A 57,414-nucleotide genomic window follows, 5' to 3' on the forward strand; every position below is an offset into this window, starting at 1 on the left:
GTGCTGGTGTTACCCCGGGCCGGCGACGCCCCACTGGACGCCGTCACCACCGTGCACCGCACACTGACCACGCTGCTGGAGCGGACCACCGCGGCTCGGTTGTGGGCGCTGACCCGTAATGTGTACGAGGGCAGCGATATCGGCGGCTCTCCGCTGTGGGGCTTCTCCCGGATCGCCGCGGCCGAGCACCCCGGCCTGTGGGGTGGGGTCATCGACGTGGCCGACGACTGCCTGCCGCTCGGCGTCCTTGCCGAATTGGCGGGCCACGGCGTCGTCGTCGTCCGTGACGATATCGCGCTGACCGCGCGCCTGACTCGCGCCGAACACCATCGTGGTCTGCCGTTGAGCTGTTCACCGGCCGGGAGCTATCTGATCACCGGCGGCACCGGCGCGCTGGGCGCCCTGGTGGCGACCCGGCTGGCCGATCTCGGCGCCCGGCGCATCGTGCTGTTGTCGCGGCGCGGGATGGCCGATCGCTCGGCATGGGATGCCGATGCCGAGCCGGCCCGCACCATCCTCGCGCTGGAGGAACGGGGGGTATCGGTACGGGTGGCCGCGGTCGATATCGCCGCGTCCGGTGCCGCCGACGAGTTACGCGCGGCGCTGCGCGATCTGCCGCCGGTGCGCGGGGTCGTGCACGCGGCCGGTGTCGAGGCCGGCGCCCTGCTGGCCGGCACGACGGCCGAGGATTTCGCCGCCGCCATGCGACCCAAGGTCGACGGCACGCTGACATTGCACGAGGTGTTCGCACCCGGTGAACTCGACTGGATGGTGCTGTTCTCGTCGTGCGGATACCTGGCCGGGTTCCCGGGTCAGGGCGCGTACGCCTGCGCCAACGCCTACCTGGATGCCTTCGCCCAGCACCGTCGCAGCCTCGGTGACCGCACCACCGCGGTGGCCTGGACCGCGTGGCGGGGGCTGGGCATGGGCTCGACGTCGAGCTTCGTGGCCGCGCAGCTGCGCGCGCTCGGTATGGGTGTCGTCGGTCCCAACGATGCCATGCGCGCACTGGATCTCGCGATGCGCTCCGACCAGCCGCATGTGGTGGTCCTCCCGGTCGACGCCGACGCCGCCTCGGTACCCATGCTGGCCGATATCGCCCCGGTCGACGCCGAGGACACCGCAGCGGCGACGGTCCGGCCCGGCCGGGACGGGGTCCTCACCCCGGCACGGGTAGCCGATCTGGTCACCGCCGCGGTGGCAGCCGAACTCGGCCTTCCCGACGGTGCCGTGGATCCACGCCTGCCGCTGGCCGAGATCGGGGTCGACTCGATCATGACCGTGGCGCTGCGCAAACAGTTGGAGCGTGTGACCGGCCTTGCGCTGCCGCCCACGCTGCTATGGGAGCATCCCACCGCCGCGGCCGTCACGGCACGAATCGTGGAACTGCTTTCCGGGCAACAGAATTCGGCCGATCAGGAGATCCGCGAAGAGATCGACGAACAGATCGGCGCCTGCTCCTGATCAGTCGGCGAGCACATCGCGGATCACTGCGTCGGCGAGCAATCTGCCGCGGTCGGTGAGCACCAAGCGGTCACCCGTGTCGTTCAGCAACCCATCGGCGACGGCGACCGCGGCGCGCGCTGACTCCGCGTCGTCGAGCAGCGACCGCGGCACCCCGCTGCGCAAGCGCAGCCTCAGCATGACGTCCTCGATGTGTCGTGCGGTGTCGTCGAGTTCCTCGGAATCGGCCACCGGCATCCGGCCTTCGCCCAGGGCCTGCGCATAGGCCTTGGGGTGCTTGACGTTCCACCACCGGGTGGACCCGAGGAAGCCATGCGCACCCGGACCCGCGCCCCACCAGTGCCCACCATCCCAGTAGCCGAGATTGTGCCGGCACTCCCCGCCGGGGGTGCTCCAGTTCGACACCTCGTACCAGTGCAGTCCCGCCGCCGACAGCGCGGCGTCGAGCAGCTCGTAACGGTCGGCCAACACATCGTCGTCTGGCATCGGCAGCTCGCCGCGGCGCACCCGGCGCGCCAGCGCGGTGCCGTCCTCGACGATCAGTGCGTAGGCCGACAGGTGGTCGATGCCGGCGTCCAATGCCGTCTCCACCGACATCTTCAGGTCGTCATCGCTCTCCCCCGGCGTGCCGTAGATCAGGTCGAGGTTGACGTGCTCGAAACCCTCGGCGCGCGCCTCGCGGGCGGCCGCCGGCGCCCGCCCGGCCGAGTGCACCCGGTCGAGCACCTTGAGCACATGGGTCGCCGCGGACTGCATGCCCAGCGACACCCTGGTGTAGCCGGCCTCGCGTAGTCGGGCGAACAGTGCCGGTGAGCTGGATTCCGGATTCGCCTCGGTGGTGACCTCGGCGCCCGGCGCGAGGGTGAAGTTCGTCCGGACGGCGGCCAGCACGGCCGCGAGTCCGTCACCGCCGAGCAGCGTCGGCGTACCCCCACCGACGAAGACGGTGTCGACCGGCCGGGCTCCGACCCGTCGGGCGGCGCGGTCCAGTTCGATCCGCAGGGCGGCCAGCCAGCCGTCCGGTGTGGCATCTCCGAGCTCGGCCGGGGTGTAGGTGTTGAAATCGCAGTACCCGCAGCGCGTGGCGCAGAACGGCACATGGACATAGATGCCGAAGGGTCCGGCGGTGTCCGGCTCAGGCCTGCTCATACCCGAGATTGTCCCAGAACCCGTTTTGCTCACCCTGAGCCCAAATCTGGCCCGGTTAGGGCGTCTGCGGTCGTCGTGGCAGAATGTCGCACGTGACCGCCGCCGTTGACAGCACCACCCGCATTGCGCTGGTGGTCCGGCGGCATGTCGATCTGAAGCGCATCTGTAGCTGTTGTTGTCTGCCCTGACCCGCGTCGATATCGGAATCAGCCTGCCCCACCCATGAGCCGGCCGCCGGATCTGCGCCGCCGGCCAGCCCCCGGCGATTCCGCGCGATCGGTGAGCCGCTCCCCGACAAGGAGCCTCGACAACATGACCGAAACGGTCTCCAACACACCCAAGCCGGTGAAACGACCCCGTGGCGAAGGCCAGTGGGCGCTCGGCTACCGCGAGCCGCTGAACGCCAACGAGCAGGCCAAGAAGGATGACAACCCGCTCAACGTGCGTCAGCGCATCGAGAGCATTTACGCACCCAACGGGTTCGAATCGATCGACAAGGGTGACCTGCGCGGCCGTTTCCGCTGGTGGGGCCTCTACACCCAGCGCAAGCCCGGCTACGACGGCACCTGGACCGGTGACGAGAACACCGACATGCTCGAAGACGAGTACTTCATGCTGCGCGTGCGCAGCGATGCCGGCGATCTGAGCCTCGCGGCGCTGCGCACCCTCGGCGGCATCTCGACCGAGTTCGCGCGCGATACCGCCGACATCTCCGACCGGCAGAACGTCCAATACCACTGGATCGACGTGCGCGATATGCCGGAGATCTGGCGCCGCCTCGACGAGGTGGGCCTGCAGACCACCGAGGCGTGCGGTGACTGCCCGCGCGTCGTGCTGGGGTCACCGTTGGCAGGTCAGCATCCCGACGAGGTCATCGACGGGACCCCCGCGGTCAACGAGATCGTCAAGCGCTATATCGGCAAGCCCGAATACTCGAACCTGCCGCGCAAGTTCAAGACCGCGATCTCGGGCCTGCAGGATGTCGTGCACGAAATCAACGACGTCGCGTTCATCGGGGTCGTGCATCCCGAGCACGGGCCCGGATTCGACCTGTGGGTCGGCGGCGGACTGTCCACCAACCCGATGCTCGCCAAGCGTGTCGGCGTGTGGGTGCCCCTCGACGAGGTGCCCGATGTCTGGGAAGCGGTCGTCTCGACCTTCCGGGACTACGGATACCGCAGGTTGCGCTCGAAGGCGCGGCTGAAATTCCTGATCAAGGACTGGGGCGTCGAAAAGTTCAGGGAGGTTCTCGAGACCGAGTACCTCAAGCGCCCACTCATCGACGGGCCGGCGCCGACCCCGGTGACCCGGCCCATCGACCATGTCGGTGTGACCAAGCTCAGGAACGGTCTGAACGCGGTCGGGGTGTCCCCTATCGCCGGGCGCGTCACCGGCACCATCCTGACCAAGGTTGCCGATCTGGCCGAGGCCGCCGGTTCGGACCGGGTGCGCTTCACGCCGTACCAGAAGCTGATCATCCTCAACGTCCCCGACGACAAGCTCCAGGAGCTGCGCTCGGGCCTGGACGCATTGGGCCTGCCGTCGAGCCCGTCGCATTGGCGACGCAATTTGATGGCCTGCACCGGTATCGAATTCTGCAAGCTCAGCTTTGCCGAGACCCGCAGCCGGTCCCAGGTGCTGGTGCCGGAGCTGGAGAAGCGTCTTGAGGACCTCAACGCCCAGCTCGACGTGCCGGTGACCATCAACATCAACGGTTGCCCCAACTCGTGCGCCCGGATCCAGATCGCCGATATCGGCTTCAAGGGCCAGATGGTCGACGAGGGCAACGGCCCCGAGGAGGGATTCCAGGTGCACCTGGGCGGCAGTCTGGGCCTGGACAGCACCTTCGGCCGCAAGCTGCGCCAGCACAAGGTGCTGGCCACCGAGCTCGGGGACTACATCGAGCGGGTCGTTCGTAACTTCGTGAAACAACGCGAGCCCGATGAGCGTTTCGCTCAGTGGGCGGTGCGCGCCGACGAAGCAGACTTGAGGTGATGTGACATGACAGCGGTGACACGATCGGACACCGAGCTGAAGGAGCTGGCCGAGCGCGGCGCGAAGGAGTTGGCCGGTGCCGGCGCCGAGGAACTGCTGCGCTGGACCGACGAGAACTTCGGCAACGGCTACATCGTCGCGTCCAACATGCAGGACGCGGTGCTGGTGGAGATGGCCGCCAAGGTCAGGCCCGGCGTGGACGTGCTGTTCCTGGACACCGGCTATCACTTCGTGGAGACCATCGGCACCCGCGATGCCGTGGAGGCCGTCTACGACGTGCGCGTGGTGAACGTGACCCCGGAGAACTCGGTGGCCCGTCAGGACGAGTTGTTCGGCAAGGATCTGTTCGCCCGTGACGCGGGCGCGTGCTGCCGGATGCGCAAGGTCGAACCGCTGGGCAAGGCGTTGAGCAACTACTCGGCATGGGTGACCGGTATCCGCCGAGTCGAGGCGCCCACCCGGGCCAATGCCCCGCTGATCAGCTGGGACGCCGCGTTCGGGCTGGTGAAGATCAATCCCATCGCCGCCTGGACCGATGAGGACATGCAGGCCTATATCGACGCCAACGGCATCCTGGTCAACCCGCTGGTCTACGAGGGCTACCCCTCCATCGGATGTGCACCGTGCACCAGCAAGCCCATCGAAGGCGCCGACCCGCGCAGCGGACGGTGGGCGGGCCAGTCCAAGACCGAGTGCGGTCTGCACGCGTCATGAGCGCGACGGTGCCCGCACCGGTTCTCGTGCTGACCGCCCACGGCAGCGCCGATCCACGTTCGGCCGCCAACACTCATGCGGTGGCCGAGACGATCCGGCTGCTTCGGCCCGGGCTGGACGTCGTGCCTGCCTTCTGCGAGCAGAACGCGCCAAGCCTGGTCGATGTGTTGCACCAGGTCGGCGATCGTGCCGTGGTGACGCCCCTGCTGTTGGCCAGCGCCTATCACGCTCGCGTCGACATCCCGGCCATGATCGCCGAGAGCGGTACCGCGGCGCGGCAGGCCGACACCCTCGGCGAGGATGACCAGCTGTTGGCCGTGCTGGGCAGGCGGATCGCCGAAGCCGGTGTGTCCGTGCATGATAGCGACGTCGGCGTGATCGTCACCGCGGTCGGTTCATCGCGACAGGACGCGAACGCGCGCACCGCCACGGTGGCCGACTCGGTCGCGCTCAACAGTGCCTGGGCCGGGGTGACGACCGCCTTCGCCACCGGGTCGCAGCGTTCGCTACCCGATGCGGTACGCGGGTTGCGGCTGCGCGGCGCTCAGCGCATCCTGATCGCCCCGTGGTTCCTGGCGCCCGGGAAGATCACCGACCGGGTGGCGGATTTCGCTGCCGCACAGGGTATTCCGATGTCCGCTCCGCTTGGCGCGCACCGCCTGGTCGCCGAGACCGTGTTGGACCGATTCGACGCGGCGATCGCGTTGCCTGTCGCGGCATAGCCGCATAGTGGTACCTAGTCGATCAGCCGGGTCACCGCGTCGACGAGCCTCTCGCGTTCGGCATCGACGAGGAACGCGGGGTCGGTGGCCAGCCTGCTCAGGAAGCCGTCCAGCAGCACCATGACCCAGGTGGCCAGTTCCGGCGCCGGCAGATCGCGACGCATACAGCCCCGTTGCTGTGCCCGGCGCACCACGTCGCGCAGGCCCGTATGCTGGGCCCGGTCGTCGGCTGCCAGCGCCTCGGCGACAGCGGGTTCGGCCATCACCGCACCGACCGCGCGGATGAAGCCGGGAACCCGCGCGTCCGCGGCGGTGTCGGCGGTATACCTGACCCAGTCCAGCACCACCGCGCGCGGATCATCACGAGGGCCGCGGTCGGAGAACCATTCCCGGGTCTGCTCGGTGCCCACTTCCAGAATCGCCACTAGCACATCGGTTTTCGTCGGGAAGTAGTGGAAGAATGTCCCTGAGCCGACGCCCGCCTGCGCACAGATCGCGGCGGTGGTCGTGGCGGCCACACCGCCGGCGGCGAAACAGGTCATCGCCGCATCCATGATGTGCGCGCGGCGGGCCGCATGTTTGACCGGGTCGACCGTGCGGGCCATCGGGCACCTCCTCAAGACTATTAATAGAGTATCCACTCCGATAATCTGATGTCATGCCGACACCGGAACGCTGGTATCTGGATGCCGACGGACACCGACATATCGTCGAGGTCGAACCCGCAGGCCTCGGGCGGCGGGCGACCTGGTCCGTCGACGGCACGACAGTCGCTCGGCGCCGCAGCGCCGCCGGCCGGATCACCCTCACCCCCGCGTCCGATACCGGTATCGCGGGATCGGTCCGACTGCGGTTCGGCTCGTTCGGTCCAGCCCGCCGGGTGTCCTGGCACCCGCGCAATGACCCCTCGGCCGCGGTGGGCCTGGGCGGCCGGGATTTCCGCGCCGAGGCCGGCTCACGCGCCGCCCGTCGCGACGCCTTCATCGCGGCCCACCCCCGCGCCCACACGGGATACCGCATCACCATGGCCATCGCGACGCTCGCCGTGGCGTTGGCGGTCGGCCCCATCGTCTCCTGGTTCGTCAACAACGTTCCCTGGCGGCACCTCTCGGCCATCCCCTGGCCCGACGTCCAGCTCCCTGATTGGTCTTTCCCTGACTGGCTCAGCGACGTCATCGACGCAATGAAGTTCGTCATCCCGGTCCTCATCGCCTTCGGGCTCGCCCGCCTGGAATTACGCAGACGCAGACAACAGCGCGAACGACACCGGGGCTGAATTCGGCAGACATAGGGTTAGCACATGAGATTCGACGAGTACCGCAGCCATGACGCGACCGGCCTGGCGAAACTGGTGGCGGACAAGCAGATAACGGCAACCGAACTGCTGGAGCTGGCCACCGAGCGCGCGGCCGCTGTGAATCCGCGGATCAACGCGATCGTCCGCGACATCCCGGTACGGCCCACCGACAATCTGAGCGGTCCGTTCGCCGGTGTGCCCTTCCTGATCAAAGATCTCGCCCAGGATTACGCCGGACTGCCCAGCTCGGCCGGTTCCCATTCGCTGCAACATGTTCCGGTCGCCGAGCACTCCACCATCGTGTCGCGCTGGCTCGACGCCGGACTGGTCATCTTCGGCAAGACCAACCTGCCCGAGTTCGGCGCCAAGGGCATCTCCGAGCCGCAGCTGTGGGGGCCCGCCCGCAACCCGTGGAACCTCGACCGGACCCCGGGCGGCTCGTCGGGCGGCTCGGCGGCCGCCGTCGCGGCAGGCATCGTGCCGTGCGCGGGCGCCAATGATGGTGGCGGATCGATCCGCATCCCGGCCGCCTGTTGCGGACTGGTCGGCCTCAAACCCGGCCGTGGCATCACCCCGATGGGCCCGACCAGCGGCGAATCGATGCACGGTTCGGCCGTGCAGGGTGTGGTGTCACGCAGCGTCCGCGATACCGCGGCGATGCTGGACGTCATCGCCGGCGGGGAACCGTTCGGGCCTTACTCGCCGGCCCCGGCCGCCGCCCCGTACGCATCGGCCGTGGGTCAGGATCCCGGCGGCCTGCGGATCGGTGTGCGTGTCCCCGCCGCCATCACCCCTCATCCGGACCGCGAGGCGTACGCCGCGGTGGAGAAAACCGTCGCGACGCTCACCGAACTGGGTCACCATGTCGAGGAGCTGCCCAAGGCACCGTTCGACGATGCCGCCCTGGCCCGCGACTTCCTGCTGACCTGGTTCGTCTACCTCGCCTGGGAGGTCGACGAGGCCAAGCGCGTCACAGGCTGCGGTGACGAGATGTTCGAGCGGGACACCCTGATCATGGCCGCGATCGGACGCGCGACCCGCGGCGTGGATTACGTCGACGCGGTGCAGCGCCGCCACGAGCACACCCGCAGGCTCAGCACCTTCTTCGAGAGCTACGACCTGCTGCTGACGCCGACACTGGCGACAGCGCCGCCGCGCATCGGCGAATTCGATCTGCCCGTCGCGTTGCAGCGCGGCGCCGACCTGCTGCTCAAGACCCGCACCGCAAAACTGCTGCGCTACACCAAGATCGTCGACGACATGGTCGACAAGAACCTCGGCTGGGTGCCCTATACGCAGCTGGCCAACATCACCGGCCGACCCGCGATCACCCTGCCGCTGCACTGGACTGTCGACGGGCTCCCCCTCGGTGTCCAGTTCGTCGCGCCGCTGGCCGGCGAGTCCCTGCTGCTGACGCTGGCCGGCCAGTTGGAGCAGGCGCTGCCGTGGGCCGACCGGGTGGCGCCGCTGTGACGCCGAACGCTAGGTGAGCGCCTCGCTGCGCACCTCGGCGCTCTGGGTCGCACCGGCGATCTCGGGTACCCGGGTGGCCCGCACGTAGACCGTGTCCCCCGCACGCAGACCCAACGCCTCGGCGTCTCCGCGGGTGATCTGGGCGGTGAACGGAGTGCCGTTGACCGAACTGGTCAGTTCCACCCGCACCTCGAAGCCCAGGGTGACGATCCGGTCGATGGTCGCCTTGGTGACGCCGGTGGATTCGGCGGTACCGTCACCGGCCGCAATCGCCATGTCCGGGTTGCGTCCCACCCGGATGTCGTGCGGACGCACCAGGATTCCGTTGAGCAGCGACACGGTGCCCAGGAACGACATCACGAACGGGTTGGCGGGGGCGTCGTACACCTCGGTGGGCGAACCCACCTGTTCGATGCGCCCCTTGTTCAGCACCGCGATGCGGTCGGCGACATCGAGCGCCTCGGCCTGATCGTGGGTGACCAAAACGGTGGTCACGTGCACGTCATCGTGCAGGCGGCGCAGCCAGGACCGCAGATCCTCACGGACCTTGGCATCCAGCGCACCGAATGGCTCGTCGAGCAGCAACACTTCGGGATCGACGGCCAGTGCCCTGGCCAGCGCCATCCGCTGGCGCTGCCCACCGGAAAGCTGTGCGGGATAACGGTTCTGAAAACCGGCAAGGCCGACCACCTCGAGCAGATTGTCGACCTTCTCCTTGATCTCGTTCTTGGGCTTCTTGCGGATGGACAACCCGAACGCCACGTTGTCGCGCACGGTGAGGTGCTTGAACGCGGCATAATGCTGGAACACGAAGCCGATACCGCGCTTCTGCGGCGGCACACCGGTGACGTCGCGGCCGTTGATGGTGATCGACCCGGTGTCGGGCTGGTCGAGGCCTGCGATGGCACGCAACAGGGTCGACTTGCCCGAGCCGCTGGGCCCCAACAACGCGGTCAGCGAACCCTTGGGCACCACGAAGTCGATATTGTCCAGGGCAGCGAAGTCACCGTAGTGCTTGTTCGCGCCCTTCACCGTGATCGCGGTTTCGCTCATCGGTCGGTCTCCTTCAGTCCTCAGTCTTGACGCGCGAACGTTGAGCGTCAAACAAAATCTGTGCCACCAGGACGATCAGCGCGACGGCCATCAGCACCACCGAGATGGTGTAGGCGCCATAGGGATTACCCAGGGTGTAGCGGTCGTGTACCAGCAGCGTCAGCGTCTGCGACTGCCCGGGCAGATTCGACGAGACCATCAGCACCGCGCCGAACTCGCCCAGGGTGCGGGCCACGGTCAGCACCACCCCGTAGGTCAGCCCCCATCGGATCGAGGGCAAGGTGACCCGCCAGAAGATCTGCCACCAGTTGGCACCGAGGGTGGCCGCGGCCTCCTCCTGATCGGTGCCCACCTCGTGTAGCACCGGCTCGACCTCCCGGATGACGAACGGGATGGTCACGAACAGGCTGGCCAACACGATGCCCGGGAACCCGAAGATGATCTTCAATCCCCAGCTGTTCTCCACGAAACCGAACAGTCCAGCGCTGCCCCACAGCACGATCAGCGCCACACCGATCACCACCGGCGACACCGCGAACGGCAGGTCGATCACGGCCTGCAGGGCACTCTTGCCGCGGAACCGACGCCGGGCCAACACGATTGCCGTCGGCACGCCGAAGAGCACGTTCAACGGCACCACGATGGCCACCACCAGCAGTGACAATTGCAAGCCGGATTGTGCCGCCGGCGTGGTGATCGATGCCCAGAACTCCCCCAGCCCGGGCGCCAGAGCCCGCCAGAGGATGGCGCCCAGCGGCACGACCAGCAGCGCGACGATGTAGAGCGAGGCGATGATCCGCAGGATCAGCCGGGTGGAACGGGACAGCTTCATCGGGCGGACTGCTCCCTCTTGGCCGCCCGCGCACCGAAATAGCGCAGGATGAACAGCACCACGAAGGAGATCAGCAGCAGCACGATCGAGATTGCCGCCGCGCCGACCCGATCGTCGTTCTCGATCAGGGTGCGTATCCACTGCGAGGACACCTCGGTCTCGCCGGGGATGGCGCCGCCGATGAGCACGATCGAGCCGAACTCGCCGATGGCGCGGGAGAACGCCAGTCCGGCCCCGGACAGCAGGGCCGGAGCCAGTGCGGGCAGGATGACCCTGACGAAGATCGTGAGGTTGTTGGCCCCCAGCGAGGCCGCGGCCTCCTCCACCTCATGGTCCAGTTCGAGCAACACCGGTTGCACGGCGCGCACCACGAACGGCAGCGTCACGAAGGCCAGCGCCAGCGCCACGCCCCAGGACGTGTGCTGGATGTGGATGCCTACCGGGCTGCCCGGTCCGTACAGCGAGAGCAGCACCAGGCTCGCCACGATCGTCGGCAGCGCGAACGGCAGGTCGATGATGGCATCGACGACCCGCTTGAACGGGAAGTCGTCGCGCACCAGGACGAAGGCGATCAGCAACCCGAAGACCACGTTGAGCAGGGTGACGCCGATCGAGATGGTCAGCGTCACCCGGAACGAGGCCAGCGCTGACGGTGAGGACACCGCCGACCAGAATGCCCCCCAGCCGCCCTCGGCCGATGTCACCACGATCGCCGCCAACGGCAGCAGCACGATCAGCGACAACCACAGCACCGCCACCCCGACCTGCAGGGTGGCGCCACTGGGGCGCGGCGACAATCTTCGCGGGGCAGGCGGGCCGCCCGGAGCAAGCTCCGGACGACTCGCCTCCGGATTCGACTGAATCGTCATGTGCGAACCGCTTCGTCTCTCGCCCGATACTGCCTAACCGGTGGCCTGCTTGTAGATCTTGGTGATCTCGCCGTTGTCCTTGTCGAACAGCTGCGGGTCGACCTTCGACCAGCCACCGAGATCGGTGATGGTCCACAACTTCTCCGGTGCCGGGAACTTGTCGGCGAAGTCCGCGGCGACGGCCGGGTCGACCGGGCGGAAGCCCGCCTCGGCCCATACCTTCTGCGCTTCCGGGGTGTACTGGAAGTTGACGAAGTCGGTGGCCTTGTCCAGGTGCTTGCTGGTGTTGACGACAGCGACCGGGTTCTCGATCTTGAAGGTCTGCGGCGGGTTCACGTGTTCGAGGTCGTAGTGCAGGGCCTCGTTTTCATAGGCCAGCAGTACGTCGCCGGTGCCCTGCCGGAACACATCGGTGGCCTCACGTCCCGAGCCGGGACGCAGTTTGACGTGCTGGGTCACCAGTTCCTGGACATAGGCGATACCGGCGGCATGATCCTGCCCGCCGTTGCTCTTGGCCGCGTACGGCGCCAGCAGGTTCCACTTGGCCGATCCCGAGCTCAGGGGGCTCGGCGTGATGACCTCGACACCGGGCTTGAGCAGGTCATCCCAGTCGCGGATGTTCTTCGGGTTGCCGGGGCGGACGGCGAAGGTGACCAACGATCCGAAGGGCACACCCTTCTGGGCGCCGGCGTTCCAATCCTCGTCGACCAGGCCGGCCTTCACCAGCCGGGTGATATCGGGCTCGACGGAGAAGTTCACGACATCGGCGGGCTTGCCGGACTCGACACCACGGGACTGGTCACCGGACGCGCCGTAGGACGCTGTGACCCCGACACCCTTGCCTTCCTCGGTCCCGGCGAAGACGGGGGCCACCTTGGACCAGCCCGGCTCGGGCACCGCGTAGGCCACCAGGGTCAGCGTGGTGTCGGCATCGGAGCTGTTGCCGCCACCGGCGACATCGCTGGCACCACCGCCGCAGGCCGCGAGCAGGGTGGTGGACAGGGCGAGCGCGGTGAGGGCACTCAGACGTTTGGCGGTTCTTCCGGGGTTGCGCATCGATGACCTTTCCAGGGCGGGATTCGGGCGGGGCTGCCGTCTACACGGAAAGGTGATGGAAGGGTGCGCGACGGGAACCTCATGCCGCTACCAACGCCGAACCGCAGACGGTGTGGTTTCAGCGACAACAACAGACATCGGCGACAGCGGAAAAACCCACGGCAATGAGGGCCAAGACATGGCCGCTCTTGTTGCCGGTCGCTGCGCGCATGGCCGGAAGAGTATCAGAATCGCGTGGTCTCGCCCGACGAGCAGCTATCGAGCAGCTATCGGGCTATGAACCACATGACGATGACCAGGATCACCAGGGCGACCAGCGCCAGGGTCACCCGTGACCGGGGCATCTGATTCACGACGGCTCCTGCTCTTCGTGGCGGGCCTTGCGCAGCACCTTGATGCCGTTGCCGAGCGCTCCATCGAGCACGACGGCGGTCCCCAGGGCCAGGAGCAGGACCACCGGCATCACGATGGCGGTCTGCGCGACGAACCCGAGGCCCGACAGCCACAGTTCGACACCGTCCCACCAACTCAGGAAATCGCCCATCTGTCCCACAGTAGTGCCAGGATGAAACGGTGCCGAAGGCCCCGCAGGATGCCCCCACCACCGGATGCGCGATCGTCGGCGGCGGCCCCGCCGGGATGATGCTGGGTCTGCTGCTGGCCAGGGCCGGCGTGCAGGTCACCGTCCTGGAGAAACACGAGGACTTCCTGCGTGACTTCCGCGGCGACACGGTGCACGCCAGCACCCTGCGCATGCTCGACGAACTCGGCCTCGGGGCGCGCTTCGCCGCGGTACCGCACCGGATGATCCAGTCCCTGGAGCTCAAGGTCCAGGGAGTCCCGGTCCAGGTCGACCTGCGCCACCTGCCGGGAGCCCACCAGCACATCGCCCTGGTGCCGCAGTGGGACTTCCTCGAACTGCTGGCCGCGGCCGCCGCGCAGGAGCCGACCTTCACTCTGCTCCGCAGCTGCGAGGTGCTCGGCCCGCTGCTGACCGGCAGCACGGTCTCCGGGGTCCGCTACCGCGACGCCGCCGGGGCGATCCGTGAACTGCGGGCCCCGCTGACGGTGGCCTGCGATGGCCGTGGCTCGACGCTGCGCGACGCAATAGGGTTGACACCCAAGCGCTTTGGGGCGCCGATGGATGTCTGGTGGTTCCGGGTCCCCCGTCACGACAACGACCCGGCCGGGCTGGCCGGGGCGATGGGCCGAGGCCATATGGTGGCGATGATCGACCGCGGGGACTACTACCAGTGCGCCTTCGTCATCCCCAAGGGATCCGATGCGGCCCTCCGTTCGGAGGGAATCGAGTCGTTGTACCGTCGGGTCACCGATGTGGTGCCGTGGGTCGCCGACCGCATCGCAACGGTCGCCTCGTTCGACGATGTCAAACTGCTCGACGTGCAGCTGGATCGGCTGCCGCGCTGGTACACCGACGGTGCGCTGATCATCGGTGACGCGGCCCACGCGATGTCACCGGTGGGTGGCGTCGGGATCAACCTGGCGGTCGCCGACGCGGTGGCGGCGGCCCGGTTGCTCGCCGAGCCGTTGCGCACCGGCTCGGTTCCCACCAAAGCGCTCCGGCGCGTCCAGGTCCGCCGGTGGCTGCCGACCGTCATCATCCAGAGCGTGCAGCGGATGGTGCACAACCGGGTGATCGCCGTCGCCGTCTCCGGAACCGGCCCCGATCGGCCGCCCGCAGCGGTTCGGGTGGTCAGCCGGGTTCCGATGCTGCGCAGGATCATCGGTTACGGCGTGGCCATCGGTCCGCTTCCCGAGCACATACCCGCCTACGCCCGCCGCTGACGGGCCGGCCCGCGCGACTAGACGTGTGCGCGATCTGGACCGATGATGGGCGGCATGGTTCTGGAACACACCGAGCACGATTCGACGCCGACGCCGTTCACGGCGACGGCTCCCATCGCCTACGCACCCACCGGAGCCCTGCGAAACCCGTTCCCGCCCATCGCGGATTATGGCTTCCTTTCCGACTGTGAGAACACCTGCCTGGTGTCCTCCGCCGGCTCGGTGGAATGGTTGTGCGTCCCGCGCCCCGACTCCCCCAGCGTGTTCGGCGCCATCCTGGACCGTGGCGCAGGCCACTTCCGGCTGAGCCCCTACGGCGTCTCGGTGCCCTCGGCGCGCCGTTATCTGCCGGGCAGCCTCATCATGGAGACCACCTGGCAGACCCACACCGGCTGGATGATCGTGCGCGACGCCCTGGTGATGGGACCGTGGCATGACACCGAGACCCGGTCGCGCACCCACCGCCGGACCCCCACCGACTGGGATGCCGAGCACATCCTGCTGCGCACAGTGCGCTGCGTCAGCGGTGTCGTCGAACTGGTGATGAACTGTGAACCGAACTTCGACTACGGGCGCAGTCCGGCCACCTGGGAGTACTCCTCATCCGCCTACGGTGAGGCGATCGCGCGGGCGAGCAAGGATCCCGACGCCAATCCGACCCTGCGGCTCACCACGAACCTGCGCATCGGCCTGGAGGGACACGAGGCGCGCGCCCGCACCCGGCTGACCGAGGGTGACAAGGTTTTCGTCGCGCTGAGCTGGTCGAAACATCCCGCGCCGCAGAACTTCGAGGAAGCCGCGGACAAGATGTGGAAGACCAGTGAGTCCTGGCGGCAGTGGATCAACATCGGCGACTTCCCGGACCACCCGTGGCGGGCCTATCTGCAGCGCAGCGCGTTGACCCTGAAGGGCCTTGTCTACTCCCCGACCGGCGCCCTGTTGGCCGCCAGCACCACCTCGTTACCGGAAACCCCGCAGGGCGAACGGAACTGGGATTATCGCTATTCATGGATCCGGGACTCGACGTTCGCGTTGTGGGGGCTCTACACCCTCGGCCTGGACCGCGAGGCGGACGATTTCTTCTCCTTCATCGCCGACGTCTCCGGGGCCACCAACGGTGAACGCCACCCGCTGCAGGTGATGTACGGCGTCGGCGGGGAGCGCAGCCTGGTCGAAGAGGAGCTCAATCACCTTTCGGGATATGACTATTCGCGACCGGTGCGGATCGGCAACGGCGCCTACAACCAGATGCAGCACGACATCTGGGGCACCATGCTCGACTCGGTGTATCTGCACGCGAAATCGCGTGAGCAGATTCCGGAGGCGCTGTGGCCGGTGTTGAAGAACCAGGTCGAGGAGACCATCAAACACTGGAAGGAACCCGATCGCGGGATCTGGGAGGTGCGCGGGGAACCGAAGCACTTCACCTCCAGCAAGATCATGTGCTGGGTCGCCATGGACCGCGGATCGAAACTGGCCGAGCTGCAGGGCGAGAAGTCCTATGCCCAGCAGTGGCGCGAGATCGCCGAGGAGATCAAGGCCGACATCCTGGCCCACGGCGTGGATTCCCGCGGGGTGCTCACCCAGCGCTACGGTGACGATGCCCTGGACGCGTCGCTGTTGCTGGCGGTGCTGACCCGTTTCCTACCTCCCGACGACCCGCGGATCCGGGCCACCGTGATGGCGATCGCCGAGGAGCTCACCGAGGACGGACTGGTACTGCGGTACCGCACCGAGGAGACCGACGACGGGCTGTCCGGCGAGGAGGGCACCTTCACCATCTGTTCGTTCTGGCTGGTGTCCGCGCTGGTCGAGATCGGCGAGGTGCGCCGGGCGAAGCGGCTGTGCGAGCGATTGTTGTCGTTTGCCAGCTCGCTGCACCTCTACGCCGAGGAGATCGAACCGCGCACCGGCAGGCATCTGGGCAACTTCCCGCAGGCGTTCACCCATCTGGCGCTGATCAACGCGGTGGTGCACGTGATTCGGGCCGAGGAGGAAGCCGACAGCACCGGGACCTTCCAGCCGGCCAATGCGCCGATGTAGCGCGCCCGGTCAGGCCGAGACGGTGATCTCGAACTCGATGACCGTCGGGGTGGGGATGGCCAGCGCCACCGGGGTCAGCCGTTCGTCCTCGTAGGCGATACCGGTCAGCACCCGACCACCGAAACCGTCACCGGTGGCGGGCACACTTGCGGTGATCGTGACGGCCGCGTTGCCGGTGTGACGAAGGTAGATGTCGGCGCCCGGTGCCACCGGACCCGCGATCGGCACACCGGCCGCATCGACGATCTGCCCGGCCGACGAGCTCAGCGCCGCCGCGTCGGTCGCATGAAAACCGAACGGTCCCAGCAGATCTGTCTGTACCGTCACGCGATCGGTGGTCAGCCGCGGCGCCCTCGTGGCCCGGCGCGCGTTCTCCGCCCCGGCGATCAGGTAGTCGTAGAGCGCGACGACACGGTCGGCATTGCGGTACCGCCCCGAACCGTGCAGCGTGAAGCGCACATCGTCGATCGTCACCGAATCCCCCGACGATCCGACCTCGGTCACCACCTGCAACCGATAGAACCGGTAGCCCCGGTGTGCCTGTCCGGCCACGGCGTCCGAGGTGGTCGTGCCCACCCCGAGCCGGCGCCGGTGCGTGCCGCGGCCGGCGGGCACGTTCAGGCCGGAGGCCGCCACATCGCGCCAGGTGATGCCATCGCAAGACTTCTGCAGCTGCATCGACACGGCGCGATCGGTCGCCAGGTCCACGGTGTACCCGGAAAGCTGTGGCGTACCGTCGAACTCGAAGATCAGGGCACCCGGCTCTTCGGTCATCGCGACGGGCACATCGAGCGGCCGGTTGTCCAGACGCAACCCATTGGTGAAATGCCAGATCGCGGACTGGGTGGCCGCGATGGCCTCGTGCTCGGCCAGATATGCTGTGCCACCCAGGGTTCCGGCAGCGAACACCCGATGGCTCAGTTCCACCGTGCCCAGCGTGGGATACGAGTTTCTGATGATCCAGTCCACCTCTGCCTCGTATGCGCGCGCCGAGGAATTGCGCACAGCCGACCAATTCGCCGGGCGGTACCGCGACGGACGTGTCGGTGCAGCGCCCATGAAATCCACTGAGTAGGAGTCGATCCCGGGATTGAGCCGGATCAGGTCGGTGCGCGCGACACTGCCGTCGGTGAAGACCACGGTGTCCACGGTCGGCGAGTAGGTGCCGCCGCGATATCGGGTCATCCGTGGGATATCGGACGTGCGGCGCACGGTACGGCGCACCGAGACCGGTGCGGTGCCGACGGGATGCAGAGCGAGAACGGACATTGCTGTGAGCTTTCTGAAGGCTGTGAACTGCGCGAATCCGCACTCCGCCGGGAATGGACGGGCACAGACGCGGGGGCCGACGTCAGAAAATCAACAACAACAACACGGCACGACGACACAGCGCACCATGGCGGCACGCAGCGAATCGTCGTGAGACATGAGCGCCACGATAGGCCCAAACCGGCGGAAATGCCAGTGCTGCGTTTTTCTTCACCGTGCGCGCCAAGGCTGTCGGTTTCGTTTTCAGGCCGTATCGTGGCCGCCGCACGATCACAACAGAACCCGTCGGAGGTAGCACCCATGACGTCTGCCCAGAACGAATCGCAGGCACTCGGCGATCTCGCCGCGCGGCAACTCGCCAACGCCACGAAGACCGTTCCCCAGCTGTCCACCATCACGCCGCGTTTCCTGCTGCACCTGCTGTCCTGGGTGCCGGTGGAGGCCGGCATCTACCGCGTGAACCGCGTCGTCAACCCCGACCGCGTCGCCATCCACGCCGACGAGGGCGTCGGCACCGACGCACCGCTGCCCGAGACCTACGTCGACTACGAGACCAGCCCGCGCGAGTACACGCTGCGGTCCATCTCGACCCTGCTCGACGTGCACACCCGCGTGTCCGACCTGTACTCCAGCCCGCATGATCAGGTCGCCCAGCAGTTGCGGCTGACCATCGAGACCATCAAGGAGCGCCAGGAGTACGAACTGGTCAACAACCCGGAGTACGGCCTGCTGTCACAGGTCACTCCGGAGCAGACCATCCAGACCCTGCACGGCACCCCCACCCCAGATGACCTGGACTCGTTGATCACGAAGGTGTGGAAGACGCCCGCCTTCTTCCTGACCAACCCGCTGGGCGTCGCCGCGTTCGGCCGCGAGGCCACCCGGCGCGGGGTTCCGCCGCCAGTGGTCAGCCTGTTCGGCGCGCAGTTCATCACGTGGCGCGGTATCCCGATCGTGCCGAGTGACAAGGTGCCGGTGACCGACGGGAAGACAAAGTTCATCCTGGTCCGCACCGGTGAGGAGCGCCAGGGAGTGGTCGGCCTGTTCCAGCCGGGACTGGTCGGCGAGCAGGCGCCGGGGTTGTCGGTGCGCTTCACCGGTATCAACCGCTCGGCGATCGCGTCGTACCTGGTCACGCTGTATTCGTCGCTGGCGGTGCTGACCGACGATGCGCTGGCGGTCCTGGAGGACGTCGGAGTGGACCACTTCCATGAGTACAAGTGACCTCCCGATAAGCGAAGCCGAACTGTCGGCGCTGGCAAGCCAGCTGTTCGCGACCAGCCTGCGGCCCGGTCCGGACACCCCGCCGTCGACCACCGCGGTGGCCCCGCACCCTTCCCCGTCGCTTCGCTCGCCCCAGGGACGTGGAGTCGCCCCGGATATCACCACCGCGACCTCGGCGGGTTCCACCGCCGCCGGAGCCGCGCATCCGGGCACGCCTGCGGAGTTCGTGACGGTGCCGCAGGACGTCGTCCCCGCACCGACCTCGCCGGGGCCGGAGGCTAGCCCGCCCGGTGTCGCACCGGTGGCGCCGCGTGGCAATGCGGTGAGCCCCGTGGTGTCATTCGGCGGGTTCGAGGCATTCGCGGTCCCGTCCGGTCTGGTCCCGACGGCACCGGGTGTACTGGCCGCTCCCCCGTCGCTTCACTCGCCCCTACGTTCATCGGCTCCTGGGTGGCCTGGCACCGTGCCGGACATCCCGAATCTGGGGTGGACCGGCGCGGCGCCGCCATCGGCGGATGCCGACAGTTACTACTTCCTACAACAGCATCCGAACACCAACATCGTTGTCGGTGAGCCTGTTCCGGCTATCCGTGACGACCACGAGATCTTCGATGTCAATGCGATCCGGGCCGACTTCCCGATCCTGCGGGAGACCGTCAACGGCAAATCGCTGATCTGGTTCGACAACGCAGCGACCACGCAGAAACCGCAGGCCGTCATCGACCGGCTGGCGTACTTCTACGCGCACGAGAACTCGAACATCCACCGGGCGGCACACGAGTTGGCAGCGCGGGCCACCGATGCCTACGAGGATGCCCGTGACACGGTGCGACGTTTCCTCAACGCCGGCAAGAGCGAACAGATCATCTTCGTGCGGGGCACCACCGAGGCCATCAACCTGGTGGCCCACTCGTGGGGTGGCAAGCACCTGGGCGCCGGTGACGAGATCGTCATCACGCATCTGGAACATCACGCCAATATCGTTCCGTGGCAACTACTTGCACAGCGGACCGGCGCGGTGCTGAAGGTGGCCCCGGTCGACGATGCGGGTAATCTTCTCCTGGGTGAGTTCGAACGGCTGCTCGGGCCGAAGACCAAACTGGTTGCGGCCACGCAGGTCTCCAATGCACTGGGCACCGTGACACCGGTGCAGACGATCGTCGAACTCGGGCGCCGCTATGGCGCCCGGGTGCTCATCGACGCCGCGCAGTCGGTCCCGCACATCCCCATCGACGTGCAGGCTCTCGGGGCGGACTTCGTGGTGTTCTCCGGGCACAAGATCTTCGGGCCCACCGGGATCGGGGTGCTGTACGGCACCGAGGAGGCGCTCGCGGAGACCCCGCCCTGGCAGGGCGGGGGCAACATGATCGCCGATGTCACCTTGGAACGCGCCATCTTCCAGGACATTCCGAACAAGTTCGAGGCGGGCACCGGGAACATCGCCGATGCCGTCGGACTCGGCGAGGCGCTGCGGTACGTGGAGCGGGTCGGTATCGAGCGGATCGCGGCCTACGAGCACGCGCTGCTCGACTACGCGACACCGCGGCTGGCCGATATCGCCGGGGTGCGGTTGGTCGGTACCGCCGATGAGAAGGCCAGCGTGCTGTCGTTCGTGCTGGCCGGTCACGAACCCCTGGAGGTCGGCAAGGCGCTCAACGCCGAGGGTATCGCGGTGCGAGCCGGGCATCACTGTGCGCAGCCCATCCTGCGTCGACTGGGTCTGGAGGCCACGGTGCGGCCGTCGTTCGCGTTCTACAACACCTTCGACGAGATCGACGTGTTCATCGATGCGGTCCGCCGCATCGCGCAGGGGTCTGTCTAGGACCCGCGAGCAGGCGTGAATACCCCCTATTCCAAGAGAAATAGGGGGTATTTGCGTCTGCTCGCGTAGAAGTCTGGGCGGCGGCTCACCGCAGCCTCACCATGGAGCGCATGAGTCAACGCGCCACAGCACACACATCGCGTCGGGAGATCGACGTCGCGGTCGGCATTTTGATCGGGTTGCGTGGCTGCTCGGACCGCGACGCCTTCGAGGAGTTGGTCGGCGTGGTCCGCGATACCGGGATCGGCATCGGGGCTGTCGCCACCGGACTGGCCGCACTCGCCAGCGGCGGATCCTCGGCCGGGCACGACGAGGCCTTCGCCGCCTGGGGTGATCTGGTGGCAGGGCGACGCGTACTGCCCGCGGTCACCGTCTCCTGACGTGCCGAGCAGCTCGAAACCCGTCGTCCTCAACGCGTTCTCGATGGACGCGGTGTCACATGTGAATTACGGGCTGTGGCGGCATCCCCGCGACCAAACCCACCGGTACAACACCATCGAGTACTGGATCGAGCTGGCCCGGCTCCTCGACGACGGCGGGTTCGATGCTCTGTTCATCGCCGACGCGCTCGGACTGTTGGACACCTATGCCGGTAGCGCCGCGGCCTCGTTGCGCACCGGAACCCAGTCCCCGGTTAGTGATCCGCTGCTGCTGGTGTCGGCGATGGCCGCCGCGACGACCCACCTGGGTTTCGGTGTCACGGTGTCCACCACCTACGAGCACCCGTACCTGCTGGCCCGCAAGTTCACCACGCTGGACCACCTGACCGGCGGGCGGATCGCGTGGAACATCGTCACCTCGCAGTTGGAGAGTGCGGCACGCAATCTCGGCTTGGATCGCCAGATACCGCACGATGAACGCTACGACCGTGCCGAGGAATTCCTCCAGGTCACCTACAAGCTGTGGGAGAGCTCGTGGGAGGACGGCGCCGTGGTGCGCGACCGCGACCGCGACATCTACACCGATCCGGCCAAGGTGCACGGCATCGACCATCGCGGAAAGTACTTCACCGTCCCCGACGCCCACCTGTCCGAGCCGAGTCCGCAACGGACACCGGTGCTGTTCCAGGCCGGCGGCTCACCGCGCGGCCAGTTGTTCGCCGCACGGCACGCCGAGACGGTCTTCGTGGCCGGCGCCGACGCCGCGGGCATCCGCCGCGGTGTCGAGGGGACGAAGGCGTTGGCCGCCGAGCACGGCCGCGATCCGGACTCGCTGAACTTCATCAGCGCGCTGTCGGTGGTGGTCGACGACACCGACGCCGGGGCGCGCGCCAAACTTGCCGACTACCGGTCCTATTTCAGTGTCGAGGGCGCGCTGGCGCATTATTCGGCCAGCACTGGAGTCGATTTCTCCGGCCAGGATCTCGACACGCCCATCGGCCACCACGACACCGACTCCAACAGGTCGCTGCTGAGCATGTTCGCCGGGGCCGATCGGCGGTGGACACTGCGCCAGGCACTGGCACCGGCACACCAGTTCGGCCGGTCACACACCCTGGTCGGAACGCCCGCCGCAGTGGCCGACCAGCTCGAGCGCTGGCTTGCCGACAGCGGTACCGATGGCATCAACCTCATCCATATCGTCAACCCGGACAGCTACCGGGATTTCGCCGAACTCGTTGTCCCCGAGCTGGACCGGCGCGGCCGGTTGCGCCCGCGCCCGCACCACCGCGCCACCCTGCGGGAACGTCTGTACGGGCAGCCCCGGGTACGCGATGACCATCCGGCCGCCCGGTACCGCAATACTGTGGGGTCGCGATGAGTATCCACCTGCACTGGTATCTGCCCACCAACGGCGACAGCCGCGAGATCGTCGGTTCCGGCGATGACTCGGACCGGGTCGCCGGCCCTTCGGCCAACCGGATCCGCCCACCCACCATCGACTACCTCGGCCAGGTGGCCCGTACCGCCGAACTGCTCGGCTTCGAGGCCGTGCTGACCCCTACCGGCACCTGGTGTGAAGACGCCTGGATCACGACGGCCGCGCTCAGTCAGACCACGTCCCGGCTGAAGTTCCTGGTCGCATTCCGGCCCGGATTCATCTCCCCCACCCTCGCGGCCCACCAGGCGGCGAGCTTCCAGCGGGTGTCGGGCGGTCGGTTGCTGCTCAACATCGTCACCGGCGGCGATCCGGTGGAGCAGGCCCGTTACGGTGACCACCTCGACCACGACGAGCGGTACCGCCGCACCGGTGAATTCCTGCGCGTGCTGCGCGGTGTCTCGGATGACACGAGCTTCGACTTCGCCGGCGATCACTACCGCATCGAGGGTGCGCACATCGACTATGGCGACTGGGATCCCCCGCAGATCTTCTTCGGTGGCGCCTCACCGGCAGCCGAAGAGGTTGCCGCACAATACGTCGACGTCTATCTCGCCTGGGGTGAGACGCCCGGCCAGATCGCCGAGCGTATCGAGCGCATCCGCAGCCGCGCCGCGGAATTCGGCCGCACCCTGGAGTTCGGGATACGGCTGCACGTCATCAGCCGGGACACCTCCGAGCAGGCATGGGCACACGCCGATCGGTTGCTCGCCGGGATCAGCGATGACCGCATCGCCGCGGCCCAGCAGATGTTCGCCCGGACCGAATCGGTCGGTCAGCAGCGGATGACGGCCCTGCACGGGGGCCGAACCGCAGACCTGGAGATCTCGCCGAACCTATGGGCCGGTTACGGACTGGTGCGCGGCGGCGCAGGCACCGCACTGGTCGGCAGCCACACCGAGGTGGCCGATAGGATCGCCGAATACCATCAGCTGGGCATCGACCACTTCATCCTGTCCGGCCAACCACACATCGAAGAGGCGTTCTGGTTCGCGGAGGGAGCGAAAGCCGTGCTGCACGAACGGGGTCTGGTGTGACCCGCGATATCCGGGTGCTGACCTCCGAGGACGAACTCATCGAGGCGGGCAACATCTTTCGCACCGCCATGATCGGTTTCCCGCCGCTCAACGAACAGCAGCGCGGGCTCATCGGCAAGCTTCTGGAGCCGGGCCGCACCCTCGGCCTGTTCGCCGACGGCCGACTGGCCGCCACCGCGGATTCCACCACCAGCACCCTGACCTTGCCCGGTGGCGCCCGGGTGAGTCACGCCGCGGTCACCCATGTCGGGGTACTGCCGTCCTACACCCGCCGCGGTATCGCCACCGAACTATTGCACCATCAACTCCGCGATATCGCCGGTCGCGGTGAGGTACTCGCCTCCCTGCGCGCCTCCGAGGCCACCATCTACGAACGCTTCGGTTACGCGGTCGCCACCACCACGGCCACCATCGAGGTCCGCACCGACCGCGCGGCGCTGCGCCCCGGTGTCGCCGCGGGCGGGCCGGTGCGACTGCTCGATCCCGGCCAGGAATGGGACGTGCTGCCCCGGATCTACGCGACCCACCGCGGGCCCCGCCCCGGCAGCATCGACCGCAACGCGACATGGTGGTTGAACCAACAGCTGCGCGCCGAGGCGAACCCGGGCGCGAAATTCGTTGCCGTGCACGGGTCCCCGGGCGAGGAGTCCGGGTTCGTGCGCTACCACCCGGTCGACACGGATGGCTGGTTCACCAGCGATCAGCGCACCGTCGTCGTCGACGACCTGTTCGCCCCGACCGAGCAGGCCCATGTCGGTCTGCTGCGCTTTCTGCTCGACCTGGATCTGGTGGACCGGCTGGTGTTCACCCTGGCGCCGACCGACAGCCCGCTGCCCTGGTTGCTGCGGGACCGACGCGCCGCGCAGGTCACCGGATTGCGTGACGAAACCTGGCTGCGGGTCGTCGATGTGGCCGCCGCCCTGCGGGCCCGCAGCTATGCCGGCGGGCGCACCGTCACCGTCGGCATCGAGGACCCGCTACTGGCACGGAACTCCGCGACCTACGCGATATCCCCCGAGGGCATCGACATCACCACGGCGCCCGCACAACTGGACGCCGATATCACCGCGTTGGGTGCCGCGCTGCTGGGCGGTTCCTCGTGGCGCGACCTCGCGACGGCCGGGCTGGTGCGGGTGCACGACGCAGACGCGCTGACGGCGGCGGACGAACTGTTCGCAGTGCCCCAGTCGCCGTACGCCGGCATTTATTTCTGAACCGGCGAATAACTTCGTCCTGAGCCAAACCGGTGCCGGCGCTTCGACGTTGGGCGATCATCTTCTTCATGTTGGTGTGCGATGGCTCTGTTTGACGTCTCTGAACTCGCCGTCACCCTGCACACCGGAAACCGCGCCACCGGTCGGCGCGCGGTGCGGGCCGTCGAGTCCTTCAGTTTCTCCGTCGAGGACGGTGAGACCCTCGCCATCGTCGGGGAATCCGGCTCGGGCAAGAGTGTCTCGTTGCTCGCCGCGACCCGACTGCTCGGGGAGAATGCCGACGTCACAGGACGTGTCCGGTTCCGGGACCGCGATCTGCTGACGCTGAGTCCGCGCGAACTGCGGCGCACGCTGGGCCGGGACATCGGCTTCGTATTCCAGGATCCGCAGAGCAATCTGCATCCGTTCAAGACGGTCGGCACACAGATCGACGAGGTGTTGCGCATCCACCGGTTCGGTGACCGCGGGGCCCGGCGCCGCCGGGTCGTCGAACTGCTCGACGAGGTCGGCATCGCCGACCCGGACAACGCCTACACCAGCTACCCGGCCGAGTTCTCCGGCGGGATGCGTCAGCGCGTGATGATCGCCATCGCGATCGCCCTCAACCCGGCGCTCATCATCGCCGACGAACCGACCACCGCGCTCGATGTCAGTGTGCAGGCGGGCATCCTGCGTCTGCTCAGCCGATTGCAACGCGATCACGGCACCGCCATCGTGTTCGTCAGCCACGATCTCGGTGTCGTGCACGAGATCGCGGACACCGTCGTCGTCGTGCGTGACGGCCGCGTCGTGGAGCAGGGCCCGCGGGACCGGATCTACCGCTCCCCACACGAGGAGTACACCCGCCAGCTCCTGGCCGCGTCGCGGTTGCACGATGTCACCGATATCCCGCACCGCGCTCCGGCGCACCACGAGCAGCTGCTCCAGGTGACCGGGATGCGCAAGTCCTACCGCGACCGCACCCGCAAGGAGCGTCGCACGGTGATCGACGGACTGGACTTCACCATCGGCCGGGGCGAGATCGTGGGTCTGGTCGGTGAATCCGGCTCCGGCAAGTCGACGGTGGGCCGGATCGTGGCGGGGCTGCAGTACGCGGACGCCGGGCAGATCACGCTGGCCGGCACCCGGTACCCGACCGCCGTCGATGACGGTGTGCCGCCGCTGGCGCAGGCCACCCGACGTGCCGTACAACTGGTGTTCCAGGATCCGTACTCCAGCCTCAATCCCCGCCGCACCGTATCGCAATCGTTGGCCGAGCCGCTGCTCGCTCAAGGAACCGATCGATCCCTGATCGGGTCGAAGGTTGCGGCGGCCGCCGACGCCGCGCGGCTGCCCGGCGATCTTCTGGACCGCCGGCCCGCCGAACTGTCCGGCGGACAACGGCAGCGGGTGGCCATCGCCCGCGCGTTGGTGCTGTCCCCGCAATTGATCGTCGCCGACGAGGCGCTGTCCTCCCTGGACGTCACCACCCAGGCCGAGATCATCGGGCTCATCCGACGACTCGTCACAGAGCAGCAGACGGCGTTCCTGTTCATCACCCATGACCTCGGCGTGGTGTCCTCGCTCGCCCATCGGGTCATCGTGCTCGGTCCCGATGGTGTCGAGGAAACCGGTGATACCACAAACGTTTTCACCACACCGCAGTCCGCGTACACCCGTGCGTTGCTCGACGCGGCGCCCCGGGTGACGGCCTACGCCTCGTGAGCCAACTACTCATCAGGCCCGCCACCGGCGCGGCCGGCCCACCACCCCTGCGCCGCGGCCGACTGCGGTCCTTTTTCGCCGATCCCGGGCTGGTCGCCGGGTCCGCACTGGTCGCCTTCGTGGTACTCGCGGCCCTGGCCGCGCCGCTGATCGCCGCCATGGTGGGACACGGTCCCAATGAGCAGTTCCCGGACGAAACCCTGGACGCCGCAGGGCTACCCATCACCGGCGGCAACGGCTTCCTGCTCGGTGCCGACGGCAGCGGTCGCGACGTCTTCATCCGAACCCTCTACGGCGCTCGGGTGTCGCTGGGCATCGGCATTCCCGCCACCACCATCGCCATGGTCGTCGGTGTGGTCGTCGGACTGATCGGTGGTTACTTCGGCGGCCGTATCGACGCGGTCCTCTCCGAGCTGACCAACATCGCGTTGGCCTTCCCATTCCTGGTGACCGCACTGAGCGTGGTCACCCTCAACCGCGGTACCGCGGGCACCACGCTGGTCGATCCGGTGGTCGTGGTGATCGGCGTCGTCGCGTTGTTCTCCTGGACCTATTTCGCCCGCCTGGTGCGCAATTCGGTGATCGAGATCAAGTCGAAACCGTTCGTGCTGGCCGCGATCGGTGCCGGCGCCTCGCATCGCCGGGTGATCATCCGGGAGATCCTGCCGAACATCGCGCCGACGGTCATCATCTACTGGGCCGTGCAACTCCCGATCAACATCATCGCCGAAGCCTCACTGTCCTACCTGGGAGTCGGCATCAAGGCGCCGACCCCGAGCTGGGGCACCATGATCGCCAACGCGCAGGATTCGGCGCTCTACCAACCGCAGCCATTGATGCTCATCGCCCCGGCGGCGGCGCTGTTCATCACGGTGTTGGGCTTCAACATCCTGAGCACTCGGCTGCGCAGTCGCTTCGACCCGGGATCGGTGGGCTGAGATGACCCGGACCCGATTCATCGGTTGGCGGCTGTCCCGGATGGGGTTGACCGTATTCGCCGTCGCGCTCGTCACCTTCGGCCTGACCAAGGTCGCCTACCAGAATCCCGGCCGGATGCTGGCCCCGGAGAACGCCTCCGAGGAGACGGTCGACGCCATCACCAGGAGCCTGCACCTCGACGAGCCGTGGTACACCCAGCTGTGGCACTACGTGGTGAGTGGACCTGCCATCAAGGGCACCCCCACCGGGTTGCTGAACTGGCCGCCCAGCCTTGGCTATTCGTATCGCGAGCAGCGTCCCGTCACCGGCTTGATCCTGGAGAAGCTGCCCGCCACGGTCAGCCTGGCCGTCGGCGCGCTGGTGGCCTGGATCCTGCTGTCGGTCCTGTTCGGGGTGTACGCCGCGCGCAAGCCCGGCGGCTGGTTCGACACCGTCACGTCGGGAATCTCGTATCTGTTCCTGTCGATTCCCACCTTCGTCACCGGCGTCATCCTGCTGTTCGTGCTGTACTACCAGCTGTCGCTGGCCGGGGTGAAGTTCTTCCCCAGCGGTGGCTATGTGGCACTGACCGAGTCGCCGACCGAATGGGCGCGACATCTGTTGCTGCCCTGGCTGACGCTGGTGATCGCCCAGGTCGGTCTCTTCCAGCGGGTTGTCCGCGCGTCGGTGTTGGAGGTGGCCGGCAAGGACTACATCCGGACGGCGCGGGCCAAGGGTGTCGGCCCGAACGGTGTGTATTTCGACCATGCGCTCTCGGCCGCACTGAATCCCATCCTGACCCTCGGTGCCATCGAATTCGCCACCATCCTCGGCGGCGCCATCATCACCGAGCAGATCTTCGGTCTCGACGGGGTGGGCCGTCTTGCGGTCAACGCTGCCAACAACGGCGATGCCCCCGTCGTCATCGGCTGCACCCTGCTGGGCGCCGTCATCTTCGTCGTGGCCACCTCGGTCGTCGACATCATCACCCACGCCCGCAGTGGCAAATAGCAAGGAGCACATATGAAAACGTCGAAGCGGGCGCTGATCGCGCTCGCCGGCACCGCGGCGCTCATCCTGTCGGCATGCGGCGGCAACCAGGAGTCGCAATCCCCGACCGATCCGGCCGAACTGTCGGGTGGCACGTTGAAGGTAGCCTCGGTCGGCGACGTCGATGCGCTGGACCCGTTGATCGCGTACTCCGCCGAATCATGGCAGGTGATCCGCGCCACGACGCGTCAGCTGGTCACCTATGCCGGCAACAAGGAGAGCATCGGCGAGGACACCGAGGTGGTACCGGATCTGGCGGAAAGCTGGGATATCAGCCCCGACCGCAAGACGTACACCTTTCATCTGCGCGATGACATCAATTTCTCCGGCGCCAGCACCCGACCGATCACCGCGCAAGATTTCGTCTACGCCGTGAAGCGGTTCCCGGACCCCAACGCCCAGGTCAGTGCGATCACCTACTACAACGCGCTGTTCGACGGGTTCACCGAATACTCCGACGAGTTCGCCAAGGTGCCTACCGGCGATCTCGCCGCGGTGGACCAGTTCATCAACACCCACGACATCAGCGGCCTCAAGGCACTCGACGATAAGACGTTGCAGCTGAGGCTCACCCAGCCGGCCAGCGATATCCTCGACATCCTGACGCTCAACTTCGTCACACCGTTGCCCCAGGAAGTCGTCTCGAAATACTTCGCCGACAGTCTGGAATTCCGGAAGAACTACGCCTCCAGTGGACCGTACTTCATCGAGTCCTACGATCCGGGTAGGCAACTGACGCTGGCCAAGGTGCCGGGCTACAACGCCGAGGGCGATCCACGCAAGGCCTATGCGGACAAGATCGTCTTCGACACCACGGTGGCCTCGGCCGATGCCGCCTCTCAGCAGTTGCAGACCGGCACGGCCGATATCGGACTGTACGTACGTGCCTACCCCGCCAACGTCATCGCCCAGTACAAGCAGACCGATCCGGATCATCTGCACAAGTCGGCCAGTGGATCGGCGATCTTCATCAGCTGGAACAACCCGGACGCACCGAAAACACCTGCCCAGGAGGCGTTCAAGGACCTGCGGGTGCGGCAGGCCTTCAATTACGCGCTGAACCGCGCCGATGTGGTGCGCGGACTGGGCGGACCGGACTCGGCGATTCCCAGTAACGAGATCCTTACGTCGACGATCGTCGGTTACAACGACGAGAACCCTTTTCCCACACCGGAGGACAAGGGTGACCCGGAAAAGGCAAAGACGCTGCTCGCCGAGGCAGGTAAGTCGGATCTGACGGTCAACGTCGCCTATCGCACCACCCCGGAGTTCGAGAAGATCGCCACCTCGGTGCAGGCGGCGGCGGAGCGGGCCGGTATCACCGTGCGGTTGACCCCCATCCCGGGTGACGGCTGGGGTGCGTTCAGTTCCTTCCTGGCCGACGAGTCGAAGCTGGACCAGTGGGATCTGGCGATCACCAACTGGACCCCGGACTGGCAGGGCAACAGCGCCCGGATGACCCTCGGCGGCTGGCTGGATTCGGAGTTCGCCCCCGGCGGCACCTGGAACGGAGTGACATATGACAATCCCGCCCTCAACGCAGCGGTGACGCGGGCGTTCGCGGCCGAGGACCCCACGCCGGATTGGCAGGAGGCGAACCGGATCGCCACCGAGGACCTGGCCTGGTTCCCGTTGATCGAGCGGGTCAAGTCGGTCCCCACCTCCGATCGGGTGACCAACTGGACGTGGCAGTCGCTTGGCAACAGCGGCGACATCACCAACATCGCCGTCACGGGGTAAGCCACCCGCGAGCAGACGTAGAACTGCCGAATTCTACCGAAAACAGGCAGTTCTACGTCTGCTCAGCATCAGTTCAGCGACTCCCGACCAACCATGCCTGTCCCCCACCCTCACCGTCGGCGATCACATCGAGATCACCGAAGGCTGCGCGCAATTCACCGGCAACAGCCCTGAATCGACCGGGGGCGGCATCGACCTCACTGAGCACGCAGATCGCCAAGAGCCCACCCGGCTTCAGCCGAGCGATCATCGATCCGTACAGGGCAGCATCACGAAACTTGTTGCACAGCAGAACATCTACCGGTTCGCCAGGCGGCAGACCCGCGTCGAGATCGACCACGTCGAAGTCGACCGGGACGGCGGACTGTTCGGCGAACCGGCGCGCCCGGGCAATGGCCATTGCGGACACGTCGACAGCATGGACCCGCAGCCCGCGCCGCGCCAACCACACCGCGGCGCCGCCTGTGCCGCAGGCAACCTCAAGAGCTGCGCCAGTACGCGGGAACATATCCTCGACCGGTCCGAACACCGCGGGCAAGGCACACACGGGCTCAGCGTCATCCTCGGCATACGACGCGTCCCAGCGCAGGCGGTCCTGTGTGCTCACGGGACCACCCTAAAGCTAGTTGCCCTGCCCTCCCCGGCCGATCGCCGCCAGGTTCGATACCGGGTCCTTGCCATTGATCAGATAGTCGCCCAGGATGCGCGCCTTGTAGACCCGCGGGTTGTGCGACGCCAGCGTGCGGGCGTTGCGCCAATGCCGGTCCAGGCCGCGCTGTTCGGAGACACCGGAGGCACCGAGGGCGTCGAACACGGTGGTGGTGGCCCGCAGTGCGGCGGCGATGATCACCAACTGCGCTTGGGTTACGGCCACCTCGGCATCGACAAGCCGCTGCTTGGCGTTCGCCGCATCACCATGGATACGGTCCAGTGCCGCGCCGGCCTGAGACAGTGCCGCCTCGGCGGCGAAGGCATCCGCCGAAACCTCTCCAATGACCGCCAGGAGCTGACCGTCATCCGAGGGCACCGGGGCCAGGCCCTGCGGATAATTGCGCTTGCGTCCGGTGAGTGCGGCCGACCCGTCGCGCAACGCCGCCCGGGTGATTCCGGTCAGCACCGACAGCATCGCGGTTTGGTAGAAGTGACCCTGATACGGGAAACGCTCGACGGCGGGGAACACGTCGCCGGGCTCGGCTCGCGCATTCTCGTAGCGCGCGGTGCCACTGGCGGTGGTGCGCTGCCCGAAGCCATCCCAGTCGTCGACCAGGGTGACGCCCGGATCGTCGGCACGTACCAGCGCGGTCAGCAGCTCACCGTCCTCGCCCCGGCCGAGAACATCCAGCCAATCCGCGTAAAGGCTGCCCGTGGCGTAGAACTTGGCACCCGTGACGGCGTAGCCATCCCCGTCGGTGGTCACCGTGGTCACCAGATTGGCCAACGTGACATTGTTCGCCTCCGTCCAGCCCCCGCCGACGAACTGGCCGTCGAGGAACCGCTGAATCCAGACGTCATTGGGCTCCCACACCGGCGCGTTGAGCCGGTCCTCGACGAAGGCGAGGTGGTTGCGCCAGACGTGGGCGACATTGGCGTCGGCGGTGCCGAGATCGGCCAGCAGCAGGAAGACCTGTTGTAGCGATGCACCCCAACCGCCGCGATGCACCGGGATCCGCAGTCTGCCGAAACCGGCCTCGTTGAGCAGCGTGACCTGCTCGTGCGGGAAGATCCGCTCGCGTTCGCGTTCCAGATTGCCCTCGGCAATCTTGGCGAACACTGGTTCGAAGTGTGCGCGCAACTCGTCGAGGTCCGCCGTCGGGGCGGCCAGGTAGGTGATGGCGGTGCTCATGTCATTCCTGTCTTGCGTCGATGCGGTAGGCGAACTGGTGCTCTACGGCCTGATAGCCGAGCCGTTCGTAGAGGACGTGGGCGTTGCTGCGGTTGTGGATATCGGTGCCCAACGACGCCAGGTGCAGACCGCGGCGCAGCGCTGCCAGCCAGACCTTCCGCAACAGGAACTCGGCGATGCCACGTTTGCGTTGATCCGCGCGTACTCCGATGTAGTCGGTGTGGGCGCTGCGCTCCTCGACCCCACCGTTTAGATAGGTATAGGTCGAGCCCAACACGTAGCCGACCACCTGACCGCTATCGGTCACCGCCGCATTGCTGAAATCGGGTGTGAAAGAACGGCTTCGGATGTAGTGAGCGAAGAGCTCCGGCGTCTTGCTCATGTTGCCGAAGTGCTCACGAAAGGTGTCGAACTGGAGTTGGCGCACCTGCTCACCCAGACCGCGCTCGATCACCTCGGGCCAGCTCAACAGTGTCAGACCCTCGATCGACAGAGCCGACAAGCGCTCGGGATCCTCGGCACCCAGCTCCTTGCGGGTGCGGATGAACTGACCTTCTTGCCGCGCGCGACGCCGCACGAGGGCGTCGATCACCGCCTGCTGTTCCGTTCCGATGAACGTCCGCAGATACGCGCCGGAAATCCCGACTACTTCGGCCGCGAACCGGTCGACGGTGTCAGAGACCACACCGTCGAGCACGACGTCCGAAGTGGCCGGGTCGAAGACGAAGTCCGCGATGATCTCCGGCTCCAGACCGTGCGGTGTGTGCAGTACCGCATAGCCACGCACCTGCCCGGACTCGTCGCGCACCACCCGCACCGCGTGCGGGAATGCGCCGTCGAGCTGTTCGGCCACGTCGCGGGAGTCGGCGGCGAACTTGCGGCCGGCGATACCCGTCGTGGTGGCCAGGAAATCGGCGATCTGCGGGTGGTCGAGTGTGGTCGCCGGACGCACCGTCCACGCATCGGTCACGATGCTCACGGCGCCACCGGCTCCTTGTCTCGGCGGGTCTGCGGATCACCGTCGGTGTCGGGATCTCCGCTGTCCTGGTGCGCCAGCACATCGATGATGCCCGCGTCCACCAGTCGCTGTTGCTCGGCCTCCGAGAGGGTCTGGATGCTACCCACCCGCCGGGCGACCGCGGGTTTGGTGGCTTTGAGGTAGCAGTACCAGAGCAGGCCGACCAACATAATGCCGCCGAAGATGAACGGCAGGATGTTGAACGGGAACTCCGGCACCGGGTAGAAGTTGCTGAAGATGACATAACCCAATGCCAGTGCGGCAGCGGCGGACACGATCAACCGCAAAGGCGTGAGCGCCTTGATTTTGTGGAGCCAGATCGGCGTCGCTATGACCACCAGCAGGTAGCTGACCAGGAAGCCCCAGGTCGCCACGTACCCGCCGTAGACCTCGAAAACCAGCCGGCCGGCCGAGCTGACGGTGGCCACCACCGCGAACAGGAATGCGAGCGCACCGATGAAAACGATTCCCGCCCAGGGGGTGCGGTGCTGCGGATGGACCTTGGCGAACACGCTGGGCAGCGCGCCTTCGTGGGCGAAGGTGAACAGGGATCGGGCGGCTGCGGTGGTGACCGCGGTGACGAAGACGATGAACGCGACGGCGACCGCACCGCTCATGACGTGGTTGATCCACGGCACGCCGCTGGATTCGGCGAGCTGCGGCAGTACCGCCTCGTCACCGTTGATGCCGTCGAAGAACAGCACCTGCGGGTAGGTCGCGATGATGTAGAGCACGCCGAGCAGCAGCACCACGCGCAACAACGAGCTGGCGATGGTGCGGTGAGCATCCTTGGCTTCGGCCCCCAGCGACGCGACGCTTTCGAATCCCGCGTAGGAACCCACCGCCGATACCGCCGCGATGAACGTGGCACTGGTGCTCAGGTGACCCAGGTCCCACTGTTCCCAATCGATCCGCCAGCCGTAGGTGGCGTAGGAGGCGACGATGATCACCAGGATGGTGGCGACGGCGACGATCTCGAAGATCAATTCGTAGCGGGCGGCCAGGGACGCTCCCCGGTATGGCAGGTAGATCCCGACTCCCACGATCAGCACGACGAGGATCAGCTTGAACCAGATGGCCTGAGAACCGATCCCGAAGGATTCCAGGAAGGAATCGAGGTAGAGCACGCCACCGAGGGTGCCTGTGACGGCGAAACTGATGTAACCCACCAGCAGGCTGAAGCCGGCGGCATAGGCGAAGCCCGGACCGAGACCATTACCGGTGTAGGTGCCCAACGATCCGGAAGACACTGTGCGCTTTGCCTGGAAGCTGATGGTCGTCGCGATGAGCACGACGATCACCAGACCGATGATGACGGCCCACGCGGCTCCCTTGCCTGCGGCCAAGAACAGCATGAACGGCACCGAGGCCACTGCGACGCTGGGTGCTGCGGCGGCCAGGCCCTGCGCAAAGACGCCCCAGAATCCCAGCGCGTCACGTTCGAGCCCGTGCCCTTCGGCCTGCTGTATCGGTCGGCCCCCCAGTTCGACCCGGTCGGATATGGCCATGATGCCGCCTTCCTGCGCCATGCGTCGCGAGATCTCCTGACGCACAGTCGTTTCAACGAGATACTCAGATGAAGAAAACGATGCCTGAGGACGCTCTCAGGCATCACCCATCGAATCGGCGGGATTCTTTTACCAACCGGAAACCAGCGCCCGGGTGATCGTCGGGCAGCAATGCCGAACGCCCGAACAACCGCTCCCGCAGGGTGGTTGTCGCCTCCGCTTCTCGGGCCCGGCCGCGTCGACGTAGTTCCGGTATCAGATGGTGGGCCACATCGGCGAAGCTGCCGGGGGTGACGTGATAGCTGATGTTGAAACCGTCGACGCCGGTCGACTCGGCGAAGGACTCCAGATCGTCGGCGACCGTGCCCGCCGAACCCACGAACAGTTGGCCGCCGAAGCCGCCCAGCTGGCCGACGTAGTCGCGCAGGGTGATCCGGTGTCGATCCCCGGCGCCGTCGACCGAGGCCAGGATGGACAGGCTGGCGTCGGTGTCGAACTGTTCGATGGGCCGGTCCACGCCATACTTCGACCAGTCCACACCGCTCAATGCCGAGAGCAGCACCAGACCGGATTCCAGATCGTGGTATCGGGCGAGGTCCGCCGCCTTTGCCCGAGCGGCGGAATCGGTGCTGTCGGTGATGATCTCGACCGAGGTGAGGAATTTGATGGATCCGGGGCTGCGCCCGTGAGCGGCCGCACGGCGTCGGATGTCGGCGATATTGGCTCGCAACACCTGTGGGCGCGGGTCGCTGACGAAGACCAGTTCGGCGTTGCGGGCCGCGAATTCCCGTCCCGCCGGAGAGGTTCCCGCCTGGAACAGAACCGGGGTGCGCTGCGGTGACGGTTCCACCAGGTGTGCTCCGGGCACGCTGAAGTACGTTCCCTCGTGGCCGATGCCGTGCACCTTCGCCGGATCGGTATAGACGCCCGTCTCACGGTCGCGCAGTACTGCGCCGTCCTCCCAGGAGCCTTCCCACAGCTTGTAGGTGACGTCGAGGAACTCGGTCGCCATGGCGTACCGTTCATCATGCGGGATCTGCCGTTGCTTACCGATGATGTTGCGAGCGGCACTGTCCAGCAACGAGGTGACGATGTTCCACCCGATCCGTCCGCCGGTCAGATGGTCCAGCGTGCTGAACTTGCGGGCCAACAGGTACGGGCTCTCGTACGTGGTCGACACAGTGATACCAAAGCCCAGATTGGTGGTGGCGGCGGCCATCGCCGACACCACCAGCAGCGGATCGGTAACCGGGGTCTGCACTCCGCGCCGCAGCGCGGCATCGGCGTCGCCACCGTAGACATCGAGTTGTCCGACGGCGTCTGCGAGGAACAGTGCGTCGAACCCACCCTGGTCGAGCAACTGGGCCAGTTCTACCCAGTAACCGATGTCGGTGTAGCGCGACGTCTGGTCCGCCGGGTGCCGCCACAGGCCGAAGTTGCCGTGTGAGGGCACCGACATGGTGAAGCCTGCCAGTATGAACGGGCTTGTCATGCGCCGGGCGGGCGAAGCGACGAGGACTGAGGCAGCGGCACGTCCAGCCCGAGATGCGAACGCAGTGTGCTGCCGGCGTACTCGTGTCGGAACAGGCCACGTTTGCGCAGTACCGGCACCACCTGCTCGACGAACAATTCTTCCTGTCCGGGCAGGCCGCTGTCGCGCAGCACGAAACCGTCGGCAGCACCGTTGACGAACCAATCCTCGATCTCATCGGCGATGCGCTCCGGTGTGCCCACCACCGATGCGCCCCAACCGTTCACGGTCTTGTAGAGGAACTCTCGGACCGTCGGAGTGCCGGCAGTCGCCAGCGCCCGGTACCCTGCCAATGCGGTTTGATGGGTTTCGGTGCTGTCCGGGAACGCCGATGCCGGCACCGGGCCGTCCAGATCGGCACCGGTGACGTCGACGTCGACCTCCAGCAGCCAGCCGGCCTGGTACTCCGGGCTGAAATACCGGTACTCCTCGCGTTCTGCGCGGCGGGCCTCGTCCTCGGTCGATCCGATCACATAACGCAACGACGGGGTGATGAGCGGCGGGGTGGTGCGCCCCAGGGCGCGCGCCTGCGAGTGGATCTGACGATAGAACTCCTGACCACGGGCCCGATTGCCGTGACTGGTGAAGATGACCTCGGCGTGCCTGGCAGCGAATGACCGTCCAGTGTCTGAAGATCCGGCCTGGAAGATGACGGGTCGCCCCTGCGCGGAGCGAGCCGCACCGATCGGTCCCTTGACGTCGAAGTACCTGCCGTGATGCTCCGGTATCACGATCTTGCTGACATCGTTGAACACACCGGTCTCGCGATCGGCGATGATGGTGTCCTCCGACCAGGAGTCCCACAACTTCTTGACCACCTCGATGGCCTCTTCGGCGATCTGATAGCGCTCGTCGTGGTCGACCACACCGCGGACGCTGAAGTTGTCGGCCGCAGCTTGGGCGAAGCTGGTCACCAGATTCCAGCCTGCCCTCCCGAGGCTGAGGTGATCCAACGAAAGAAGTTGGCGGGCAAGATGATAGGGGTGGGCCAGGGTCGCCGAACCGGTGACAACCAGACCGATTCGCTCGGTGACCGAGGACAGAGCCGCCGTCGTGGTCAGTGGCTCGAAATCCTCGGTCGTCTTGTATGCCCAGGTGGCCGGGGGGCCGTAGTTGAGCCCGTCTGCGAAGAACAGCGCGTCGAAGGTGCCCACCTCGGCGATCTGGGCACGCTGGATCAACCGTCGCCGTACACCCGCGACACTGTGGTCGGCATCTGGATGCCGCCAGGGTCCCGCCGAACGGGTGTTGCCGAAAGCCAGCAGATGCACTTCACGAGTCACCGAGGTGACAGTACTGAGGGCCCCACGATGCGAAACGGGTTAAACGCGGCCAGAACTCAATCAGGCGCGCCTACTTGGCGGCATTCTCCAGCATCTTCGCGGTGATCTCCGCCGCTTCGTCGCCCGCGCCGTAACTACATGCCCAGGCCTCGACGGTGAGGTTGGATGCGAAGGACAACGCGTGCTGGCATTCCCAACCGTCGGCATTCTCCTGCGCGGTCACCTGGGTGAGCACGGTGCCGCTATCGGTCAGATCTTCGATCTGCCAGGTGTAGCTGTCGGTACCGTCGTCGATGTCGATCGAGGAGCCTGCGCATTTCTTCCACATCGACTGGGAGTCGTCGAAGAATTGCTTTGCGTCATCGGCGGAGGGATAGAGCACCGCGGTCTGCTCGACCCAGTGCGCGTTGTCCTCATCGGGTTCGCGCGAGACCTGATCGCGCACCGCCGTGTAACCGCTGTCGCCGTAGACCGGTTGCTCGGCCCCGAAGATCGCACCGAGGCACTCGGGATTGGACACGTCGCGCGAGTGGTCGACCATCTGGTCGAGCTCACCGGTCACCTCCATGGTGTCCGAGCCCATGATGGAGTTGATCTCGCTGATGGGCAGCAACACATCATCGAGCTGGCGCTCGCGCAGCAGTGGGATATCGGCGGGCACGGCCTTCGGGTCACGGATCGCCTGACCGCTCACGGTGCTGGTGCAGCCGGTGAGCAGCGCGCAGCCGACGGCAGCGGCCAGGACGGCATGACGGGCGTATCGCACGCGTGACGCGGCTGCGGTGTTCACCGCGCCATTGTGACCGATGACGCGCCTGCGAGTCACTTCTTGGCTTTGTCCGCGACGGCCTCGGTGGACAACGCCGCGACAAAGGCCTCCTGCGGGACATCGACCCGGCCGATGGTCTTCATCCGCTTCTTGCCCTCCTTCTGCTTCTCCAGCAGCTTGCGCTTACGGGTGATGTCACCGCCATAGCACTTGGACAGCACATCCTTGCGGATAGCCCGGATGTTCTCACGGGCAATGATTCTCGAACCGATCGCGGCCTGGATCGGCACCTCGAACTGCTGGCGCGGGATGAGTTCCTTGAGCTTGGTGGTCATCTTGTTGCCGTAGGCGGCGGCACCGTCCTTGTGCACGATGGCGCTGAACGCGTCGACGGCCTCGCCTTGGAGCAGGATATCGACCTTCACCAGCTCGGCTTCCTGCTCACCGGCCTCCTCGTAATCCAGGCTGGCGTAACCGCGGGTGCGCGACTTCAACGAATCGAAGAAGTCGAAGATGATCTCGCCCAGCGGCATGGTGTAGCGCAGCTCGACGCGCTCCGGGGACAGGTAGTCCATGCCGCCGAGCTCACCGCGCCGGGACTGGCACAGCTCCATGATGGTGCCGATGAACTCGCTGGGCGCGATGACCGTCGTCTTGACCACCGGTTCGAAGACGGCGCGAACCTTGCCCTCGGGCCAGTCCGACGGGTTCGTCACCACCATCTCGGTGTTGTCTTCCTTGACCACCCGGTACACCACGTTGGGGGCGGTCGAGATCAGGTCGAGGTTGAACTCGCGCTCCAGCCGCTCGCGGGTGATCTCCATGTGCAGCAGACCCAGGAATCCACAGCGGAAGCCGAAGCCCAGCGCCACCGATGTCTCGGGTTCGTAGGTCAATGCGGCATCGTTGAGCTGCAGCTTGTCCAGCGCCTCGCGCAGCACCGGGTAATCCGACCCGTCGACCGGGTACAGGCCCGAATACACCATCGGACGCGGTTCGCGGTAACCGGTGAGCGCCTCGGTGGCGCCCTGGCGCGCGGTGGTGACGGTATCGCCGACCTTCGACTGCCGGACATCCTTCACGCCGGTGATGAGGTAACCGACCTCGCCAACCCCGAGACCGTCGGAGGCCTTCGGTTCGGGCGAGACGATGCCGACTTCGAGCAACTCGTGCGTCGCGCCGGTGGACATCATCTTGATCTTTTCGCGGGGATTGAGCTTGCCGTCCACGACGCGCACGTAGGTCACCACGCCGCGGTAGATGTCGTAGACCGAGTCGAAGATCATCGCCCGCGCGGGGGCGTCGGCATCACCGACCGGGGCCGGGATCTGGCGGACCACCTCGTCGAGCAGTTCGCGCACGCCGACGCCGGTCTTGCCGGACACCCGCAGCACGTCCTCGGGCTCACAGCCGATGATGTGCGCGATCTCACCCGCGTACCGGTCCGGGTCGGCGGCGGGCAGGTCGATCTTGTTGAGCACCGGGATGATGGTCAGGTCCCGGTCCAGCGCCAGATAGAGGTTGGCCAGCGTCTGCGCCTCGATGCCCTGCGCGGCGTCGACCAGCAGGACCGCCCCCTCGCAGGCCTCCAGGGCGCGCGACACCTCGTAGGTGAAGTCGACGTGGCCGGGGGTGTCGATCAGATGCAGGACGTAATCTTCGCCGTCCAGCTGCCACGGCAGGCGCACGTTCTGGGCCTTGATGGTGATGCCACGCTCACGTTCGATGTCCATCCGGTCCAGGTACTGAGCCCGCATGTCGCGGTCCGCCACGACGCCGGTGATGCCGAGCATCCGGTCGGCCAGGGTCGATTTACCGTGGTCGATATGGGCGATGATGCAGAAGTTCCTGATCTGCGCCGGCGCAGTGAACGTCTTGTCGGCGAAACTACTGATGGGAATCTCCTGGTCGAAGCGCGATAGGTGGGTCCAGCGTATCGACAGCAGGCCGTCGCCTCACAATCGCGACCTATGCTCGTCACATGGCGTCGCAGTGGAAGACCTTCCAACGCTTCGCGGAGCACCTTGTCTTCAACGAAGCACCAAAGATCATCCGGCAGCTACCCAAGCCCGAGCGGGTCCTGCAACAGGGTCTGAAGATCGGTTTGGACGCGCTGGCCGGCGCACAGGCAGCCCAGCGCCCACCGACGGCGATCACCGCCGGACGCCCGGTGACCAGCGCAAGTGTTCCGACCGCGCACCGGGCCCGGCGCATCGAGTATTCCCCCGACCTGGACGGCCGGGCCGACCCGGGCGAGATCGTGTGGACCTGGGTGGTCTACGAAGACGACCCCACCCGCGGTAAGGACCGCCCGGTCCTCGTCGTCGGGCGTGACCAGCGCGTGCTGCTGGGACTCATGCTGTCCAGCCAGGACCGGCACGCCACCGACGGTGACTGGGTCGGCATCGGCACCGGCAGCTGGGACTACGAGGGCAGGCCCAGCTGGGTGCGGTTGGATCGGGTGCTCGACGTGCCCGAGGACGGGATTCGGCGCGAGGGCGCGATCCTGGAGCGTGAGAAGTTCGAGCTGGTCGCGACCCGGTTGCGCGCCGAGTTCTCGTGGTCCTGATTTTCGCTGCCGCGAAGGCGTCCTGATTTTCGCTGCCGCGAAGGCGTCCTGATTCAGACCAGCAGGCCCGCGCGCACCAGCGGCAGTACGCCGTGACCGACATGGCGGATCTCGTCGGCCTGCGGGTAGCCCGAGAGCACGAACTCGCTGATGCCCAGCCCCGCGTACTCCGCAAACACCGCGGCAACCTGCTCGTAGCTGCCGATCGCCGCGGTGCCCGCCCCATCGCGCAACAGGCTCGGACCGGCCCACAGCCCGGGATGGACCTCCAGGCTGCGCGCGTCGGCCAGCCGGCCGGTCGTCAGCGCCGCCATCCGGCGCTGCCCCTCCGAGCCGCTGGACAGGTAGCGATCGTGAGCACGGCGCACGGCGTCGGGATCCAGGCCCGCGATGAGCTCGTCGGCACGCTGCCAGGCCTGCTCCTCGGTGGGCCGTGCGACGGTGTGCAGGCGCAGGCCGAACCGCAATTGCCGTCCGTGCCGCGCCGCAGCGACGCGCACCCGGTCGATCTTCTCCGCGACCTGATCCGGCGGCTCACCCCACGTCAGGTAGACGTCGGCATGTTCGGCAGCCACCTCGATCGCCTCGGGTGAGGAGCCACCGAAGTAGACCGTGGGCACCTGCTGCACCGGATAGGCCGTCCTGGCGTTCGCCACGTCGTAGAACTCACCGCGGAAGGTGAACTCCGGATTGCTCCATGCGCCGCGGACCACGGTCAGGAACTCGGCGGTCCGCCGATACCGCGCGGACTTGTCGATCGCATCGCCGTAGCGGCGCATCTCGGCATCGTCGCCGCCGGTGACGATGTTGAGGGCCAACCGGTTTCCGGTGAAGCGCTGGTAGGTGCTGACCTGCTGGACGGCCAGTGTCGGTGAGAGCACGCCGGGCCGGAACGCCACCAGGAATTTGAGCCGCTCAGTGTGTTGGGCCAATGCCGCGGTGGCCAACCACGAGTCCTCGCAATGGGATCCCGTCGGCGTGAGGGCGGCCTCGAACCCCAGATCCTCGGCGGTACGCACCAGCGCGGTCAGGTTCTCCAGCGTCGGCTGCAGGTGTGAACGCGCACGGCTCGCCGAATCTCCTCGGTTGTCGGCGATCGTCGTGGTGTCGCCGTGCGTGGGCAGATACCAATGAAACTTCACCGTCACCACGTCGGCACCCCTCCGACACTCCGCTTCATCGATACCGGGCAGAACTCCAGTCGCATCCGACAAATCTACTCAGCGACAGCCACTTTCGACAATTGTGACGTACTTCGAATCAATCAGATCGCTACCGTTCCGCGGCGGCGGCACCGTGCGTATCTTGATCGGATTCGCGCAGACGCGTGCCAGCGCTCAGTGCCGCCCGGCCCGGGGCGGATAAATCAAGAGAGTCAACGTGATCGAAATCGAGAATCTGACCAAGAGGTTCGGCGACCGTACCGTCCTCGACGATATCTCCCTATCGGTCGGCAGCGGTGAGATCCTGGCCGTCGTCGGACCGAGCGGTGCCGGAAAGAGCACGTTGTCGCGCTGCGTGAGTTTTCTGGAACGGCCCACCAGCGGCACCGTGCGGGTCGACGGCAAGGACTTCACCCGCCTCGACCGTGCCGAACTCCTGGCCGCCCGCCGCAGTGTCGGCGTCATCTTCCAGACCGCCCCGCTGCTGCGCCGCCGCACCGTGGCCCAGAACATCGCTCTGCCACTGCAATACCTGCACGCCACCGAGGCCTCGGTGGCCGCCCGCGTCGACAAACTTCTGGAACGGGTCGGGCTCGGTGATCGTCGCGAGTTCTACCCGGCCCAGCTCTCCGGGGGCCAGAAGCAGCGGGTCGGCATCGCCCGGGCGCTCGCGCTCGGGCCGTCCAACCTGCTCTCCGACGAGGCCACGTCCGGGCTGGACCCGGCCACGACCCAGTCGATCCTTGGATTGCTCGGCGAACTGCGCGACGAGTTCGGCCTGTCGATCATCCTGATCACCCACGAGATGGAGGTGGTCCGTGAGATCGCCGACTCGGTGGCCCGGATCGACAACGGCCGCATCATCGAGAGCGGCTCCGTCGAGGACATCATCCTCGACCCGAATTCCGCTCTGGCACACGAGTTGTTACCCGATCGTCCCAGCGCGCCCGTGCGCACACCCGGTGACGTGTGGGAGGTCTCGTATGCCTCCCGTAATGTCCCGCTCGATTGGTTGACCTCCATCAGGTCCACCCCGGGACTGGCCGGTGCACAGGTCAGTGTGCTCAGCGCCAGCGTGGAGGCGATCCGCGGCGTCGCGGTGGGCCGCGCCGTGCTCGCCATCTCTCCCAGCGCACCAGCCGGTTTCGCCGATCACCTGCGGGAGCGCGGACTGCACGTGCGTGCCGTCGACGCCGTCAGCGATGAGGAAGCGGCATGAAGCTGCTCGCCGCCGAGGACTTCAGCACCCCATGGGCACGGGTCCCCGATCTGCTCCTACCCGCCTATGGCGAGACCTGGGTGATGGTCGGGGTGACGATGACGCTCGTGGTGTTGATCGGGACACCGGTAGGCATCGTGCTGCACAACACGTCGTCGTTCGGGCTGTTCCCGGACCCGCGAGTGTTCAACGTGCTGAACACGATAGTGAACATCGGCAGATCACTGCCGTTCCTGATCCTGATGGCCGCGATCATCCCGATCACCCGATTCATCGTCGGCACCACCATCGGCATCGCTGCCGCGATCGTGCCGATGACGGTCGCCGGGATACCTTTCTTCGCCCGCCTCGTCCAGAACGCCCTGCGCGAGGTTCGCACCGATGTCGCCGACATGGGACTGGTCTCTGGCGGTTCGCACGTTCAGGTCATCCGGTCGGTGCAGCTGTCCGAGGCGCTTCCTGCGCTGGCCGGCGCCCTGACCGTCAACACCATCGCGATGATCGAGTACTCGGCGATCGCCGGATCGATCGGCGCCGGCGGCGTCGGACACCTCGCAATCACCTACGGCTACAACCGGTTCGACGACAACATCATGATCGCCACGGTGATCGCGCTGATCCTCACCATCCAGTTGGTGCAGTTCACCGGCGACCGTGCGGTCAAAGCACTCACCCGCTGACCCGACGAGAACAGAGGAACACATGACAGACCAGCACAGCCCGGCGGCAGACATCGAGATCAGACAGCGCAAGCGGTGGCCATGGATCGCCTCGGCCGCCGGCATCGTCGCCGTCGTCATCGGCGGTATCGTCTACAGCCAGACCGCCAATCGTGACCAACCCTTCGGCACCGAACTCGAGGTGGCCACCTGGAGCACCGATATCGCGGCCGAGAATCTACTGGCCTATATCAGCGAGAACATCGCACCCGAGCACGGCATCACCATCAAACCCGTGCAGATCGACAACCTGATCGAGATCAACCGCGCGGTCGACGCCGGAACGGTGGCCGGCAACTTCTTCGAGCACCAGCCGTTCCTGAACGATGCCATCGCCGCCAACGGTTTCCAATTGACGCTGGCCGCACCCACATTCACCTGGGATCAGGCCACCTACTCCAACAAATACGACAACTGGGACCAACTGCCGGCCGGCGCCAAGATCGCCCTGCGCGACGACCCGGCCGGCCAGGCCATCGCCCTGCTGGATCTCGCCGAGGCAGGCCAGATCACCTTGGCGCCGGGCAAGGACACCGTCGAGGGGCTGCCCCAGCTAGGGGATGTCGCCACCAACCCCAAGAACTACGAGTTCGTCCAGGTGCCCATCGGCCAACTGGCCCGCAGCCTGGCCGATGTCGACGCCGTGGTGGTGCACATCTCCGATGTGTATGCCGCGGGGCTGCGCGAAGACCAGATCCTGGACCGCCATCCCGCGCCCGCGGGTAGCGAAGGAGGTCTGGTCGTCAGCAACAAACATCTCGACGACCCGAACGTCAAGAAGCTGATCGCCACCTTCTCCGACCCTAAGATCGCCGAGTTCCTGCAGACCACCGACAACGCCCTCATCCGCGACACCCTGGGCCCGATCGGTGAATCGGTCTCCGCAGGACAAGAGACCAGCTCATGACGGACCGACGTACCAAACCGCTGTATTACTCGGCATTCGTGATGAACACCGCATCCCATGTGCTGCATGGTTTGTGGCGGGCACCGGAGGCGCAGAACCATAAGTTCAATTCGCTGCGGCATTGGACGTCACTGGCCGCCGAGGTCGACAAGGCGGGCTACGATCTGCTGTTCTTCGCCGATGTCTTCGGGTTGCGCGCGCCGTGGAACGGCAACTGGCGCAAATCCGTGGAGGCTGGCATCCAGATCCCGGTCAACGATCCCTCGGTGCTGGCGTCCGCGCTCGCGGCGGCGACGGACAACCTCGGCATCGTGTTCACCAGCTCGATCATCCAGGACCACCCGTTCAATTTCGCGAGGCGGATGTCCTCGCTCGACCATTACACCGAAGGCAGGCTGGGCTGGAACATCGTCACCAGCTTCAACGCCAACATGTTCCGCAGTTTCGGCCACGAGGGCACCCTCGCCCACGATGAGCGCTACGAATGGGCGTACGAGTACGTCGACGTCGCCTACAAACTCTGGGAGGGTTCCTGGGACGAGGACGCGCTGGTGCAGGACAAGCAGCGCAGCGTGCATTCCGACCCGGCCAAGATCCACAAGATCAACCACATCGGGCCCCGGTACAGCGTCGAGGGACCGCATTTCACCTCGCCCTCCCCGCAACGCACGCCGGTGCTGTTCCAGGCCGGTTCCTCCCCCGCGGGCCAACTATTCTCGGCCCGCAACGCCGAGGGCGTCTACATCGGCAGCCCGACACCGGCGGATGCGCACCGGCTGATCAGCGAAACCCGTTCGCTGGCAGCCCAGTACGGGCGCGACCCGTCCGATATCACATTCGCCCAAGGCCTGTCCTTCGTCATCGGCGACACCCATGCCGACGCGATCCGGCGCAACGACGAACTCAAGCGCTACCTCGATCTGGAAGGCATCGCGCTGCACGCACTCGGCGATGCCGGAATCGACGCCGGCGGTCTGCCGCTGGATACTCCGATCAGTGAGCTTGGTGAGTTCACCGGTATCCAGAGCTTCAAGCGCTGGGCCGCCGAGGTTTCCGGCAACGAGGAGCCCACCATCCGCGATATGGCCTGGGTGATGGAGGGCGCCAATCGGGTCGTGGGCACCCCTGAGGAGATTGCGGATCGCTTGGAAGAATGGCGGGAGGCCGGCGTGGACGGAATCAACGTCTATCACGCGACGGTTCCACAATCGTTCCGCGAGGTTGCCGACCGGCTGTTCCCCACCTTGCGTGAGCGCGGCCTGCTCGGCACGGACAAGTCGGGTACGTTGCGCCACAAGCTGCTCGGCAAGGGCGACCGGCTGCCTGACAGTCACCCTGCCGCGCGCTACCGCGGCGCCTTCGCCGACAACTCGCTGGCTGATCGGGAGACCCAACCGGTCGCCTGATCAGCCGGGCGCGAACCGAACATGTGGCAGCCCGTCCTCGACGGTGACCCGGCATCGGACCCCGTACACCATCTCGATCAGCTCTTCGGTCAGTACCTCGGCGGGAATACCCGTCGCCACGACCACCCCGCCGGACAGCACCACGATGTGATCGCAGAACATCGCCGCCAGATTGAGGTCGTGCAGCGCGACGACGGTGGTGATGTCCAACCGACGGACCAGCGCCAGGATCTCCAACTGATGGGCGATGTCGAGATGGTTGGTCGGCTCGTCGAGCAGCAGGTGGTCGGGGTCCTGAGCCAACGCCCTGGCGATCTGGACTCGCTGGCGTTCCCCGCCGGACAGGGTGTGCCAGAAGCGTTCTGTCATGTCCGCCAGTCCGGTCGCCGCCAGCGCGCGGTCCACCACCGCCGCGCCCTCGGTATCCGTCCCGATCATTCCGGTGTACGGGATCCGGCCCAGCCGCACCACATCGCGCACCGTGATGTGCAACTCGGTCTCGGCGTGCTGGGCGACCATCGCCACGCGACGGGCCAGCGAGCGTCGCGACATCCGGGATACCGGGCGACCATCGAGTTCGACCGTGCCGTCGTCGGGATGGTCGACCCCGGCGAGCAGCTTCAGCAGCGAGGACTTACCGGACCCGTTCGGCCCGAGCAGCCCCACGGTGCTGCCCGGCACGGGCTCCACGGTGACACCGTCGAGCACCAGTCGGCCCGAGCGTGTCCAGCCGACCCGGTCCGCCCGCAGGCTCATGCCGGTACTCCGCGGCGACGCAACAGGATCAGTGCGAACGCGGGCACGCCCAATAGCGCGGTCACCACCCCGGTGGGCAGCTCCTGCGGCGCGAAAACGGTGCGGGCCAACGTGTCGACCCACACCATGAACACCGCACCGAAGATGGCCACCGTCGGCAACAGCCGCAGGTGCGCGGGCCCCACCACGAATCGGGCGGCGTGCGGCAGGACCAACCCGACGAATCCGATCGCACCGGCGGCGCTGACCAGCGCAGCGGTGATCAGCGCGGTCATCACCAGCAGCACGATGCGGGCCTGCCGGACCGACACCCCGAGGGTGGCCGCAGCATCGTCACCGAAGGCGAAGGCATCGAGCGCCCGCGCGTAGGCCAGACAGCACACCAGCCCGGCACCCACGACCACGCTGCAGACCGCGACGTCATTCCAGGACACCCCGGCCAGCGAACCGAGCAACCAGAACAGCACGCCACGCGTCTGCTCGGCATCGGCCGATGACAGGACGATGAACGATGTCAGCGCCGAGAAGAGTTGTGTGGCAGCGACACCGGCCAGTACCACGCGGTCGGTGCCGCCGCCGGCGGCATGGGCCAACAACAGCACCACCCCGAAGGACAGCACCGCTCCGACGAAGGCGCCGCCGGAGAGCGTGAGCGCGCCCGCGCCGACCCCGAGCACCGCGATCAACACCGCGCCGGTCGAGGCGCCCGAGGACACCCCGAGCACGAACGGGTCGGCCAGTGGATTGCGCAGCAGCGATTGCAGAATCGCACCGCACAGGGCCAGCCCCGCACCACAGACGGCGGCCAACAGCACCCGCGGCAACCGCAGCTGCCACACGATGCCGTCCTGGATCCTGGTCGCACCCGAGGGGCCGGCACCCAGATGTTCGGCGACGATGCCGTAGACATCGCGGACGGACAGGGCCGCGGGGCCGATGGTGATGGCCACCGCCGCCGAGGCGACCAGCAGCGCCAGTCCCAGTACCCAGAGGACGGCCAACGAGGGCGTGCGCAGCGTCAACGTTCGGCGACGTATCCGAAGCGGCGCAGTCCGTCGGCAACCTTCTCGGTGCCGTCGACGGTGCGGATGGACGGGTTGAGGTCGGCGCCGTTGACCACGATGTAGCGCTTGCGCTGCACGGCGGTCAGCCGGGAGGTGACCGGATTGGACTCCAGGAAGGCGATCTTGGCCTCCAGCGCGTCACCGTCGATGGTGCGCCGGCTCAGGTCCGCGAGCACCAGGACATCGGGATCGCGTTCGGCGATGACCTCCCAACTGACCTGCGGCCACTCCTCGGTGGTGTCGACGAAGATGTTGCGCGCTCCGACCGCATCGGTGATGACACCCGGTGAACCGCAGCAACCGGCGAAGTACGGCGCACGGATATCGGAGAACCAGTACCCGAGATCTGCGTCGACCTGTAATCGGTTGGCCTGCATCCGTTGCTCCAATTGGGCGACCAGCTCCTCACCACGGTCGGTGACGTCGAAAATGCGCGCCAGCTCCCGGATCTCGCGGTAGATGGCCGCCATGGTGAACGGTTCGGTGCGGGCACCGTCTTCGTTGACCGACACCTTCCCCTCACAGTCACTGGGTGCCAGATAGGTCGGTACTCCGAGGTTTTCGAACTGATCGCGGTCGGCAACGCCGCCGGGCCCGAGCGTGCCGGCGAAGGATGCCGACACGAAATCGGGTTCGGTGTCGAGCACGGTCTCCAGCGACGGCTTGTTCTCCGCCAGTTTCGGCACCGTGGCATTGGCCGCCGCGAGGTTCTCCCGCACCGGATCGGTCCAGGTGGCGGTACCGACCATCCGGTCGGTGAGCCCGAGCGACAACAGGATCTCGGTGGAGCCCTGATTGAGCGAGACCGCGCGCTGGGGCGGCGCGGCAATGACGACATCGCGGCCACAGTTGCTGACCGTCATGGGATAACCGGCCGCGGCGCCGTCGTCTCGGGCCTGGACCGCCGACTGTCCGCAGGCGGTCAGCGCCAACACGGTGGCGGCCGCGATCACGCCGCGCGCGATCATTTCGGTTCCCCGATCGTCGCGAAACCGTCGGCCAGTTTCTCCACGGCATCGATCTGGCGGATACCCGGGTCGAGTTCGGAACCCGTCATCACGACGTAGCGCTTCTGCTGAACGGCCGTCATGTTTCTGGTGACGGGGTTGGACTCCAAGAACGCGATCTTGGTGTCGAGTGCGTCTCCATCGATGCGTTTGCGGCTCAGATCTGCCAGCACCAGCACGTCGGGGTCGCGGTCGGCCAGCGCCTCCCAGCTGATCTCCGGCCAGTCCTCGGCGGCGTCGGCGAAGACATTGGTGGCGCCGACCTCGCGGGCGTAGAGCCCGGGCGCCGAGCAGCAACCGGCCAGGTAGGGGGTGCGCAACCCGGAGAACCAGAACGCCACCGTGGCATCGCGCACCTCGGTCCGTGGCGCGTTCTCCAGCCGCTTCTTGAGCTCGCTCACCAGTTCCGCGCCACGATCCTGGACGTCGAAAATCTGTGCCAATTCCGTGATTTCACGAAACAGCGTGTCCATCTGCAGCGGTGCGGTGCGCGTCACCGTCTCGCCATCGACGATGGCGTCGGTGCACACCGAGGGCGACTGGTAGGTGGGGATGCCGAGTTCGGCCAGGCGGGTGCGCTCACCGACGACGGCCGGGGTGAACGTGTGGGCGCTCGCCGAGGTGATGAGGTCGGGTTCCAGGTCGAGCACCGCCTCCAGGCTCGGGTCGTTGTCGGCGATCCGGGGCACCCGGTCGTTGTCGGCGGCCAGCGCGGGCAGCACCGGGTCGAACCAGGTGGAGGTGCCCACCATCCGGTCGGCCAGCCCGAGGGAGAGCAGGATCTCGGTGGAGGCCTGATACAGCGACACCGCGCGTTGCGGCGCATGTTCGAAGGTGACCTGGACGCCGCAGTTCTGCAGCGTCAGCGGATAGCTGGTGTGTCCGGCTTGGGCTGCGGCGGCAGCGGGTTCGGTGTCCGGGGCTTCCGCTCTGCTGCATGCGGTGGCGGCGAGGACGAGACAGAGCAGCGTGACGATGACACGCACGGCGGTGACTTCCTTCGGTACAGGGCCCAAACGCGGAGCCGTCGACGATTGCGCGACCGCAGGCATTCGGGCTCGAGGCCGTACCTCACACCGCTGCGCGTCAGCTCCGGATTCTCACCGGATTCCCCTGCAGGTCAGCACCGAACTCTACCGGCACGGGATCGCTGACGGGTCTACCGCGGGTTCCGCCACATCGGGTACATGACCGGTCCACCGTCGGAGAGGGTGATCTCACCGGTGACCTCGAACCCGAACCGCTGGTAATAGCCGATATTGTCGGGGTTGCTGGACTCCAGGTACGCGGGCGCGAACTCGGCATCGCACCGGTCCAGCCGAGACCGCATCAGCGCGTGCCCGAAGCCGCCACCTCGTACCGACGGATCACTGCCGATCACGGCGAGGTACCAGTGCGGCTCGTCCGGGTGCGACCGCTTCATCAACTCCGAGACCTGCATGCCGCGGCGTACCGCGCCACCGAAGGTCAGCAGCATCGAGGGCGCCGCGCGCAACTCCTCGGCCGCGGTGTGCCGCCACTGACCCGGCGGATCCCACAGCGCCGCCGCCGCGATGCCGGATTCCGTGCAGGCGACCTCCACCCCGCCGCGGGCCAGATGGTGATGGCGGGTCAGTCCGGCGAACAGTTTGTGCAGTTTGCGCCGCCGCACCTGCGGGTCGGGCAGCATCCACGCCATCACCGGATCGTCGAAGAACGCGCGGCCGAGCACCCGGCACAGGGCATCGACATCGGACCGGGCGGCGGGTCGAACCTGGGCGTCACGCACCCGTCCATTCAGCCCTGCGTGATGTACGCCTGCAAGTACTCCGTGCTGGATTCCAGTTCCTGCATGCGACTTTTGACCAGATCGCCGATGCTCACGATCCCGGCCAACCGGCCGTCCTTCAGCACCGGAATGTGCCGCACCCGGTGATGGGTCATCGCCGCGCTCAGGCTGTCGACGGAATCCTCGGGCGCACAGAACAGCAGATGGGTGGTCATGATCTCGCCGACCGGTCTGGTCAGCAGGTCGGCACCCAGATCATGCAGACGGCGCACCACATCGCGCTCGGAGACGATGCCGACCGGCCCGTCCTGACCCACGACCACCATCGCGCCGATATTGCGACCGACAAGGCCCGCGAGCAGATCGGCCACCGGTGTCTCGGGGGTGATCGTGGCCACCGACGACCCCTTGTTCCGCAGTACGTCGGCTATCCGCATGCCACCTCCCACAATATGTGACCTCCGCCACACCCAGGCTACGTCGGATCGCCCCCGTGTGGACGATTGCGGCGGTATATGTGGGCGATGATCGAGGTGACGCTCGTGGGAACCGGCAGTCCTATTCCCGACCCGGACCGGGCAGGCCCGTCCACCCTGATCCGCGCGGGCGACCAGACATTCCTGGTCGACTGTGGCCGTGGGGTACTGCAGAGACTGGCCGCAGCAGGCTCCGGCGCACCGCAGCTCACCGCGTTGTTGCTGACCCACCTGCACAGCGACCATATCGCCGATCTGGGCGATGTCCTGATCACCCGGTGGATCGGTACGTTCAGTCCCGACCCCGCGCCGCTGCCCATCATCGGGCCCCCTGGCACCGCCGACGTGGTCGAGGCGATGCTGGCCGCGTTCGGCCATGACATCTCCTACCGACTGGAACACCACGCCGACCTGACCGAACCGCCCCGTGTCCAGGTGCACGAGTACACCGACGGGACGGTGTGGGATCAGGCCGGCGTCCAGGTGCGCGTCGCGCCCACCGACCACCGGCCGGTCGCGCCGACCATCGCCTTCCGCGTCGATCACAGCGGCGCCTCGGTGGTGCTCGCCGGCGATACCGTGCCGTGCGCCACCCTGGACGCGCTGACCTCCGGAGCGGGTGCACTGGTACACACCGCGATTCGTCGCGATCTGATCGATGCGGTGCCCCTGCAACGGGTCCGCGACATCTGCGACTATCACTCCACCGTGGAACAGGCCGCCGATACCGCCGCGCGGGCCGGGGTCGGCATCCTTATCCTGACCCATTACGTGCCCGCCATGGCACCGGGCACCGAGGATCAGTGGCGGGCGCTGGCCGCCACCACGTTCGACCGCCAGATCGAACTCGGCAACGATCTGCACCGGGTGCAGGTACACCCGGGCGTGTGCACTGCCACCTCCTGAATCAGGCCAGCCGGGTGATCTCCACCACCACGTCCAGATCCGTGGAGCCCTCCCCGGAGTAGATCCCCTTCAGCGGCGCCACATCGGCGTAATCACGGCCCACCCCCACGGTGATGTACTGCTCATTGATATCGGTGTCGTTGGTCGGGTCGTAATTCCACCACCCGCCGGTCCAGGCCTGCACCCAGGCATGGCTCTGCCCGTCGATGGTGTCCCCCACCACCGCCTTGCGTTTGGGGTGCAGATAGCCCGACACGTAGCGGGCCGGAATCCCCATGCTGCGCAACAGGATCAATGTCAGGTGCGCAAAGTCCTGGCACACCCCTTTACCCTCGCGCAGGGCATCCAGACCCGATGAGTGCACACCGGTGGTCCCCGGGACGTAGTCGAGTTCGCTGTGCACCCAGTTCGCGGCGGCCACCACGGCATCCTGCGGTTCGTATTCCTTGGCTATCCGCTGCCCGACCCGGTGGATACGCTTGCTGGCCGGGGTGTAATCGGTCGGGCTGAGCAGTTCGTCGAACTTGTCGATGACCGCCTCTGCCCGCAGATCCTCCCAACTGACCGCCTCTTCGGGCATCTCACCGACCTCGGTCTCGACCACCGAGGACGAGGTGACCTCCAATTCGGTGTGCGGGGCGTGCAGGTCGAACGAGGTCACCGCGGTACCCCAGTAATCGACATAACGGTAGGACCGGGTCGCCGGGACGGTCTCCACCCTGTTGAGGATGACGTTCTGCCGGGAATCCGATCGGGGGGTCAACCGGGCTTCGTTGAACGACGCCGTGACCGGTGACTTGTAGGCGTATCCGGTCGCGTGGACCACGCGCATCCGCCACATCTGTCAGATCTCCCCTTCTTCGATGACGACCGCGCCGTGCTTACCCGCATCGGTCCAGGCGACCCACGGAGCGGAGTGGAAGTACTGCACCGCCAACGCCTCACTGACATCGGCGCAGGTCTTCTGCAGACCCGCGAGGTGGTCGGCCAACGACTCCAGCAGCAGACCGGGCTGCAGGAACTCCAGTTCACTGCGTGCCCGTCCCAGCAGACGTTGCGCCTCACCGGTGGAACCGATGCGGTTGTGGACGCCGTTCTGCAGCTCCTCGAGACTGTGCTCGGCCAACCGCAGTGAATAGAACACCGACCGCGGGAACAGCCGGTCCAGCAGCAGGAACTCGACGACGCGCCCGGCGTCGAGCACGCCGCGGTAGGTGCGCAGATAGGTGTCGTGGGCACCCGCCGAGCGCAGCACCGTCACCCAGGCCGGTGACGACGCACTGTCGCCGACGCGCGAAAGCAGCAGTCGCACGGTCATATCGACGCGTTCGATGGCACGGCCCAACACCATGAACCGATAGCCGTCGTCGCGGGAGAGCGTCGAATCGGCAAGACCGGCGAACATCGCCGCCCGACCCTCGACATAACCGAGGAACTCATGGGGTCCCAGGCGACGGGCGGCGCGCTCGCGCTCGGCCAACGCGTTGTAGGTGGTGTTGAGGCACTCCCACATCTCCGTCGAGGTCACCTCGCGCGCGCCGCGCGCGTTCTCCCTGGCCGCCGAGATGGAGTCGACGATCGAGTTGCCACCGTAAGTGTCGCGGCTGAATGCGACCAGATCGGTGAGCGACCACACGTCGAGCTCCCGGTCCGGTGACTCTATTCCCAACGCCTGCAACAGGACTCGCGAGGCCTGATCGGGATCGACACTGGAATCTTCGAGTAGTTGGTGCACCGCCACGTCGAGGATCCTCGCCGTGTCATCGGCACGTTCGACGTACCGCCCGATCCAGTAGAGCGATTCGGCATTGCGTGCCAGCATCATCGCCTCCCGTGCACGTCGCCGCGCGCCTGTTGCTGTTGCTGGTTCTGCTGTTGTTGCTGCGAGGTCAGTTCGGCGACTTGTTCCGCGCGCGGCACTTTGGCGGATTTGGTCTTGGCGGCCGGGACCAGTTCGGCGGCCGCCAACTCGCGATCCGCACCGGAGGTACGCGAGGCCAACACCCAGGTGTCCTTGGAACCACCGCCCTGGCTCGAATTCACCACCAGCGATCCCTCGGGCAGCGCCACCCGGGTCAGTCCGCCGGGCAGCACCCACACCTCGTCACCGTCGTTGACCGCGAACGGTCGCAGGTCGACGTGCCGGGGGGCGAGTTTGTCGCCGATCTTGGTCGGCACCGTCGACAACTGCACGACGGGTTGGGCAATCCAGCCGCGCGGGTCGGCGCGGATCTTCTTCGAGATCGTGGCGAGTTCCTTGGGTGAGGCATCCGGTCCGAACACGATGCCGTACCCACCGGAGCCCTCCACCGGCTTGATCACCAGTTCGTCGACCCGTTCGAGCACCTCCTCGCGCTCCTCGTCCAGCCAGCAGCGGAAGGTGTCCACATTGGCCAGCAGCGGCTTCTCGCCGAGGTAGTACTCGATGATGGTCGGCACGTAGGTGTAGACGAGCTTGTCATCGCCCACGCCGTTGCCGACGGCACTGGAGATGACCACGTTGCCTGCGCGCGCGGCGTTCAGCACGCCGGCCACACCGAGCACCGAGTCCGGTTTGAACTGCATGGGGTCCAGGAAGTCGTCGTCGATACGGCGATAGATGACATCGACCTGCCGCTCACCCTCGGTGGTGCGCATGTAGACGGTGTTGTCGCGGCAGAACAGGTCACGACCCTCGACCAGCTCGACACCCATCTGACGGGCCAGCAGCGAGTGCTCGAAGTAGGCGGAGTTGTACACCCCGGGGGTGAGCACGACGACGGTCGGATCGGCCTCGTTGGTGGCCGCCGCCTTACGCAGCGCGCGCAGCAGATGCGACGAGTAGTCGCCGACCGCCCGCACCCGGTGCGAGGCGAACAGGTTGGGGAACACCCGCGCCATGGTCCGGCGGTTTTCCATCACGTAGGACACCCCCGACGGAGAACGCAGGTTGTCCTCGAGGACGCGGAAGGTGCCCTGGGCATCGCGGACCAGGTCGATCCCGGCGACATGGATACGCACGCCGTTGGGCGGGACGATGCCGACCGCCTCGCGATGGAAGTGCTCACACGAGGTGATCAGCCGCCGCGGGATCACCCCGTCGCGCAGGATCTCCTGCTCGCCGTAGATATCGTCCAGATAGAGCTCCAGCGCCTTGACCCGCTGGGCGATGCCCTTTTCCAATCGTGTCCATTCGGCCGCCGAGATGACCCGCGGAACCAGATCCAGCGGGAAGGGCCGCTCCTGTCCGGACAACGAGAAGGTGATGCCCTGGTCGATGAAGGCACGCCCCAGCGCTTCGGTGCGGGCCTCCAACTCGCCGGCATCCGACGGCGAGAGTTCAGCGAAGATTCCCTTGTAGGGCGGCCGGACGTTGCCGGAGCCGTCGAACATCTCATCGAAGGCCGCGCCGTAACCGGCGAACTCGGTATAACCGTCGAAGATCCCCACCTGCTGTTTTTTCGATCGCGAGGTCGAACGTGGCGGGCGTACGGTCTCGTTGGGCAGGGTTCGTAGGCTCACCGTGCACATGCTGCCGTAAGTCGGCCGTTTCGGCAGGCTGGTCCGGCTGCTTTTGGGGGATTGGTCCACCCGCTGGTAACCTGAACCACTGCTGCCCAGCCTGCGTTGCTGCGCCGGGCGCCAAATACTTAGTAATCACACCGACGGTGAGAAGGAACTACACGCGTGGCCAACATCAAGTCGCAGGAAAAGCGCATCAAGACCAACGAGCGCCGTCGTCTGCGCAACCAGTCGGTCAAGTCGTCGCTGCGTACGGCTGTCCGCGGTCTCCGTGAGGCCATCGAGGCCGGCGAGAAGGACAAGGCGGGCGAGCTGCTGGTGTCGACCAACCGTCAGCTGGACAAGGCAGCCAGCAAGGGTGTCATCCACAAGAACCAGGCCGCCAACAAGAAGTCGGCGCTGACGCTGGCCGTCAACAAGCTCTGACAATCTCTGCCGACCCGCGCGTCGATGCTCAGGCGTCACGCGCGGGTTTTTGCGTGTCCGGGTAGCTGCTACCGACCCCGCGCCTGATCACCGCGCAGCGTCATGACGGCGCTGGTCACCGTCGCCACCCGCTTGCCGTCGACCCTGGCGATATCGCACTGGAAATGGCTGACCGTGCGGCCGGTATGCGTGGCGAATGCGGTGGCGGTCAACCGACCGCTCCACATCGGACGCAGAAACGTGGCGTGTACGTCGATGCTGGTGAACGACTCACCCGGCGAGATCGTGGTGGATTGCGCTGTCCCGATGGCCGCATCCGCCAACTCCACCAGGAACCCGCCGTGCACGGTGCCCTGTTGATTGCCGTGCAGCGACGTGTCGGCGTCCACCTCGAGCACCGCGTGTCCGACATCGACGCCGACGACCCGGAAACCGAGCAGCTGCGAGATGGCCGTCGGATAGCGCAGATGGGTGCGATCGGTCGGCGCGGCGCTGCCGTCGAGACTCCTGCGCAGATAGTCGAGGACCGGAAGTTCGCGGACGGGCTCGGACATGGGCGGCTCCCTACGTAGATGTGAGACGCGCAGAACGCTAACCATCTACATTAGGACAATCCACTCAATGTCATAGATACGCTGGGGACGTGCGGCCGGCCACCTACAAACAGATCGTCGATCGGTACGCCGGTGCGATCCGGCGCGGCGAACTCACCAGCGGCACCAAACTCCCGGCGCACCGCACCCTCGCCCGCGAGCACGGGATCGCGCTGGCGACCGCGAGCCGGGTCTATGCCGAGCTCACCGCGATGGGCCTGGTCGTCGGCGAACCGGGACGCGGCACGTTCGTCCGTGATCAAAGCGGTTACGCCGGTATCGACGCCGACCGAAGGCTGCCGTCCGATCGGCTCGCCGACCTGTCGTTCAACCAACCGCGTGCCGACGCAACGACGACGATGCTTCGCGATGCGCTGCGACACCTGTCCACGTCGGGCAATCTCGAATCGATCCTGTACCAGCAACCGGCCGGTGGCCGTCGTCACGAACGGGCAGTGGTGGCCACCCACCTCCTCGACCGCGCCATCGACGTCACGCCCGACTCGGTCTTCCTGACCAACGGGGCCCAGCAGGCACTCGATGTCGCGCTGATCACCACCACCCGCCCTGGCGATGTCATCGCCGCCGACGCGCTGACCTATCCCGGATTGAAACTGCTGGCGGCGGCGCGCGCACTGGAGATCGTGCCGATCCCCGTCCGTGACGACGGAACGGACCTGGTCGGCTTGGACAGACTGTGCGCCACGCGATCG

At 66.7% G+C, this 57,414-nt stretch carries 55 protein-coding genes and 1 riboswitch (2 of these 56 running past the window's edge); of the genes, 27 read left to right on the forward strand and 28 right to left on the reverse strand.

Annotated elements, in window-relative coordinates; genetic code table 11:
* On the forward strand, positions 1-1,464 hold the 3' end of the coding sequence (locus tag PGN27_RS05745; RefSeq protein ID WP_335325294.1) for a type I polyketide synthase. 3,684 nt of this gene lie to the left of the window's left edge; only the last 1,464 of its 5,148 coding nucleotides appear in the window; its start codon lies off the left edge, out of view; the stop codon is at positions 1,462-1,464.
* On the opposite strand, the gene hemW is transcribed toward PGN27_RS05745, so the two are convergent.
* The gene (hemW, locus tag PGN27_RS05750; RefSeq protein ID WP_335325295.1) at positions 1,465-2,613 is read right to left on the reverse strand and encodes a radical SAM family heme chaperone HemW; all 1,149 of its coding nucleotides are present in this window, start codon (positions 2,611-2,613) and stop codon (positions 1,465-1,467) included.
* An 83-nt stretch (positions 2,614-2,696) separates the two neighbouring features.
* On the opposite strand from hemW, the gene PGN27_RS25705 reads away from it, so the two are divergent.
* The 4 genes from PGN27_RS25705 to PGN27_RS05765 all read left to right on the forward strand — a co-directional run bounded on the left by PGN27_RS25705 (position 2,697) and on the right by PGN27_RS05765 (position 6,044).
* Positions 2,697-2,801, forward strand: coding sequence for an Ms4527A family Cys-rich leader peptide (locus PGN27_RS25705; RefSeq protein ID WP_353618507.1), 105 nt, complete (start codon positions 2,697-2,699; stop codon positions 2,799-2,801).
* Between the two features lie 124 nt (positions 2,802-2,925).
* On the forward strand, positions 2,926-4,608 hold the full coding sequence (locus tag PGN27_RS05755; protein ID WP_335325296.1) for a nitrite/sulfite reductase: 1,683 nt from the start codon (positions 2,926-2,928) through the stop codon (positions 4,606-4,608).
* Positions 4,609-4,614: 6 nt separating this feature from the next.
* Positions 4,615-5,322 carry a phosphoadenylyl-sulfate reductase gene (locus PGN27_RS05760; protein WP_335325297.1) on the forward strand — a complete coding sequence of 236 codons (708 nt, stop codon included), beginning with the start codon at positions 4,615-4,617 and terminating at the stop codon, positions 5,320-5,322.
* Positions 5,319-6,044, forward strand: a complete 726-nt coding sequence (locus PGN27_RS05765) for a sirohydrochlorin chelatase (RefSeq protein WP_335325298.1) — start codon at positions 5,319-5,321, stop codon at positions 6,042-6,044. Before PGN27_RS05760 ends, PGN27_RS05765 begins: the two co-directional genes overlap by 4 nt.
* Before the next feature lie 14 nt (positions 6,045-6,058).
* On the opposite strand, the gene PGN27_RS05770 is transcribed toward PGN27_RS05765, so the two are convergent.
* Positions 6,059-6,649 carry a TetR/AcrR family transcriptional regulator gene (locus tag PGN27_RS05770; RefSeq protein ID WP_335325299.1) on the reverse strand — a complete coding sequence of 197 codons (591 nt, stop codon included), beginning with the start codon at positions 6,647-6,649 and terminating at the stop codon, positions 6,059-6,061.
* A gap of 53 nt (positions 6,650-6,702) precedes the next feature.
* Here PGN27_RS05770 and PGN27_RS05775 point away from each other — a divergent pair, with 53 nt between their 5' ends.
* Both PGN27_RS05775 and PGN27_RS05780 read left to right on the forward strand, forming a co-directional pair.
* Positions 6,703-7,320, forward strand: a complete 618-nt coding sequence (locus PGN27_RS05775; RefSeq protein ID WP_335325300.1) for a hypothetical protein — start codon at positions 6,703-6,705, stop codon at positions 7,318-7,320.
* Between the two features lie 24 nt (positions 7,321-7,344).
* Entirely contained in the window at positions 7,345-8,814 is a 1,470-nt protein-coding gene (locus PGN27_RS05780) for an amidase (protein ID WP_335325301.1), read from the forward strand.
* Positions 8,815-8,823: 9 nt separating this feature from the next.
* On the opposite strand, the gene PGN27_RS05785 is transcribed toward PGN27_RS05780, so the two are convergent.
* From PGN27_RS05785 to PGN27_RS05805, 6 genes are all read right to left on the reverse strand, one after another.
* Positions 8,824-9,867, reverse strand: a complete 1,044-nt coding sequence (locus PGN27_RS05785) for a sulfate/molybdate ABC transporter ATP-binding protein (protein WP_335325302.1) — start codon at positions 9,865-9,867, stop codon at positions 8,824-8,826.
* A 13-nt stretch (positions 9,868-9,880) separates the two neighbouring features.
* Positions 9,881-10,699 (reverse strand): sulfate ABC transporter permease subunit CysW, encoded by an 819-nt coding sequence (cysW, locus tag PGN27_RS05790; RefSeq protein WP_335325303.1) that lies wholly within the window; start codon positions 10,697-10,699, stop codon positions 9,881-9,883.
* Positions 10,696-11,568 (reverse strand): sulfate ABC transporter permease subunit CysT, encoded by an 873-nt coding sequence (gene cysT / locus PGN27_RS05795; RefSeq protein WP_335325304.1) that lies wholly within the window; start codon positions 11,566-11,568, stop codon positions 10,696-10,698. The genes cysW and cysT overlap by 4 nt, the downstream gene beginning before the upstream one ends.
* 33 nt (positions 11,569-11,601) lie before the next feature.
* Entirely contained in the window at positions 11,602-12,624 is a 1,023-nt protein-coding gene (locus PGN27_RS05800; RefSeq protein ID WP_335325305.1) for a sulfate ABC transporter substrate-binding protein, read from the reverse strand.
* 118 nt (positions 12,625-12,742) lie between these two features.
* Positions 12,743-12,835: an Ms4533A family Cys-rich leader peptide gene (locus PGN27_RS25710; protein WP_353618508.1), complete on the reverse strand. Its 93-nt coding sequence runs from the start codon at positions 12,833-12,835 to the stop codon at positions 12,743-12,745.
* A 138-nt stretch (positions 12,836-12,973) separates the two neighbouring features.
* A complete protein-coding gene (locus tag PGN27_RS05805; RefSeq protein WP_019510681.1) occupies positions 12,974-13,168 on the reverse strand; it encodes a hypothetical protein in 195 nt (64 codons plus the stop codon).
* Positions 13,169-13,197: 29 nt separating this feature from the next.
* Between PGN27_RS05805 and PGN27_RS05810 the strand changes: the two genes are divergently transcribed.
* A complete protein-coding gene (locus PGN27_RS05810; protein ID WP_335325306.1) occupies positions 13,198-14,430 on the forward strand; it encodes an FAD-dependent oxidoreductase in 1,233 nt (410 codons plus the stop codon).
* Between the two features lie 54 nt (positions 14,431-14,484).
* Positions 14,485-16,473: a glycoside hydrolase family 15 protein gene (locus tag PGN27_RS05815; protein WP_418888555.1), complete on the forward strand. Its 1,989-nt coding sequence runs from the start codon at positions 14,485-14,487 to the stop codon at positions 16,471-16,473.
* Between the two features lie 9 nt (positions 16,474-16,482).
* Here the strand turns inward: PGN27_RS05815 and PGN27_RS05820 are convergent, their stop codons facing one another.
* The gene (locus PGN27_RS05820; RefSeq protein ID WP_335325308.1) at positions 16,483-17,742 is read right to left on the reverse strand and encodes a thioester domain-containing protein; all 1,260 of its coding nucleotides are present in this window, start codon (positions 17,740-17,742) and stop codon (positions 16,483-16,485) included.
* A gap of 300 nt (positions 17,743-18,042) precedes the next feature.
* Here PGN27_RS05820 and PGN27_RS05825 point away from each other — a divergent pair, with 300 nt between their 5' ends.
* From PGN27_RS05825 to PGN27_RS05870, 10 genes are all read left to right on the forward strand, one after another.
* Positions 18,043-18,966: a family 2A encapsulin nanocompartment shell protein gene (locus PGN27_RS05825; protein ID WP_335325310.1), complete on the forward strand. Its 924-nt coding sequence runs from the start codon at positions 18,043-18,045 to the stop codon at positions 18,964-18,966.
* Positions 18,953-20,788 carry a family 2A encapsulin nanocompartment cargo protein cysteine desulfurase gene (locus tag PGN27_RS05830; protein ID WP_335325311.1) on the forward strand — a complete coding sequence of 612 codons (1,836 nt, stop codon included), beginning with the start codon at positions 18,953-18,955 and terminating at the stop codon, positions 20,786-20,788. The genes PGN27_RS05825 and PGN27_RS05830 overlap by 14 nt, the downstream gene beginning before the upstream one ends.
* Positions 20,789-20,898: 110 nt before the next feature.
* Positions 20,899-21,168, forward strand: a complete 270-nt coding sequence (locus PGN27_RS05835) for an ANTAR domain-containing protein (RefSeq protein ID WP_418888556.1) — start codon at positions 20,899-20,901, stop codon at positions 21,166-21,168.
* Position 21,169: 1 nt separating this feature from the next.
* Positions 21,170-22,549, forward strand: coding sequence for an LLM class flavin-dependent oxidoreductase (locus PGN27_RS05840; protein ID WP_335325313.1), 1,380 nt, complete (start codon positions 21,170-21,172; stop codon positions 22,547-22,549).
* Positions 22,546-23,643: an LLM class flavin-dependent oxidoreductase gene (locus PGN27_RS05845; protein ID WP_335325314.1), complete on the forward strand. Its 1,098-nt coding sequence runs from the start codon at positions 22,546-22,548 to the stop codon at positions 23,641-23,643. Before PGN27_RS05840 ends, PGN27_RS05845 begins: the two co-directional genes overlap by 4 nt.
* Positions 23,640-24,857, forward strand: a complete 1,218-nt coding sequence (locus PGN27_RS05850) for a GNAT family N-acetyltransferase (protein WP_335325315.1) — start codon at positions 23,640-23,642, stop codon at positions 24,855-24,857. The genes PGN27_RS05845 and PGN27_RS05850 overlap by 4 nt, the downstream gene beginning before the upstream one ends.
* An 81-nt stretch (positions 24,858-24,938) precedes the next feature.
* Positions 24,939-26,561 (forward strand): dipeptide ABC transporter ATP-binding protein, encoded by a 1,623-nt coding sequence (locus PGN27_RS05855; RefSeq protein ID WP_335325316.1) that lies wholly within the window; start codon positions 24,939-24,941, stop codon positions 26,559-26,561.
* Entirely contained in the window at positions 26,558-27,499 is a 942-nt protein-coding gene (locus PGN27_RS05860) for an ABC transporter permease (protein ID WP_335325317.1), read from the forward strand. The genes PGN27_RS05855 and PGN27_RS05860 overlap by 4 nt, the downstream gene beginning before the upstream one ends.
* A 1-nt stretch (position 27,500) precedes the next feature.
* Positions 27,501-28,490: an ABC transporter permease gene (locus PGN27_RS05865; RefSeq protein WP_335325318.1), complete on the forward strand. Its 990-nt coding sequence runs from the start codon at positions 27,501-27,503 to the stop codon at positions 28,488-28,490.
* A 12-nt stretch (positions 28,491-28,502) separates the two neighbouring features.
* Positions 28,503-30,269 (forward strand): ABC transporter substrate-binding protein, encoded by a 1,767-nt coding sequence (locus tag PGN27_RS05870; protein ID WP_335325319.1) that lies wholly within the window; start codon positions 28,503-28,505, stop codon positions 30,267-30,269.
* A gap of 73 nt (positions 30,270-30,342) precedes the next feature.
* Here PGN27_RS05870 and PGN27_RS05875 read toward each other — a convergent pair whose 3' ends face one another.
* The 8 genes from PGN27_RS05875 to lepA form a co-directional block, all read right to left on the reverse strand.
* Positions 30,343-30,876 carry a class I SAM-dependent methyltransferase gene (locus PGN27_RS05875; protein WP_335325320.1) on the reverse strand — a complete coding sequence of 178 codons (534 nt, stop codon included), beginning with the start codon at positions 30,874-30,876 and terminating at the stop codon, positions 30,343-30,345.
* 15 nt (positions 30,877-30,891) lie between these two features.
* Positions 30,892-32,112, reverse strand: coding sequence for an acyl-CoA dehydrogenase family protein (locus tag PGN27_RS05880; RefSeq protein WP_335325321.1), 1,221 nt, complete (start codon positions 32,110-32,112; stop codon positions 30,892-30,894).
* Position 32,113: 1 nt separating this feature from the next.
* On the reverse strand, positions 32,114-33,091 hold the full coding sequence (locus tag PGN27_RS05885) for a GNAT family N-acetyltransferase (protein ID WP_335325322.1): 978 nt from the start codon (positions 33,089-33,091) through the stop codon (positions 32,114-32,116).
* On the reverse strand, positions 33,088-34,641 hold the full coding sequence (locus PGN27_RS05890) for an APC family permease (RefSeq protein WP_335328641.1): 1,554 nt from the start codon (positions 34,639-34,641) through the stop codon (positions 33,088-33,090). The genes PGN27_RS05885 and PGN27_RS05890 overlap by 4 nt, the downstream gene beginning before the upstream one ends.
* A 100-nt stretch (positions 34,642-34,741) precedes the next feature.
* Positions 34,742-36,130, reverse strand: a complete 1,389-nt coding sequence (locus PGN27_RS05895) for an NtaA/DmoA family FMN-dependent monooxygenase (RefSeq protein ID WP_335325323.1) — start codon at positions 36,128-36,130, stop codon at positions 34,742-34,744.
* Entirely contained in the window at positions 36,127-37,452 is a 1,326-nt protein-coding gene (locus PGN27_RS05900) for an NtaA/DmoA family FMN-dependent monooxygenase (protein ID WP_335325324.1), read from the reverse strand. The genes PGN27_RS05895 and PGN27_RS05900 overlap by 4 nt, the downstream gene beginning before the upstream one ends.
* Positions 37,453-37,522: 70 nt before the next feature.
* Complete coding sequence (locus tag PGN27_RS05905; protein ID WP_335325325.1) at positions 37,523-38,242, reverse strand: sensor domain-containing protein; 720 nt, start codon at positions 38,240-38,242, stop codon at positions 37,523-37,525.
* Between the two features lie 32 nt (positions 38,243-38,274).
* Positions 38,275-40,167: a translation elongation factor 4 gene (lepA, locus tag PGN27_RS05910; RefSeq protein ID WP_335328642.1), complete on the reverse strand. Its 1,893-nt coding sequence runs from the start codon at positions 40,165-40,167 to the stop codon at positions 38,275-38,277.
* Positions 40,168-40,202: 35 nt separating this feature from the next.
* Here lepA and PGN27_RS05915 point away from each other — a divergent pair, with 35 nt between their 5' ends.
* The gene (locus tag PGN27_RS05915) at positions 40,203-40,790 is read left to right on the forward strand and encodes a type II toxin-antitoxin system PemK/MazF family toxin (protein WP_335325326.1); all 588 of its coding nucleotides are present in this window, start codon (positions 40,203-40,205) and stop codon (positions 40,788-40,790) included.
* A gap of 53 nt (positions 40,791-40,843) precedes the next feature.
* Here the strand turns inward: PGN27_RS05915 and PGN27_RS05920 are convergent, their stop codons facing one another.
* On the reverse strand, positions 40,844-41,938 hold the full coding sequence (locus tag PGN27_RS05920) for an LLM class flavin-dependent oxidoreductase (RefSeq protein ID WP_335325327.1): 1,095 nt from the start codon (positions 41,936-41,938) through the stop codon (positions 40,844-40,846).
* A 232-nt stretch (positions 41,939-42,170) separates the two neighbouring features.
* Here PGN27_RS05920 and PGN27_RS05925 point away from each other — a divergent pair, with 232 nt between their 5' ends.
* The 4 genes from PGN27_RS05925 to PGN27_RS05940 are packed head-to-tail and all read left to right on the forward strand — an operon-like array spanning position 42,171 to position 46,204.
* Positions 42,171-43,172: a methionine ABC transporter ATP-binding protein gene (locus PGN27_RS05925; RefSeq protein ID WP_335325328.1), complete on the forward strand. Its 1,002-nt coding sequence runs from the start codon at positions 42,171-42,173 to the stop codon at positions 43,170-43,172.
* Positions 43,169-43,852 carry a methionine ABC transporter permease gene (locus PGN27_RS05930; RefSeq protein ID WP_335325329.1) on the forward strand — a complete coding sequence of 228 codons (684 nt, stop codon included), beginning with the start codon at positions 43,169-43,171 and terminating at the stop codon, positions 43,850-43,852. The genes PGN27_RS05925 and PGN27_RS05930 overlap by 4 nt, the downstream gene beginning before the upstream one ends.
* Before the next feature lie 22 nt (positions 43,853-43,874).
* Positions 43,875-44,798 carry a MetQ/NlpA family ABC transporter substrate-binding protein gene (locus PGN27_RS05935; protein WP_335325330.1) on the forward strand — a complete coding sequence of 308 codons (924 nt, stop codon included), beginning with the start codon at positions 43,875-43,877 and terminating at the stop codon, positions 44,796-44,798.
* Positions 44,795-46,204: an NtaA/DmoA family FMN-dependent monooxygenase gene (locus PGN27_RS05940; protein WP_335325331.1), complete on the forward strand. Its 1,410-nt coding sequence runs from the start codon at positions 44,795-44,797 to the stop codon at positions 46,202-46,204. The genes PGN27_RS05935 and PGN27_RS05940 overlap by 4 nt, the downstream gene beginning before the upstream one ends.
* Here PGN27_RS05940 and PGN27_RS05945 read toward each other — a convergent pair whose 3' ends face one another.
* The 6 genes from PGN27_RS05945 to PGN27_RS05970 form a co-directional block, all read right to left on the reverse strand.
* Positions 46,205-46,960 carry an ABC transporter ATP-binding protein gene (locus tag PGN27_RS05945; RefSeq protein ID WP_335325332.1) on the reverse strand — a complete coding sequence of 252 codons (756 nt, stop codon included), beginning with the start codon at positions 46,958-46,960 and terminating at the stop codon, positions 46,205-46,207.
* Positions 46,957-47,982 carry a FecCD family ABC transporter permease gene (locus PGN27_RS05950; protein ID WP_335325333.1) on the reverse strand — a complete coding sequence of 342 codons (1,026 nt, stop codon included), beginning with the start codon at positions 47,980-47,982 and terminating at the stop codon, positions 46,957-46,959. The genes PGN27_RS05945 and PGN27_RS05950 overlap by 4 nt, the downstream gene beginning before the upstream one ends.
* Positions 47,979-48,992 (reverse strand): ABC transporter substrate-binding protein, encoded by a 1,014-nt coding sequence (locus PGN27_RS05955; protein WP_335325334.1) that lies wholly within the window; start codon positions 48,990-48,992, stop codon positions 47,979-47,981. The genes PGN27_RS05950 and PGN27_RS05955 overlap by 4 nt, the downstream gene beginning before the upstream one ends.
* Complete coding sequence (locus PGN27_RS05960) at positions 48,989-50,017, reverse strand: ABC transporter substrate-binding protein (protein WP_335325335.1); 1,029 nt, start codon at positions 50,015-50,017, stop codon at positions 48,989-48,991. The genes PGN27_RS05955 and PGN27_RS05960 overlap by 4 nt, the downstream gene beginning before the upstream one ends.
* 40 nt (positions 50,018-50,057) lie before the next feature.
* A riboswitch (cobalamin riboswitch) is annotated at positions 50,058-50,193 on the reverse strand.
* A complete protein-coding gene (locus tag PGN27_RS05965; RefSeq protein ID WP_335325336.1) occupies positions 50,191-50,799 on the reverse strand; it encodes a GNAT family N-acetyltransferase in 609 nt (202 codons plus the stop codon). It overlaps the preceding riboswitch by 3 nt.
* Before the next feature lie 8 nt (positions 50,800-50,807).
* Positions 50,808-51,236, reverse strand: a complete 429-nt coding sequence (locus PGN27_RS05970) for a CBS domain-containing protein (RefSeq protein WP_335325337.1) — start codon at positions 51,234-51,236, stop codon at positions 50,808-50,810.
* A gap of 87 nt (positions 51,237-51,323) precedes the next feature.
* Between PGN27_RS05970 and PGN27_RS05975 the strand changes: the two genes are divergently transcribed.
* Complete coding sequence (locus PGN27_RS05975; protein ID WP_335325338.1) at positions 51,324-52,181, forward strand: ribonuclease Z; 858 nt, start codon at positions 51,324-51,326, stop codon at positions 52,179-52,181.
* 1 nt (position 52,182) lies between these two features.
* On the opposite strand, the gene PGN27_RS05980 is transcribed toward PGN27_RS05975, so the two are convergent.
* From PGN27_RS05980 to PGN27_RS05990, 3 genes are read right to left on the reverse strand one after another with little or no spacing between them, the layout of a single operon-like run.
* Complete coding sequence (locus tag PGN27_RS05980; protein WP_335325339.1) at positions 52,183-53,022, reverse strand: transglutaminase family protein; 840 nt, start codon at positions 53,020-53,022, stop codon at positions 52,183-52,185.
* A 3-nt stretch (positions 53,023-53,025) separates the two neighbouring features.
* Positions 53,026-54,003: an alpha-E domain-containing protein gene (locus PGN27_RS05985; protein WP_335325340.1), complete on the reverse strand. Its 978-nt coding sequence runs from the start codon at positions 54,001-54,003 to the stop codon at positions 53,026-53,028.
* Positions 54,003-55,691, reverse strand: coding sequence for a circularly permuted type 2 ATP-grasp protein (locus PGN27_RS05990; protein WP_335325341.1), 1,689 nt, complete (start codon positions 55,689-55,691; stop codon positions 54,003-54,005). The genes PGN27_RS05985 and PGN27_RS05990 overlap by 1 nt, the downstream gene beginning before the upstream one ends.
* A 156-nt stretch (positions 55,692-55,847) precedes the next feature.
* Here PGN27_RS05990 and rpsT point away from each other — a divergent pair, with 156 nt between their 5' ends.
* Entirely contained in the window at positions 55,848-56,108 is a 261-nt protein-coding gene (gene rpsT, locus PGN27_RS05995; protein ID WP_335325342.1) for a 30S ribosomal protein S20, read from the forward strand.
* Positions 56,109-56,176: 68 nt separating this feature from the next.
* Here the strand turns inward: rpsT and PGN27_RS06000 are convergent, their stop codons facing one another.
* Positions 56,177-56,575, reverse strand: coding sequence for a PaaI family thioesterase (locus PGN27_RS06000; RefSeq protein WP_335328643.1), 399 nt, complete (start codon positions 56,573-56,575; stop codon positions 56,177-56,179).
* A 176-nt stretch (positions 56,576-56,751) separates the two neighbouring features.
* Between PGN27_RS06000 and PGN27_RS06005 the strand changes: the two genes are divergently transcribed.
* Positions 56,752-57,414 carry the 5' end (the start) of an aminotransferase-like domain-containing protein gene (locus tag PGN27_RS06005; RefSeq protein WP_335325343.1) on the forward strand. 672 nt of this gene lie beyond the right edge of the window, so the window shows 663 of its 1,335 coding nt (coding positions 1-663); its start codon is at positions 56,752-56,754; the stop codon falls past the right edge of the window.

The sequence above is a fragment of the Mycolicibacterium neoaurum genome (assembly GCF_036946495.1).
In the GTDB taxonomy this organism is placed as follows: Bacteria; Actinomycetota; Actinomycetes; order Mycobacteriales; family Mycobacteriaceae; genus Mycobacterium; species Mycobacterium neoaurum_B.

What these genes read in the sequence shown, in the direction of transcription:
- PGN27_RS05825 (WP_335325310.1), top strand. Translation starts at nt 18,043, where the DNA reads ATGACGTCTGCCCAGAACGAATCGCAGGCACTCGGCGATCTCGCCGCG.
- PGN27_RS05880 (WP_335325321.1), bottom strand. Translation starts at nt 32,112, where the DNA reads ATGAGCACCGCCATCACCTACCTGGCCGCCCCGACGGCGGACCTCGAC.
- PGN27_RS05870 (WP_335325319.1), top strand. Translation starts at nt 28,503, where the DNA reads ATGAAAACGTCGAAGCGGGCGCTGATCGCGCTCGCCGGCACCGCGGCG.
- PGN27_RS25710 (WP_353618508.1), bottom strand. Translation starts at nt 12,835, where the DNA reads ATGCGCGCAGCGACCGGCAACAAGAGCGGCCATGTCTTGGCCCTCATT.
- PGN27_RS05975 (WP_335325338.1), top strand. Translation starts at nt 51,324, where the DNA reads ATGATCGAGGTGACGCTCGTGGGAACCGGCAGTCCTATTCCCGACCCG.
- PGN27_RS05805 (WP_019510681.1), bottom strand. Translation starts at nt 13,168, where the DNA reads ATGGGCGATTTCCTGAGTTGGTGGGACGGTGTCGAACTGTGGCTGTCG.
- PGN27_RS05940 (WP_335325331.1), top strand. Translation starts at nt 44,795, where the DNA reads ATGACGGACCGACGTACCAAACCGCTGTATTACTCGGCATTCGTGATG.
- PGN27_RS05935 (WP_335325330.1), top strand. Translation starts at nt 43,875, where the DNA reads ATGACAGACCAGCACAGCCCGGCGGCAGACATCGAGATCAGACAGCGC.
- PGN27_RS05785 (WP_335325302.1), bottom strand. Translation starts at nt 9,867, where the DNA reads ATGAGCGAAACCGCGATCACGGTGAAGGGCGCGAACAAGCACTACGGT.
- PGN27_RS05930 (WP_335325329.1), top strand. Translation starts at nt 43,169, where the DNA reads ATGAAGCTGCTCGCCGCCGAGGACTTCAGCACCCCATGGGCACGGGTC.
- hemW (WP_335325295.1), bottom strand. Translation starts at nt 2,613, where the DNA reads ATGAGCAGGCCTGAGCCGGACACCGCCGGACCCTTCGGCATCTATGTC.
- PGN27_RS05780 (WP_335325301.1), top strand. Translation starts at nt 7,345, where the DNA reads ATGAGATTCGACGAGTACCGCAGCCATGACGCGACCGGCCTGGCGAAA.
- PGN27_RS05990 (WP_335325341.1), bottom strand. Translation starts at nt 55,691, where the DNA reads ATGTGCACGGTGAGCCTACGAACCCTGCCCAACGAGACCGTACGCCCG.
- PGN27_RS05800 (WP_335325305.1), bottom strand. Translation starts at nt 12,624, where the DNA reads ATGCGCAACCCCGGAAGAACCGCCAAACGTCTGAGTGCCCTCACCGCG.
- cysT (WP_335325304.1), bottom strand. Translation starts at nt 11,568, where the DNA reads ATGACGATTCAGTCGAATCCGGAGGCGAGTCGTCCGGAGCTTGCTCCG.
- PGN27_RS05820 (WP_335325308.1), bottom strand. Translation starts at nt 17,742, where the DNA reads ATGTCCGTTCTCGCTCTGCATCCCGTCGGCACCGCACCGGTCTCGGTG.
- PGN27_RS05865 (WP_335325318.1), top strand. Translation starts at nt 27,501, where the DNA reads ATGACCCGGACCCGATTCATCGGTTGGCGGCTGTCCCGGATGGGGTTG.
- PGN27_RS05845 (WP_335325314.1), top strand. Translation starts at nt 22,546, where the DNA reads ATGAGTATCCACCTGCACTGGTATCTGCCCACCAACGGCGACAGCCGC.
- PGN27_RS05855 (WP_335325316.1), top strand. Translation starts at nt 24,939, where the DNA reads ATGGCTCTGTTTGACGTCTCTGAACTCGCCGTCACCCTGCACACCGGA.
- PGN27_RS05760 (WP_335325297.1), top strand. Translation starts at nt 4,615, where the DNA reads ATGACAGCGGTGACACGATCGGACACCGAGCTGAAGGAGCTGGCCGAG.
- PGN27_RS05765 (WP_335325298.1), top strand. Translation starts at nt 5,319, where the DNA reads ATGAGCGCGACGGTGCCCGCACCGGTTCTCGTGCTGACCGCCCACGGC.
- PGN27_RS05815 (WP_418888555.1), top strand. Translation starts at nt 14,485, where the DNA reads ATGGTTCTGGAACACACCGAGCACGATTCGACGCCGACGCCGTTCACG.
- cysW (WP_335325303.1), bottom strand. Translation starts at nt 10,699, where the DNA reads ATGAAGCTGTCCCGTTCCACCCGGCTGATCCTGCGGATCATCGCCTCG.
- PGN27_RS05895 (WP_335325323.1), bottom strand. Translation starts at nt 36,130, where the DNA reads ATGACAAGCCCGTTCATACTGGCAGGCTTCACCATGTCGGTGCCCTCA.
- PGN27_RS05985 (WP_335325340.1), bottom strand. Translation starts at nt 54,003, where the DNA reads ATGCTGGCACGCAATGCCGAATCGCTCTACTGGATCGGGCGGTACGTC.
- PGN27_RS05835 (WP_418888556.1), top strand. Translation starts at nt 20,899, where the DNA reads ATGAGTCAACGCGCCACAGCACACACATCGCGTCGGGAGATCGACGTC.
- PGN27_RS05915 (WP_335325326.1), top strand. Translation starts at nt 40,203, where the DNA reads ATGGCGTCGCAGTGGAAGACCTTCCAACGCTTCGCGGAGCACCTTGTC.
- PGN27_RS05830 (WP_335325311.1), top strand. Translation starts at nt 18,953, where the DNA reads ATGAGTACAAGTGACCTCCCGATAAGCGAAGCCGAACTGTCGGCGCTG.
- PGN27_RS05970 (WP_335325337.1), bottom strand. Translation starts at nt 51,236, where the DNA reads ATGCGGATAGCCGACGTACTGCGGAACAAGGGGTCGTCGGTGGCCACG.
- PGN27_RS05775 (WP_335325300.1), top strand. Translation starts at nt 6,703, where the DNA reads ATGCCGACACCGGAACGCTGGTATCTGGATGCCGACGGACACCGACAT.
- PGN27_RS05770 (WP_335325299.1), bottom strand. Translation starts at nt 6,649, where the DNA reads ATGGCCCGCACGGTCGACCCGGTCAAACATGCGGCCCGCCGCGCGCAC.
- PGN27_RS25705 (WP_353618507.1), top strand. Translation starts at nt 2,697, where the DNA reads ATGTCGCACGTGACCGCCGCCGTTGACAGCACCACCCGCATTGCGCTG.
- PGN27_RS05955 (WP_335325334.1), bottom strand. Translation starts at nt 48,992, where the DNA reads ATGATCGCGCGCGGCGTGATCGCGGCCGCCACCGTGTTGGCGCTGACC.
- PGN27_RS05945 (WP_335325332.1), bottom strand. Translation starts at nt 46,960, where the DNA reads ATGAGCCTGCGGGCGGACCGGGTCGGCTGGACACGCTCGGGCCGACTG.
- PGN27_RS05980 (WP_335325339.1), bottom strand. Translation starts at nt 53,022, where the DNA reads ATGTGGCGGATGCGCGTGGTCCACGCGACCGGATACGCCTACAAGTCA.
- PGN27_RS05755 (WP_335325296.1), top strand. Translation starts at nt 2,926, where the DNA reads ATGACCGAAACGGTCTCCAACACACCCAAGCCGGTGAAACGACCCCGT.